Here is a 57041-nt window from a genome sequence, read left to right on the forward strand (position 1 = left end):
GCCTACAAGTTCAAAGGCAAGCGTTTCGACTGCGGTGGTGCTGAAGGCTACATCGAAGCCACCAACTTCTGCTTCGAGAACTTCTACAAGACTGGCAAGGCTTACTAAGAGCGCTTGATCGGTTTGCAAGAAAAACCCGCTTCGGCGGGTTTTTTCATTTTACGCCCCCATATGACTGGCAGTGCTTGCCCAATGGGTGTCTGCAGGTATGCTGATCCCCTGCCGAGGAGATAGAAATGGCCTACGATTTTGACCTTTATGTGATTGGTGCCGGTTCCGGCGGTGTGCGTGCTGCGCGTTTTGCTGCCGGTTTCGGTGCAAAAGTGGCGGTGGCGGAAAGCCGTTATCTGGGCGGGACCTGCGTCAACGTCGGCTGTGTGCCGAAAAAACTGCTGGTGTACGGTGCGCATTTCGCCGAAGACTTCGAGCAGGCGTCCGGTTTTGGCTGGAGCCTGGGTGAGGCGAATTTCGATTGGGCGACGCTGATCGCCAGCAAGGATCGCGAGATCAATCGCCTCAACGGCATATACCGTAATCTGCTGGTCAACAGTGGTGTGACCTTGCATGAGGCGCACGCGAAGATCGTTGGCCCGCATGAGGTTGAGGTGAATGGTGAGCGCTACACCGCGAAAAACATTCTGATTGCCACCGGTGGCTGGCCGCAGATTCCGGAGATTCCGGGGCGCGAACACGCGATCGGTTCCAATGAAGCGTTCTTCCTAAAAGAGCTGCCAAAGCGTGTGCTGGTGGTGGGCGGCGGTTATATCGCGGTCGAGTTTGCCGGGATTTTCCATGGTCTTGGCGCGAACACCACGCTGCTGTATCGCGGCGATCTGTTCCTGCGCGGCTTTGATGGTTCGGTGCGCAAGCACTTGCAGGAAGAGCTGACCAAGCGTGGTCTGGATCTGCAGTTCAATGCCGACATCGCGCGCATCGACAAGCAGGCTGACGGCAGCTTGAAAGCCACCCTCAAGGATGGTCGTGTGCTGGAGGCGGATTGCATTTTCTACGCCACTGGCCGGCGTCCGATGCTCGACAATCTGGGCCTGGAAAACACCGATGTGCAGCTCACCGACAAAGGCTTTATCAAAGTCGACGAGCAGTACCAGACCAGCGAGCCATCGATTCTGGCGCTGGGCGATGTCATCGGTCGTGTGCAACTGACGCCCGTGGCGCTGGCCGAAGGCATGGCGGTGGCGCGGCGTCTGTTCAAGCCTGAGCAGTACCGTCCAGTGGATTACAAGATGATCCCGACTGCGGTATTCAGCTTGCCAAACATCGGCACAGTCGGTTTGACCGAAGAGGAGGCGCGGGAGGTCGGTCATGATGTGGTGATCTTCGAAAGCCGTTTCCGACCGATGAAGCTGACCCTGACCGAGTGTCAGGAGAAAACCCTGATGAAGCTGGTGGTCGACGGCAAGACTGATAAGGTTCTCGGCTGTCACATGGTCGGCCCGGACGCTGGCGAGATCGTCCAGGGTCTGGCGATTGCGTTGAAGGCTGGCGCGACCAAGCGCGACTTCGACGACACGATCGGGGTGCACCCGACAGCCGCCGAAGAGTTTGTGACTATGCGTACGCCGGTCGGCGCTTAAGCGCTTTTCGGTTTGTCTGTGTCTGGCGCTGCCGCAACGGTAGCCGCCAGACGCTGGCTTTCTTCCAGGCTCGTCCGAGCCTTGTTCAATTCCTTTTCCAGTGACTGGTTGAGCAGCGTCTGCTCCTCGATGTTCTGCTTGAGTGTCTGGCTTTCCAGTGTGGCTACGCGCAGGCGTTCCTGGAGGAGGGTGCGTTCGCTGTCGACGCGGGTCGCTTGCTCCAGCAGTTGATCCTGACGCTGATTGCTTTGCTTGAGCTGATCCTGCAGCAAGCTCAGCTCGCGCTGCGTGCCCCGGTTTTCCGTAAGCAGGCGTTCGTTGTCGCGGTGCAGTTGCGTGATCTCGTCCTGACGAACCAGCGCACTTTGCTGCGCCTGACGCAGTTCGGCCTGAATCTGTTGCACTTGTGCTTCGTGACGGCTCTGTTCCTGCTCGCGCTGCTCTTTGGTGGCGTTGCGATAGTGCTCCAGTGCATCGCGAGCATGCAGGTGTTTTTCTTCCAGCGAGCGGATCTGCTCGTCCTTGTCCTGCAGGCGCAATTCAAAGTCGGCCAATGCCTGATTCAGTCCGGCATTGCGGGTTTGCTCGGTTTGCAGCATCGATCGGGTGTTGTTCAGGGCTTCGGACTCACGCGCCAGCGCTGCGCCTTGAATGTCGTGCTCCTGTTCGAGCTTTTCCAGCGCCTGGCGAGTTTGTTTCAGTTCCGACTCCAGTGCTTCGCGCTGCTCCTCGAACTGCTCGCGGGCCTGCTCGATAGGCTCTTGCGCCTGCTCTTTGAGGCGTTGGGCGAGGCGCGAGACGAGGGCGGTCAACTCATCATTGATCGGCTCTGCCGAGGCTTCAACTGGCTGCGCGCCGTCATCCAGCTCTTTTAGATAGCGATGGATCGTGGTTTTCGAGCCGGTGTTGCCCATTTCAATGCGTACTGCATCGATGCTCGGGTGTTCGCCACGGGCGAGGATTGCTGTGCGCGCGATCTGCACCAGGGCTTTGGTAATGCCGCCACGGGCCATGTGAACTCCTACGGTTACGTACTGTGGTACATGCCACTAAAGTACGCAGTGTACCATCTCAAAAATAATGATAAACCTTTGATAATTAAGACGCGGGATATACTGGTATTACCCAGTGTCAGACGGCAAAATGCGTTTCTGCATCCCTGTCTCAGTACGCCAGCGAGAAAACAGCCCATGAGCGATCTGGATCGCTATCTGCAAGCCGCCACCCGCGATAACACCCGCCGCAGCTATCGCGCGGCCATCGAGCATTTCGAAGTGAAGTGGGGCGGGTTCTTGCCGGCCACAGCCGATAGCGTTGCGCGTTATCTGGTGGCACACGCCGAAGAGCTGTCGATCAATACGTTGAAGCTGCGCTTGTCGGCGCTGGCGCAGTGGCACAACAGCCAGGGGTTTGCCGATCCAACCAAGGCGCCGGTGGTGCGCAAAGTCTTCAAAGGCATACGTGCGTTGCATCCGGCGCAGGAGAAACAGGCCGAGCCGCTGCAGTTACAGGATCTGCAGCGAGTAATTGATTGGCTCGAACATGAAGTACAAATCGCGAGAGAACAGCAGGATCGGCCCTTGCTCCTCAAGGCTTACCGTGATCGCGCACTGATTCTGCTGGGCTTCTGGCGCGGCTTTCGCAGCGACGAGTTGTGCCGCTTGCAGATCGAGCACGTGCAGGCGCACGCCGGCAAAGGCATCACCTTGTATTTGCCGCGCAGCAAGGGTGATCGGGAAAACCTCGGGCAAACCTATCAAGCGCCGGCACTACTCAAGCTCTGCCCGGTGCAGGCCTACATCGACTGGATCACCGAAGCGGCGCTGGTGCGTGGCGCGGTTTTCCGCAGCATCGACCGTTGGGGCAACCTGAACGAGGAGGGGCTGCACGCCAACAGCATCATTCCTCTGCTGCGTCAGGCATTGCAGCGCGCTGGTATTGCCGCCGAAAACTACACCAGCCATTCCCTGCGCCGAGGCTTTGCCACGTGGGCCCATCAAAGCGGCTGGGATCTGAAATCATTGATGAGTTACGTCGGCTGGAAGGATATGAAGTCCGCAATGCGCTATGTTGAAGCCAGCCCATTCCAAGGGATGGCTCGGATTACGGATAACCCGGCTTCGTCGTAGATATCGTTTTCTTCTATTAATACAGTCGGCTAATAGCGAAAACAAATCAGCAGCATCAGGTTTGCCAATGAGCCATCCGTCAAGTGAGTGGGTAGGATTCACCCATCGAATTCACAACCACTGACGGAGAGTCATCAATGCCTATCATCAACAGCCAAGTAAAACCGTTCAAAGCTACCGCGTTCAAAAACGGCGACTTCGTTCAAGTCTCGGACGCTGACCTGAAAGGCAAGTGGTCGGTCGTGTTCTTCTACCCAGCCGACTTCACCTTCGTTTGCCCAACCGAGCTGGAAGACCTGGCTGACAACTACGCTGCCTTCCAGAAACTGGGCGTAGAGATCTACAGCGTTTCCACCGACACCCACTTTGCCCACGCTGCCTGGCACAACACTTCGCCAGCCATCGGCAAAATCGAATACACCATGATCGGCGACCCGACCCACGCCATCTCCCGCAACTTCGACGTGCTGATCGAAGAAGTTGGCCTGGCTGACCGTGGCACCTTCGTGATCAACCCTGAAGGCCAGATCAAAATCGTTGAACTGAACGATGGCGGCGTTGGCCGTGACGCTTCCGAGCTGCTGCGCAAGATCAAGGCTGCTCAGTACGTTGCTGCTCACCCAGGCGAAGTTTGCCCAGCCAAGTGGAAAGAAGGCGAGGCCACTCTGGCGCCGTCCCTGGACCTGGTCGGCAAGATCTAAGTCTGTGACACGCAACTCAGGGCGGTACGCCGCACCTTCTTAAGTACGCTGCACCGCCCAATAAAAATGCCCGGGCGAGTTTCGCTCGGGCTTTTTTTCGCCTCAAATAAAGGAAATCGCCCGTATGTTGGACGCCAATCTTAAAGCCCAGTTGAAATCGTACCTGGAACGGGTCACCCAGCCGATCGAGATCGTTGCCTCCCTCGACGACGGTGCGAAATCCCGTGAAATGCTGGAACTGCTGAAAGACGTTGCCAGTCTTTCGAGCCAAATTACTTTGATCGACAGCGGTGACGATGCACGCAAGCCATCGTTCTCGATCAACCGCCCGGGCGCTGACATCAGTCTGCGTTTCGCCGGCATCCCGATGGGCCACGAATTCACTTCGTTGGTACTGGCCTTGCTGCAAGTCGGCGGCCACCCTTCGAAAGCCAGTGTTGAAGTGATCGAGCAGATCCGCTCGCTCAAAGGCGAGTTCAGCTTCGAGACGTACTTCTCGCTGTCTTGCCAGAACTGCCCTGACGTGGTCCAGGCACTGAACCTGATGGCCGTGCTCAACCCGAACATTCGCCACGTCGCTATCGACGGTGCGTTGTTTCAGGACGAAGTCAATGATCGCAAGATCATGGCCGTGCCGAGCATCTACCTCAACGGTGAAAACTTCGGTCAGGGCCGCATGGGTCTGGAAGAGATTCTCGCCAAACTCGACACCGGCGCGATCGAGCGCCAGGCCGAGAAAATCAGTGCCAAAGAAGCTTTTGATGTACTCGTCGTCGGTGGTGGCCCGGCCGGTGCTTCGGCAGCGATTTACGCCGCACGCAAAGGTATTCGCACGGGTGTTGCGGCTGAGCGCTTCGGCGGTCAGGTGCTCGACACTATGGCCATCGAGAACTTCATTTCCGTGCAGGAAACCGAAGGGCCAAAACTGGCCACGGCGCTGGAAGAACACGTCAAACAGTACGACGTCGACATCATGAACCTGCAGCGCGCCGACAAACTGATCCCGGGCAAGAGCGGCGAACTGCACGAAGTCCGTTTCGCCAGCGGCGCGACCCTGAAAGCCAAAAGCGTGATTCTGGCGACTGGCGCGCGGTGGCGCGAAATGAACGTGCCGGGCGAGCAGGAATACCGTAACAAAGGCGTGGCGTACTGCCCGCACTGCGACGGTCCGTTGTTCAAAGGCAAGCGTGTGGCGGTCATCGGCGGCGGTAACTCCGGCGTTGAAGCGGCCATCGATCTGGCCGGTATCGTTTCGCACGTAACCCTGCTGGAGTTCGATGTACAGCTGCGCGCCGACGCCGTATTGCAGCGCAAACTGCACAGCCTGCCGAACGTCACCGTGATCACCAGTGCACAAACCACGGAAGTCACCGGTAATGGCGAGAAGGTCAACGGCCTGCGTTACAAGGATCGCAACACTGACGAGCTGCGTACTGTCGAGCTGGAAGGGATCTTCGTGCAGATTGGTTTGCTGCCGAACACTGACTGGCTGAAGGGCACTATCGAGCTGTCGCCGCGTGGCGAGATCATCGTCGATAACCGTGGTGAAACATCGATCCCGGGCATCTTCGCTGCGGGCGACGTGACCACTGTGCCGTACAAGCAGATCGTGATTGCGGTGGGCGAGGGCGCCAAGGCTTCGCTGAGCGCATTTGATCACTTGATCCGCACGTCGGCGCCGGCTTGAACGTCCTGCCAGAAATGAAAAAACCCGTGAGCGATCACGGGTTTTTTTATTGTGCGTCAAAAGCGGCCCCTCACCCCAGCCCTCTCCCGAAGGAGAGGGAGCCGACCGAGGTGTCTGGCGTTTTCCATCGACCTGAAAGCGCCAGTCGATTATGGATTCAACGCCAATCTTTCAAGTCGGCGTATCTCTCCAATATCCCCCAATCAGTTCCCTCTCCCTCTGGGAGAGGGTTAGGGTGAGGGGCTTTTCAGCCTTTACAGCGGCGCAGGCTGAATGATCTCGACCCAGTAACCATCCGGATCCTTGATGAACGCCAGGCTTTTCATGCGGCCATCGCTCAGGCGCTTCTGGAAGTCGCAGCCCAGTTCTTCAAAACGCGCACAGGCCGCGACGATATCCGGCACCGAAATGCAGATGTGGCCAAAACCACGCGGGTCAGTGTTGCCATTGTGATAGGCGAAATCGGCGTCGTTCTCAGTGCCGTGGTTGTGAGTCAGTTCCAGAATGCCTGGAATCGACTTCATCCACTCGGTACGAGCGGCGGCGTCGGCCGGGATCTGTGCCTTGTCGACCAGCGCAAGGAAATACAAGCTGAATTCCGCTTCCGGGAAATCACGCTTCTCTACCAGCGAGAAACCCAGTACGCGAGTGTAGAAGTCCAGAGATTTGGTGATGTCTTTGACGCGCAACATGGTGTGGTTGAAGACGAAGTTGCGGGTTGCGCTGTCTGGGGTGGCGGTGACGCCGGGGAAAGTGTTGAGTTCGTGCAGGCTCATGGGCCCTCCAATAACTATGGGCGAGTGAATGGGCGCAATGATACGCATGCCTGCCGGCATCGCCAAATGAAAGGGCAGACTTGCCCTGCGTGCGGGTGAGGCTCAGACTTTACGGCTCAATCTGCGAGTGTGTCCGGCAATGATCCGACTGTTCAAATTCCTGTTTGTGTTTTTCGCGTGTTCTCTTGGCGCTGTCGGTGCATCAGCGAGTGAGCCAAGCATTACCTGGCCGGCCGGTTGGCAAGTCGAGGTACTACCTGAAACGACTGCGCAGGTTTCCCGCCAGCGTGCGGTCAAGAACGACGTCGATGGCGATCAGGTGATGGTCATGGAATTGACCATGACGCAGGTGGAAAGTGGGCATCAGGTCAACTTGCAAGGCGTGCTGCTGGAAATGCGCAAGTCGATCCAGAAGGACTTCTTCCAGGGCGGCTACCAAAGTGTCTGCAACAAAGTGCATCCGGCCACGCTGGGTACGTTATCGGCGTTGGAAACCACTTGCACGATCACCGAAAACGGTCGACATGTGTTGTCGCAAACCCTGGTTGCAGCGGTCGAGGCGGACAAGGCTTATGTGCTTTCCTACGCTGGGCAGGCCGAGGTTTATAAGGCGAGCGCCGACGAGATAGTGGCGGTGAGAAACAGCTTGAAACTTTAAGCCGCTGTACTCTTCGCGGGATGGTTAGATACCCGAAGGCATTAAGCACAAAGTTTAATGTTGACCCTGATTCGCAACATTGCGCATCAAAATGTTTGGGTATCTGGCTCAGTAACGTTACAGAAAAGTCGCAACTTGTTCGATGAAAATCATTTCATTTGTTAGATATTGTCAATAAAAAAGCCCTGCATGATGCAGGGCTTTTTTGTTGGCGCTGGATTAACCGCGCAACCAGGAATCAACGGTGGCTGCACCGTATTGTTCCTTCCACGCTTTCAGGCCGCGGTGGTTGCCGCCCTTGGTTTCGATCAGTTCACCGGTGTGCGGGTTCTGATAGACCTTGACCACGCGGGCGCGGCGGGTTTTAGGTGCTGCAGAGGTCTGCAGACCGGATTTTGCCGGGTTCGGATCGAGAATGGCGATGATCTCTTTCAGGCCTTTGCCGTAGTGTTTCATCAGCCCCTGGAGCTTTTCTTCGAATTCGATTTCTTTCTTCAGCCCGGCATCGTTCTTCAGCGATTCCAGCTGCTTGAGCTGTTCCTGAAGGGCCTTTTCAGCTGCACGAAATTCAGCGAGTCTGGACAATATCTTTACTCCAATAGTGTGTTTGGCTGATACCAACCGCAAACAAAGCTATAAGCCAAGAGCCTTGAAGCGACTCGGTGATAAATGGCTCACCTGCCAATTTTGCTCAGGTTGAAAAAATTGTAGTAGTTAATGCGCCAAGAGTAAATCCTGATGTTGTCTTCATGTAACAACAGCGGTCTTTTGTATCAATTTGGTGCGTCTGATCGTTGCGCTCGTCTTAATCAGGCTTAGTTAATGGTGAGTTAATGCGCTGATGAAGTCCGCAGCCGGCATCGGTTTGCCGAACAGGTAGCCTTGCAGGAAGTTGACGTGATGCGCCGTCAGATAATCGGCTTGCGCCTGAGTTTCGACACCTTCGGCAACAATACCCAAATCAAGCTTGGCTGACAGTTCGATAATGGTGTCGAGAATGTGCCGGGACAGCGCATCGATGCCGATCATGGCGACGAAACTCTGATCGATCTTGAGAAAGTCGACATTGAATTTGCGCAAGTAGCCGAGGCTCGAGTGGCCGGTGCCGAAGTCGTCAATCGCGATCTTCACGCCCAGTGCATGCAATTGCTCGAACAGTTGCCGGGTGATGTCGGTCGGTTCGATCAACTCCCGCTCGGTCAGCTCCAGCACCAGGCTGATGCTGTCGGGCACGAACGCGGCAAGAAACGCCCGGCAGTCCTCAACCAGTTCGAGGTCCTTGCAATGGCTCGCAGTAATATTGATGCCGATATGAAACGGCGGGGTGAAGGTTGCTGACAGCGGCCCCAGCAGCGCCGCGGTCTGTTGCATCAGGGCGCGGGTCATCGGCACGATCAGGCCCGAATGCTCGGCGAATGGAATAAACAGATCCGGGCGCACCAGCCCTTCTTTGGGGTGTGTCCAGCGCATCAAGACTTCGGCTCCCGACCATTTCTTGCTGTCGCCATGCACTACGGGCTGGAAGTAAGGAATGAACTCGCCGGCCTCGAGCGCGCGGAGCATCTCGTGGCTCGGCGACGTAGAGCGCTTTTGCAAGACATGTCCGATGGCACCGGCCACCACGCCAAAAAAGATCAACAGACTGAACAGCGGCGGATATTCATCGGCCATGTAGCGCCAGGTTTCGCCCTCGGGAAAACCGGCGGAGACACTGAACGCGTAACGCGAAGAATCCAGTGTGTGTTGTGCTATCGGTAACGAGGGCAGGGCGCCATTGTGTACTTTGCCGTCGGCCGACAGCCAGTTATCGCCCACTTGCAGCACCAGCAACATGTGCCGGCCGATCAGACGCAACATGTTGCTTAGATGGTAACCGTCGAGTGTCGTCAGGGCGCCGCCACGACCTTCGCTGAGCCGATAGACCAACAGGGCGGTGTTGGGAGTCACCGGGTTGCCATTCATCAGCCACAACTTGCCCTGGTTATAGTCGCCCGCGTTGACGGCTTCTTTATAGTCGCCAAACAACGAGCTGCAATAGAGATTGTCGTCCCACACCAGATTGGTCGAGCGCACGAACGGGCGGCGGGTTACTTGTTCGCGTAAAGCGAGTTTGACGTTCTCACACATCTGGCCGGCCAGTGGCAGCAGTTCACGGGCTGCCTGGGCGGTGTTATCGAGCATCAACTCGAACTGGCGCAACGCCTCTTCGGCAGTCTGTCGTGAACCTTGCTCCAGCGTGCGTTCGGCCTGTATGTAAAGAATCGCGCTGCCCAGCAACACCGGAAGCAAACCGCTGAGCAGGGTGAAAACGGCGCGGGTGCTGCGCTTGCGGCGGGGTCTGACGGTTAACGGCATGGGCGCATCCTGTCGCGATAGAGTGGGGCTCTCGAATGCAGGCCGGATCACGGCGCGCCGCTGAAAAACACATCAGCCAGAGGGGAGGATAGATGGCCGAAGGCGCTTGCGCCGCTCATCAGTGCTGCATCCGCGTTGCCAGCTCGATAAAGGCCAGCGTAGCGGGTGACGCCTGACGCTGATCGAGGACGGCAAGTGCGACCTGACGCTGCACGGCGGGCAACAACGGCCTCCTCACGTAGCGCGGCGTTGCTTCCTCTGGCAATGAACCTTCGGCAACAATCGTGATGGCGTCACCACGGCCGACCGTGTCGAGGGTGCTGAGCAGTTGCGAGCAGCGATAGCGAATGTTCGGTTGCAAGCGCGCGGCCATGAACAGCCGCGACACCAGTTCCGAAGAACCGGCCTCGGTCAGCACGAACGGAGTGTCGCACAAGTCCTTGAGGCTCAACGCCGGGCGCGTTGCCAGCGGATGGCCCACCGGGAGCAGCGCAACCATCTGGTCTTCGATCAAGGCAAACGTATCGAAGCGCTCCTCTGGCAGCACCACGAAACCGATGTCGATCCGCCGCTCTTCCAGCCATTGAATCACTTGTCGATCCGGCCCTTCATCGATGTGCACTTCGATGCCCGGATGTGCCTCGCGATATTGCCGCAGAATATCGGGCAGCAGCTTGATCGACGAAGTCGGGCCGAACGAGCCGATGCGCAAGGTGCCGCTTTTCATGCCGCGTGCATCCGCGGCTTCCTGGCGCAAGGTGTTGGCCAGCCCGAGCATGGCGCGGGCGCGCAGCAGCAATTGCTCACCGATGTCACTGAGCTCCACGGACGACTGATGCCGGCGCAGCAGTTCGACACCGAGTTCCTGCTCCAGCGACTTCATCGCGTGGGACACCGCCGACTGCGAAATCCCCAACCGATGGGCCGCGAGGGTGAAACCGCGCAGTTCGGCGACCAGCGAGAAGATTTCCAGTTGGGTGAGGGTCATGAGTTTTTGCTCATTTTACGATGACAGGGAATGAGGTGAATGATACGGCATTCCTCAAGTTCGTTGGTCTGGAGCGTCATGCGTAATGTCGAGCAGTTGCACACAACATCGTCTGAAATCCCTGTTTATCTAACATTGGCTGCGGTGACCATGATCTGGGGCGGGACCTTTGTCGCCGGACGTTTCCTCGCGGGCAGCCTGAGTCCGATGTTCGCCGCCAGCCTGCGCTTCCTGCTCGCCAGTGCGGCGTTGCTCGGCTTCCTGTGGCTGGCGCGGATCCCTTTGGCGCGGCCGACTCGACGACAATGGCTGCAACTGGCACTGCTGGGGTTCTTCGGGATCTTCTTCTATAACCTGTGCTTTTTTTACGGCCTGCAATACATCAACGCGTCGCGGGCTTCGTTGATTGTGGCGTTGAACCCGGCGGTGATTGGTCTTGTCTCGTGGTGGTTGTTCAAGGAACGTCTGGGCCGGGTGAAAACCGCCGGCATTGCGACCTGCATGGTCGGCGCCGGCCTGGTGATCATCAGTCGCAATCCGCAATTGCTGGCCGCAACGCCGCACGCATGGATCGGAGATCTGTTGATTCTCGGCTGTGTGCTGGGCTGGGGCGTTTATTCGTTGTTTTCCCGTGATCTGAATCGGACGTTGGGGCCGGTGCAGACCGTGACGTACTCGATCCTGATCGGCACAGTCATGTTGTGGGCGCTGGCGGCGTTACGCGGCGAACTGAGCTGGCAGGCGCTGAATAATCTGGGCCTGGCGCAATGGCTGAGCCTGCTGTACCTCGGCGTCCTGGGCTCGGCGCTGGCCTACATCGGCTATTACGACGGCATCCGTAAAATCGGCGCGACGCGCAGCGGGGTGTTTATCGCGCTTAATCCGTTGACGGCGGTCATCCTTGGCGCGCTGCTGCTGGGCGAGCAATTGACAGCGGCCATGTACCTCGGTGGCGCGCTGATCCTGACTGGCATTTACCTGTGCAACAAACCCCTTGCGCCGGTCGCAAAAAAGCGGATTTTATAGGGAGGGCAGACAAGCCTATTTACGCTGTGTAGAATCGGGTTACGCATAAAATAATAATCGTCTTCTGGCAGCAGAAGCCTCGCCCGCAAGAGCCTTGGGTCGACAATGAAGATATTCGGGTTTCAACTGATCTACGGTGACTTCCTCGCCCGCAGTGTGCGTGGCATCTCCTGTGCGCCACCCACCGACCTCGCAGACTGACAAATAACCCTGGTTAATTTGATAAGAATGATGAGGCGTCACCATGACAGATTTATACGAAAACCCAATGGGCCTGATGGGCTTTGAATTCATCGAGCTCGCATCGCCGGTGCCGGGCACCCTGGAGCCGATCTTCGAGATCATGGGCTTCACCAAAGTCGCCACCCACCGCTCCAAGAACGTGCACCTGTACCGTCAGGGCGCGATCAATCTGATCCTCAACAACGAGCCCAACAGCGTCGCTTCGTACTTCGCCGCCGAGCACGGCCCGTCGGTGTGCGGCATGGCGTTCCGCGTCAAGGATTCGCAAAAAGCCTACAACCGCGCACTGGAACTCGGCGCCCAGCCGATCCACATTGAAACCGGCCCGATGGAGCTGAACCTGCCGGCGATCAAGGGCATTGGCGGCGCGCCGCTGTACCTGATCGACCGTTTCGGCGAAGGCAGCTCGATCTACGACATCGACTTCGTGTTTATCGAAGGCGTTGATCGCAATCCGGTTGGTGCCGGCCTGAAGATCATCGACCACCTGACGCACAACGTGTATCGCGGTCGCATGGCCTACTGGGCGAACTTCTACGAGAAGCTGTTCAACTTCCGCGAGATCCGTTACTTCGATATCAAAGGCGAATACACCGGCCTGACCTCGAAAGCGATGACCGCACCGGACGGCATGATCCGCATCCCGCTGAACGAAGAATCGTCCAAGGGCGCGGGCCAGATCGAAGAGTTCCTGATGCAGTTCAACGGCGAGGGCATCCAGCACGTCGCGTTCCTCACTGACGACCTGATCAAGACCTGGGATCAACTGAAGAAGATCGGCATGCGCTTCATGACCGCGCCGCCGGACACCTACTATGAAATGCTCGAAGGTCGTCTGCCGAACCATGGCGAGCCGGTGGATCAGCTGCAATCGCGCGGCATCCTGCTCGATGGCGCCTCGGAGCAGGGCGACAAGCGTCTGCTGCTGCAAATATTCTCGGAAACCCTGATGGGGCCGGTGTTCTTCGAGTTCATCCAGCGTAAAGGCGACGATGGTTTCGGCGAAGGCAACTTCAAGGCGCTGTTCGAGTCGATCGAGCGTGATCAGGTGCGTCGCGGTGTACTCGCAACCGAGTAATCCGCTGCACCGCTAAACACTGTAGGAGTGAGCCTGCTCGCGATAGCGTTTTCAGATCCGGCAATGCTGGTGACTGAATGAACGCAATCGCGAGCAGGCTCACTCCTACATTTTTTTGTGTTTGGCTTAAGGACGGCGTTGGCGCGTCAGGTGTTTGAAGCCTTCGAAGATCAGCACCAAAACCGCCAGCCAGATCGGAATATAGGTCAGCCATTCCCCGGACTTGATGCTCTCACCGAGCAACAATGCCACACCGAGCAACAACACCGGCTCAACGTAACTCAACAAACCAAACAGGCTGAATGGCAGCAAGCGACTGGCAATGATGTACACCACCAGCGCCGACGCGCTGATCAGGCCGAGCAACGGGATCAGCCACATCAGGCCTGGGTACTGATCAAACACGCCAAAGCCTTGCTCGCCACCCTGCACAAACCAGTAGGCGACCGGCAGCATCAGGGTCATGTCGATCCACAAGCCGCCGAGGTTGTCGGTCTTCAGGTATTTACGCAGGACGAAGTACAGCGGATAGCCGACGACCACCACCAGTGTCGCCCAGGAAAAACCGCCGACCTGGTACAACTCGTTCAACACACCGAGGGTGGCGAAGAACACCGCAACCTTTTGCAAATACGACAGGCTCTCGCCGTAGGCAATTCGCCCGGTCAGGACCATCGCCAGTGGCAGCAGGAAGTATCCCAGCGACACGTCGAGGCTGTAGCCATTGAGCGGCGCCCACATGAACAGCCACAGTTGCACGCCAAGCAGGGCGGCCGAGACGATCAACCCGGCGACCAGTTTTGGCTGTGCCGCGACCATCCGAATCAGCTCCAGTACCCGCCGCCATTCTCCGGACACCAGCATGAACACGGTCATGCACGGTACGGTCAGCAGCATCCGCCAGCCAAAGATCTCCACGCCACTCAACGGTGTGAGCAACGAGGTGTAGTAATACATGACGGCAAACAGCACCGAGGCTGAAACCGATAGAGCGATACCTTTAGACAAACTGTCCTCGCGGGTTGATGGTCAAACGGGGCGCGAAGGATACGTGGTTTTTGTGCTGAATATTGGCCGGATGCTCAATATTCTTCACGCACATTCCCCTGCGACAGCTCCTGCACAAGCGTAGTCAGTGTGAGTGAAACATCACTGCGCAACCTTCAACGGATTGCCGAAGCGCCTCAGGTACATCTCGCCGAACTTGTAAGAGGCGTAATCGGTGATGTGGCCAATGTCACGATAGACCGGCAAACCGTCGACAGTGGTCATGCACGCGTTGTCTTTGCATTGAACGATTTTCGGGTCAATAACGATCAAGCCGGGGTATTCAGTCTTCAGGTCATTGAACAGTCGTTCGAGCACTGGCTCTTTCGCGCCTGACCATGGCGCCGTGGCGCAGAGGCTGCTTTGCTCGGCACTGCCCATCAATCCGCGCAGCTTGACCTGGTGCAGCAGGCAGGTGTTGATCCCCGCAGGCATAGGCAGCGTGTTCTCCAGAAAGACCGGAGTAGCACCGGATTCGACAATGATATCCAGGGCTTTGCGGATCGCTGTGCCGAGGCGTTGTTGCGACAGCTCCGGGCTGCGCGGGTCATCCAGTTTGGTGACGATGTCATCCTTGAGATAAGCCTCCCAGAACTGACCCACGATCACATACTTGAAATGCTTCTTCGCGATCAGGTCGTAATAGCGTTGAGTGGCGTTGTGGCATTTTTGATACAGCCCGTTCGTGTATTTACTCACGTCATAGAGGTAGATCCCGGGCAACGCCAGACATGCCGGATAACCCTGTGTGAGGACGGCAAGATTGGCATCCCTGGCCAGTGTTTCGACAAAGCCCCAGTAGTGATTCGAAAATGAATCGCCCATCAGCAATATTTGCGGCGCGGCCTGCGCGGCGCCCGCTATGCAGCCCGGATCGGCGCCGTCACTGACACCCAGGCATCCCTCCCGAGTGGCCGGAACAGACGCTTTCAAACCGTTGAAGACGTTGTTGTAGCCTTCGTTGAAGCGGTTCGGCCAGCCTTCCTGTCTGACGCTGGCCGCGTGGAGCAGCGACAGGCCTATTGCGGGCAGGATCATCAGCACGACAAGGGTTTTGGCAAAGCCGAGCCTGGCCTTTCGAAAGCGGTTTTCGATCAGCACGTAGCAGAGCCAGGCCATGACGAACGTGGAGACGAAGTAAACGACCGTCGCTGGCGCGGTGAGGGTGATGCCCATGTAATTCATCAGCGCCAGGATCGGCCAGTGCCACAAGTACAGGGAGTACGAAAGCGTGCCGATGAACACCAAGGGTTTGAACGCCAGCAGTTTCGAGGTAAAGCTCGCATCGCCAATCCCCTGAAACAGCAAGGCTGCAGTGGCGAGGCACACGGCAATGGCGTGGTAGCGCGGAAAGCCCGGCAGGATATCTGCCAGAGTGGCGCAGTAGAGGATCGTCGCCAGCGAAAACGCACAGACCAGCGTGGCGCTCAGGCGATTGAGCCTGAACGTGTCCGTGCTGAAAATGACTGCACAGGAGCCGATCATCAATTCGAAAATTCGCGCGGTGAAGAAGTAGTAGTTTTTGTCAGGAACCGAGTAAGACAAGTACAGCGCGAGCGCCATTGCCGCCAGGGTCAAACCGAGCACCACCGCCTTGAACAGGCTTTTCGCCAGATAGCGATAGAGCAACCAGAGGCCCAGCGGCAGGGCCAGATACCACTGCCATTCGATGGCCAGCGACCAGGTGTGCAACAGCGGCAGGCTGGCCGCATCAGGCGTGGCGTAGCCCGTTGTGACTTTGGAAAAATACTGGTTGGAGATGATTAGCGATGTGTACTTTTCGCTTTTCAGAAAGTCGACATAGTCATCGGGCAAGTACAGCAGCGTTGTGACAATCAGGGTCACGGCCAGCAACGCAATCACCGCTGGCTGCAAGCGCCAGATTCGCCGCGTATAGAACCCCGAGAACGTGAACGTGCCGTTGTTCAGCGATTTCATGATGATCGCGGTGGTCAGATAACCCGAGATCACGAAGAAGATATCGACGCCAATAAAGCCGGACGGGAAAAGCGTCAGACCGCCGTGGAAAATCAACACCAGCAACACGGCGATTGCGCGTAGCCCGTCGATATCCGCACGGTACTCGATCGATGGTTTGCGATCCCCGGTAGCCACGGTCGCCGCCGGCGAAAGAGGCTCGTGCAGATTTTTCGCGCCACGCAGTTTGAACAACAGCCCGCGCAAAGGCTTGCTGGATACCTCAACGGGGCGATTGAGCATTTATCAGTCCCTGGTCATTTCCGGGCGATCAATCAACTGTCCGTTTGATCGCGCTTGATCCGTTGAAAGACAGCCGAGGGTATCGGCTATCGAAGGCCTGCGGTAAAGCTCAACCTTGATGGGGTTTACGCCCCGACACAAAATGACTGACATCGTTGAATCCCGGTGTCGACGCGTGACCCGGCGAGACCAGCGAATCGATAAACGCCTCATCCTGCGCCGTGATCTGCACGGCCTGCGCCTTGGTGTAAGCATCCCACTGATCTTCAGTTCGCGGCCCGACAATCGCCGACGTCACTGCGCTGTTATTCAACACCCAGGCAATCGCAAACTCGACCATCCCGACCCCGCGCTGCTCGGTGTACTGCTGAATCTGTTGGGCGATGCGCAGCGATTCTACGCGCCACTCGGTTTCCAGAATGCGCTTGTCCTGGCGTCCGGCGCGGCTGTTGGCGTCCGGTTTGACATCCGGCGCGTACTTGCCGCTGAGCACGCCCCGGGCCAGCGGACTGTAAGGCACTACGCCAAGGCCGTAGGTTTGTGCCGCGGTGATCTGCTCGGTCTCGGCCTGGCGGTTGACGATGTTGTACAACGGCTGACTGATCACCGGACGGTCAACGCCGAGTTTATCGGCGACGCGAATCACCTCGGCAATCCGCCAGCCGCGATAGTTCGACAGGCCCCAATAACGAATCTTGCCCTGACGAATCAGATCGCCAATCGCCGACACGCTCACTTCCAGCGGCGTGTTGTGGTCTTCGCGGTGCAGGTAATAAATGTCGAGATAGTCAGTGCCGAGCCGGGTCAGGCTGGCATCGATGCCATTGAAGATGTGTTTGCGGCTCAAACCGCTGCGATTCGGCACGCCGTCCACCGGGCCGAAACCGACCTTGGTCGCCAGCACCCAGTCATGCCGATGGCGGGCAATCGCTTCACCGACAATCTCTTCGGACCGACCGTTGGTGTAGACGTCGGCGGTGTCGATGAAATTGATCCCCTGATCCCAGGCCTTGTCGATGATTCGCAGCGAATCCTCAGCGCTGGTCTGCTCGCCAAACATCATCGTGCCGAGGGTGAGGGTGGACACCTGCAAGCCCGAGTGACCGAGTGTGCGATAGCTCATGCCGAAATCCTTTTGTCGGTGGGAAAGGGTTAATCAAATACCAGAAGCGTGCGATGCGGCAAAGTGAATTATTGGCTAAACACAGCCCTCACCCTAACCCTCTCCCGGAGGGAGAGGGTTAGGGTGAGGTGTTTGAGCGAGCAAAACCGACGTGCAATACCGAGTCGAACTCAAGTCTTGAAAAGCCCGCAGATCGGCTCCCTTTCCCCCTCGCCCCCTGGGGGAGAGGGCTGGGGTGAGGGGGAAAAGATCTTCAGGACACCACAAAACCCAAGCCAGACTCCCAATAAAAAACGGCCCTGAAAAAGGGCCGTTCTCCTGTGCATCAAAAACTCAAACCCGCAACGTCCGCGTCATGCGCAACGCCAGCAGACTCCCGCCCACAATCACACCCGCCAGCAGATACAGCGCGGCATCGGTCGAACCGGTGCTGTCCTTGACCCAACCCACCAGATAAGGGCTAAGGAAGCCAGCCATCTGCCCCATCGAGTTGATCAACGCCAGACCACCGGCCGCAGCGCCCGCACTCAACATGGCCGTCGGCACCGGCCAGAACATCGGCAGACCCGTCAACGCGCCCATGGTGGCAATGGTCAGGCCGAGAATCGCAATCGCCGGGTTCGCCGCATAGTTAACGGCGATCACCAGACCGATCGCGCCCATCAGCATCGGCACCACCAAATGCCAGCGACGCTCCTTGCGCAAGTCTGCCGAACGCCCGACCACTAGCATGAACACCGCCGCCAGCAGATACGGAATCGCACTCAGCCAGCCGATCACCAGGTTATCGCTGAATCCGAGGTTCTTGATGATCGACGGTAGCCAGAAGTTGATCGCGTACACGCCGCTCTGGATGCAGAAGTAGATCAGACCAAACGCCCAGATCGCCGGGTTCTTGAACACCGCCAGCAGTGAATCGGAGGTGGTTTTCGGCTTGTTTGCCAGGTCTTCCGCCTGATCCGCCTCAAGCACTGCACGCTCATGCGGGCTCAGCCACTTGGCGTTGGCGAAGCTGTCGCTCAGGAGGAAATAGGCAAGGGCACCGAGGATCACCGTCGGAATACCTTGCAGCAGAAACATCCACTGCCAGCCGGCCAGACCGCCCTGGCCCGCTGCGAAGTGATTGAGAATCCAGCCAGAGAACGGGCTGCCGAGCAAACCGGACACCGGGATCGCCGACATGAACAACGCCATGATCCGCCCACGGCGGAAGGTCGGGAACCACTGCGAGAGGTACAGCACGACGCCCGGGAAGAACCCGGCTTCGGCCGCACCGGTAAACAGCCGCAGGGTGTAGAACTCGGTCGGGGTGGTGACGAACAACAGGCAGGTCGACAGCGTGCCCCAGGTGATCATCATTACGGCAATCCAGCGCCGTGGGCCGAATCTGGTCAGGGCCAGGTTGCTCGGCACGCCGCACAGCACGTAGCCGATGAAGAAAATACCGGCACCGAGGCCGTATACGGTTTCGCTGAATTTCAGTGCATCGAGCATCTGCAGTTTGGCAAATCCAACATTGACCCGGTCGAGGTAGTTGAACAAGTAGCAGATGAAAATGAAGGGGATCAAACGCAGGGTGATGCGTTTGTAGACGGCGTTTTTATCGTCAACGATGGTCTGGGTAGCTGCGGCGCTCTGCGACATAGCGGCTCTCTCTTTATTATGATTTTTTGCGATGCAAAGGGTAACGTTGATCGCCCCGAGAGTCTCGGTCACCTTTGGCCGGATTGTCTTTGTGCCTGAGCACAGGGTTTGCCGCCAGACCCTGTGCGGGTGAACAACCGCCAGTGCCATAAATCAAGGATTGCCCCTGCTATGTTCGAACTCGATCACGACCTCGCCCAGGACATCGTCGACCGGGCCATGGCCATTTTGCCCTACAACGTCAACGTCATGGACAGCCAGGGGTTGATCCTTGGCAGCGGCGAACCGGAGCGCATCAACACCCGTCACGAGGGCGCGCAACTGGTGCTGGCCAACGGTCGCGTGGTCGAGATCGATGCGCAAACGGCCGTGCATCTGAAGGGCGTGCAGCCGGGTATCAACCTGCCGCTGTTGCTCGATCAGCGCTTGATCGGTGTGCTCGGCATTACCGGCGAACCGGAGCAACTGCGCACGTATGCCGAACTGGTGCGCATGACCGCCGAAATGCTCGTCGGCCAGCGCAATCAGCAGGCCGAGCAGCAATGGCGGCGCCAGCGTTGCGATGATCTGCTGGCGTTGCTGTTGAGCGAGGCCGGGGACTCGCCGCGTCTGGTCGATGAAGCGCAGCAACTTGGGCTCAAACCGCAACTGACGCGGGTGCCGTATCTGTTCGAACTGGGCCTTGAGCACGGGCCGGGGCAAACCGTCGAGGCGTTGAGTGCGTGGCTGATGTCGCGCTATCCCGACAGTTGGTGCGTCAGTTCGGCGAAGTCGTCGCTGCTGTGGTGTCGCCCGGCGAGCCAGACCGTCGAGCACGATCGCTTGCTGGAAAAGCTCGACGGTCTGGGCTGGAAGGTGCTGCGTATTGCCGTCGGCGGGCAGGCGGATGGACTCGCCGGATTGCGCCGTTGTTATCGACGGGTCGGCGACTTGCTTGCCTATGGTCGGGAAGTGTTGCCGCATTCGCGTTTGTTGACGCTGAACCGTTATCGATTGCCGGTGATGTTGTGGCGCCATCGCAATGACGACGCGCTGGACGAATTACTCAAACCTCTGCGCAAAGTGATCGCCAAGGACGGCAACGGCCAGTTGCTGGCGACGCTGCGCAGTTGGTGCGACCACGATGGCCAGAGTCAGGCGTGTGCTGATGCGTTGGGGATTCATCGCAACAGTTTGCGTTATCGGATGGAGCGGATTGCCGAGTTGAGCGGGGTTGATCCGCTGCGGCTCGATGGGATGCTGGCGCTGTATCTCGGGGTGCAGCTTCTTCCCCAGACTGATCCGAACTGATTGGGCGCCTTTAAGGAAGCCTTCGCGAGCAGGCTCGCTCCCACAATGGAATGCGGTCAACCTGTGGGAGCGAGCCTGCTCGCGAAGGGGCCGTAACATCAAAAAACAGATCTTTTGTGAAAATGAACAATAAACGCCCCCGCCACTTGTGCAGCGGACCGGCGTCAACGCGCAGGCAGACTGGCAGCATGAGGGGCATTGCAACCGGAGAATTCGCATGAAGATCGTCATCGCCCCCGACTCGTTCAAGGACAGCCTGAGTGCCCAAGGCGTCGCCGAAGCCATTGCCCTTGGCCTGGCCCAGGTCTGGCCGCAGGCCACACTGGTCAAATGCCCAATGGCTGACGGCGGCGAAGGCACGGTCGAGTCGATCCTCGCTGCCTGCGAAGGCGAACTGCGCCGCACCCGTGTGCGTGGCCCGATGGGCGCGCCGGTCGATGCAGCGTGGGGCTGGTTGCCACACAACCACACCGCAATCATTGAAATGGCTGAAGCCAGCGGCTTGCAATTGGTGCCGCCGGGGCAACGCGATGCCTGTATCAGCAGCACCTTCGGCACCGGCGAACTGATCCGTGCCGCGCTGGATGCCGGCGCGCAACGAGTGATTCTGGCGATTGGCGGCAGTGCGACCAACGATGGCGGCGCCGGGGCAATGCAGGCGTTGGGCGTGAAGTTGTTCGATGCGCAACATCAGTCGCTGGTGCCCGGCGGTTTGGCATTGGCGCAACTGGCACAACTGGATCTGAGCGAACTCGACCCGCGTCTGGCGCAGGTGCGTTTCGATATCGCCGCTGACGTCAACAACCCGCTGTGCGGCCCGCACGGTGCCTCGGCGATTTTCGGCCCGCAGAAAGGCGCATCACCGACGCAGGTGCAGCAACTCGATCAGGCGTTGGGCCACTTCGCCGAGCTGTGCGCACAGGCCCTGGGCAAAGACGTTCGTGACGAGCCGGGCAGTGGCGCGGCGGGCGGTTTGGGTTTTGCCGCCAAAGCGTTTCTCGGGGCGCAATTTCAGGCCGGGGTGGAAGTGGTTGCCGAACTGGTCGGCCTCTCCGAAGCGGTCAAAGGTGCCGATTTGGTGATCACCGGGGAAGGGCGCTTCGATGCGCAGACCTTGCGCGGCAAGACGCCGTTCGGTGTCGCACGGATTGCCAAGCAACACGCGGTGCCGGTGATTGTCATTGCTGGGACATTGGGTGAGGGTTACCAGGCACTCTACGATCACGGCATCGATGCAGCATTCGCCGTGACCAGCGGCCCGATGACGCTGGAGCAGGCCTGCGCCGAAGCTCCGCGCCTGCTGCGTGAACGCGCAACTGACATCGCCCGCGTCTGGCACATGGCCGCGAAATCCTGAGCAGCTCCTGTAGGAGCTGCCGAAGGCTGCGATCTTTTGATTTTGCTTTTAAAAGCTCAGGTCAAAAGATCGTCCGATCGCGGCCCGAGCCTTCGGCAGCTCCTACACAAAGAGATTAACGGTGCTTCATCGCTGTAACACCCGGAAAAATAGTTGCGATTGACCCGCAATCTTCCTAAAGCCTGGCCGATACAGCTAACAGGCGCGCACATAACTTCCTAAAACAGTGACGCCGGACTGAGCCTGCCCCCACGGGCCAGTGATGACGCATGGACGCTCGTAGTTTCTATCTTTCGAGAGCTCAACTATGTCCCTGCGTAACCTGAATATCGCGCCCCGTGCCTTCCTCGGTTTTGCCTTTATCGCCCTGTTGGTGATCGTGCTCGGCGTGTTCGCCGTCAACCGCATGTCGATCATCCGTCAGGCCTCTGTCGAAATGGATTCGACGCAACTTCCCAGCGTGACGCAACTTGCCGTAGTGACAGAAAACGTCCTGCGTCTGCGCATTCTGTCGTTCCGCGTGCTGGTCAACCGCGAAGCCGCCGGGTTGCAGGAAGCGCAGACCCGCATCGGCGTTCTGGTCGACAAGGTTCGCGCCGCGCAGGCCAGTTACGCCGCACTGCCGGCCGGCCCGGAAGAACGGGCGTTGTACCAGACCTTCGCGACCACGCTGGACAACTACCTGCAAGCGCAGAACCAGATGATGGAGCTGTCGCGCCAGGACAAGGTCGACGAGATGCGTACCCTGATCAACACGCGGATCAAGGACGGTACCGACCAGATGGGCGAGCAGCTCAACAAACTGATCGCCATGAATGCTTCCGACGCCAAAGCAGCATCAGTTCAGGCGGGTCAATACTATGACAGCGCGATTACGGGCATCATTATCGTCGCCGTTTTCGCGGCCATTGCCACGGTGCTACTGGCGTGGCTGCTGACCCGCAGCATCGTCACCCCGCTGAACCGTGCCGTGCAGGCCGCGCAAACCATTGCTGACGGCAACCTCACCAAAGTCATCGAAGTCGATGGCAAGGATGAAGCGACGCAGTTGCTGCAGGCGCTGGCCACCATGCAGAGCAACTTGCGCAAAACCATCGAGCAGATCGCCGGTTCCGCCACGCAACTGGGCGCTGCTGCCGAAGAACTCAGCGCGGTGACCGAAGAAGCTTCCCGTGGCCTGCAGCAGCAGAACAATGAAATCGAACAAGCCGCCACCGCCGTCAACGAGATGACCGCCGCCGTCGAAGAAGTCGCGCGCAACGCCGTGTCGACCTCCGAAGCCTCAAACCAATCGACCCACGCCGCTCGCGAAGGTCGTGATCAAGTGGTGAAAACCGTCGACGCGATTCAGACCATGACGCACGACGTGCAGAACACCGCGCAAATGATCGAAGGCCTCGCCGCGCAGGGCCGCGACATCGGCAAAGTGCTCGACGTGATCCGCGCCATCGCCGAACAGACCAACCTGCTGGCGCTCAACGCGGCCATTGAAGCCGCACGCGCCGGTGAGGCCGGGCGTGGTTTCGCGGTCGTGGCGGACGAAGTGCGCGCGCTGGCCCATCGCACCGCGCAGTCGACTCAGGAAATCGAAAAAATGGTCGCCGGCATCCAGAACGGCACCGGCGAAGCGGTCTCGTCGATGCAGCAAAGCAACCAGCGCACCCAATCCACCCTGGAAATGGCCCGCGCGGCCGGCGTAGCGCTGGAGCAGATCACCCAATCAATCCACCAAATCAACGAGCGCAACCTGGTGATTGCCAGCGCCTCGGAAGAACAGGCACAGGTTTCGCGCGAGGTCGACCGCAACCTGGTCAACATCCGCGATCTGGCCACGCAATCGGCCGCCGGGGCCAACCAGACCAGCGCCGCGACCCACGAATTGTCGCGTCTGGCGGTGGATTTGAATGCGATGGTGGCGCGTTTCGTGATTTGAGATACGGTGAAGGCTGGAGACCGCGCAATCAGGAGACGTACATGCGCTATTCAGCCTTGACCCAACGAATCGCCGGAGAAGGAGCCGCCGCCTGGCAGATTCACGACCGAGCGCTGGAGTTGCGCGCCGAGGGTGTCGATATCCTGCTGCTGAGCATTGGCGATCCGGATTTCGATACACCTCTGCCAATTGTTCACGGCGCGATCGACAGCTTGTTGGCCGGCGATACCCATTATTCCGAAGTGCGCGGTCGTTTGGCACTGCGCACGCTGATTGCCGAACGCCATCGTCGGCGCAGCGGGCAAACGGTCGATGCTGACCATGTGATCGTCATGCCCGGCGCGCAATGCGCGGTGTATTCGGTGGCGCAATGCTTGCTGGATCCGGGCGATGAAGTGATCGTCGCCGAACCGATGTATGTCACCTACGAAGGCGTGTTTGGCGCTTGCGGCGCAACGGTGGTGCCGGTGCCGGTGCGTCCGGAAAACGGCTTTCGCGTCGACCCGGCCGATGTCGCTGCGCGCATCACCCCGAAAACCCGCGCCATGCTGTTGAACAGTCCGAACAATCCGTCTGGCGCGAGCCTGTCACTGCTGATCTGGCAAGAACTGGCGGCACTGTGCGTTCGCCATGATTTGTGGCTGATCAGCGACGAGGTTTACAGCGAGCTGCTCTATGAAGGTCAGCACGTCAGCCCGGCGAGTTTGCCGGGCATGGCCGAACGCACGGCGACCATCAACAGCCTGTCGAAATCCCATGCCATGACCGGGTGGCGCATCGGCTGGATGATCGGGCCGAAATCGCTGGCCGAGCATTTGGTCAATTTGTCGTTGAGCATGTTGTTCGGGTTGCCGGATTTTGTGCAGAAGGCCGCGCAGATAGCATTGGAAACCGATTTGCCGGAAGTGACGCAGATGCGCGAGGAATATCGCCTGCGTCGCGATCTGGTCTGCGAGCGTTTGCAGGGTTGTCCGGGGTTGTACCCGATTCGCCCGGATGGCGGCATGTTCGTGATGGTCGATGTGCGCCAGACCGGGCTCGGTGCCCAGGCGTTTGCCGAACAGTTGCTGGAGGGTTATGGCGTGTCGGTGCTGGCCGGTGAAGCGTTCGGGCCGAGTGCGGCGGGGCATATCCGTATTGGTCTGGTGCTGGATCGGGTGAAACTGGCGGATGCCTGTGCGCGGATTGCGCTTTGTGCTGCGCAGCTGTTACAGGCGCGCAGTGCCTGATGGTTTTGTGTTGCCCGTCCCGGCCTCTTCGCGAGCAGGCTCGCTCCCACATTGGTTTTGTGAACACTGAAGATCCAGTGTGGGAGCGAGCCTGCTCGCGAAGGCGGCATTACAGTCACCGATTAATTCAGCCCTGCCAGGCCGATGGATTCACCAGATTCGCCGGTTTCTCCCCACTCAACGCCGCCAACAGATTCTCCACCGCACACCGCGCCATCGCCTCGCGCGTTTCATGCGTTGCCGAGCCCATGTGCGGCGTCGCCACCACATTATTCAACTGCAACAACGGCGAGTCATGATTCAGCGGTTCACGCTCAAACACATCCAGCCCCGCCGCCCGAATCCGTTGCTGACGCAGCGCATCAATCATCGCCGCTTCATCAACCACTTTGCCCCGCGAGATATTGATGAAGATGCTTTCCGGGCGCATCAACGCGAACTGCTCGGCGCCAATCAAACCCTCGGTTTGCGCCGTCAATGGCAAGGTCAGGCAAATGAAATCAGCCTGCTGGAGCAGATCTTCAAGGCTGCGATATTGCGCATCGAATCGCGCCTCGACCGCCGGTTTGCGCGACTGGCTGTGATAGATCACCGGCATTCCAAACCCGAAATGCCCGCGCTGCGCCAATGCTTCGCCGATGCGGCCCATGCCGATGATGCCCAGCGTCTTGCCATGCACATCGGTGCCGAAATGCGCCGGGCCGATGTTGCGGCTCCATTGACCGCTGCGCACCATATTCGCCAGTTCCACCACACGCCGGGCGGCGGTGAGGATCAGGGCGAAACCGGTGTCGGCGGTGGTTTCGGTGAGCACGTCCGGGGTGTTGCTCAGGAGGATCTTGCGCTGACTCAGGTAATCGATGTCGTAGTTATCGACACCTACCGAAACGCTAGCGATAGCTTCGAGTTGCGGCGCCAGATCAAGCAACGCGGCATCCAGCTTCAGGCTGGCGCCGAGTAAACCGTGGGCGCGGGGCAGGGCATCGCGCAGTTGCATCAGACCGTCGGCGTCGAGGCTGTTGATCAGCGTCACCTCGCATTGTTCTTGCAAACGCGCCATCAGCGCAGGCGAAAGTTTCTTGTACAACACGACCTGTTTTTTCATGGCAGAAGTCTCTTCAGGAATGCGCTTGCACGGCACGCGTGGCAACGGCTTTGGCGACGACGCGATCACTGGCGCCGGGCTTGAGAAAAATCGTCAGCACCACGGACAGCAGCAGCGCGCCACTCATCAACAGATACGAAGCGCCGGGCGAACCGGTGGAGCTGTTCAGATAACCGACCAGATACGAGCCGCCGAACGAACCGAGCGCGCCCATGCTGTTGATCAGCGCCATCGCACCACCGGCAACGTTGGCCGGGAGAATCTCCGGGACGATGGCAAAGAACGGCCCGTAAGGCGCGTACATGCAGGCGCCGGCAATCACCAGCAGCGAGTACGACCACCAGAAATGTTCAGCACCGAGTGCATAGGAACCGTAAAACGCGATGGACGCGATCAGCAGCGGCGGCCAGACAAAGCGTTTGCGCTTCTGCAACTTGTCCGAACCCCACGACACCACGAGCATGCCGATCACCGCCGCCAGATACGGCAGCGCCGACAGCCATCCGGCCTCGATCATGTCCATTTGCGCGCCGGCCTTAAGGATCGACGGCAGCCACAGCACAAAGCCGTAAACACCGATGCTCCAGCAGAAAAACTGCAGCGCGAGAATGATCACCTTCGGCGAACGGAACGCCTCGGCGTAGTTTTTCACCGCTTTGATGCCGACCTGTTCGGCGGCGAGCGCGCTCTCCAGATCCTGCTTTTCCTGGTCGTTGAGCCACTTGGCCTCGGACGGACGATCATCGGCCAGGCGCCACCAGATAAATGCCCACAGCACCGCCGGCAAACCTTCGATGATGAACATCCAGCGCCAACTGAAATGCTGCACCAGATAGCCCGAAACCACCGACATCCACAGCATCGTCACCGGGTTGCCGAGAATCAGAAACGTGTTGGCCCGCGAGCGTTCGGCACGGGTGAACCAATGGCACAGATAGACCAGCATGGCTGGCATGACAGCGGCTTCGACCACGCCGAGCATGAAGCGAATGACGATCAGCCAATAGGCGTTGGAGACCACGCCGGTCAACGTGGCGAGACCGCCCCAGAGAATCAGGCTGACGAAAATCAGCTTCTTCACGCTGTGCTTCTGCGCGTAGATCGCACCGGGTACCTGGAAGAAGAAGTAACCGAGGAAGAACAGCGCACCGAGCAGCGACGACAGGCCCGGGGTGATCATCAGGTCTTCGGCCATGCCCGATGCGGCGGCGAAGCCGTAGTTGGCGCGATCGAGATACGCCAGGCTGTAGGTGATGAACACGATCGGCATGATGTACCACCAGCGGCGGGTGGCGAGGGTTGCGGTTTTCATGGGTCTTGCTCCTGAGCTTGTTGTTTTTGTCGCAGCAGGTTCAAACAACTTCTCGTTCCCACGCTCTGCGTGGGAACGCCTCTAAGGACGCTCCGCGTCCTCTGTGACGCGGAGCGTCACGGTATGCATTCCCACGCTGGAGCGTGGGAACGATCGATCAAGTTCTGCCCGGGTCGGCAACCCCTCCATATCCCCGCGACTCTGCACCGCCCGACTGCCAATCCAGTTCGCCCGCTGCACTGCCTCGGCAAAACTCTGATGCTCGAGCAGGGCGCTGATCATCCCCACCGCAAAACCGTCACCGGCACCGACCGTGTCGACCACATTGGCCACCGGCACGCCGGCAACAAAACCCTGATCCAGTTGCGTGCGGTAGTAGGCGCCTTGCGGGCCAAGCTTGATCGCCACCGCTTCGGCACCTTGATCAAGATAAAACGCAGCAATGTCCGCAGGGTCTTCGAAACCAGTCAGCAAACGACCTTCACTCAACCCCGGCAACACCCAATGGGCGAGAGCGGCGAGGCGGTTGATCTCGGTGATCATTTCGCGCTCGCTGGCCCACAGGCTCGGGCGCAGATTGGGATCGAACGACACGCTGCGCCCGGCATTGCGCATGCGCGTCATCAGTTCGAAAGACATCTCCCGCGCCGAAGCCGAGAGCGCCGGTGGAATGCCAGTGGCGTGCAGATGCCGAGCACTCAGCAAACTGGCCGTGATCGACTGCGGCGACAGATGACTGGCCGCCGAACCGCGTCGGAAATACTCGACCTGCGGGTCGCTGCCATCGTCGTTGCGCGATTTGAACTGGAAACCGGTCGGGTGCTGTTTATCCACGTCAACGTGGCTGCAATCCAGACCTTCCTTGATCAAGGTCTCGACCACAAAGCGCCCGAGCGAATCATTGCCGACCCGGCTCAGCCACGCGACGTTGAAACCCAGACGCGACAGCCCGATCGCCACGTTGCTGTCAGCCCCGGCGATGCGTTTATGGAAGAGCTCGACCGCCGCTAGATCACCGGTCTGCTCGGCGACCAGCATCGCCATGGTTTCGCCGAACGAGAGAATATCGATCTCAGACATGAGCAGGCTCCAGACGCGATTGGCCGAGGCGGGCGAGGGCGGCGACGTGCTCGGTGGTCAACTGCACCAGATCATCGCCCTGCAAAGGGTATTCGGCCGCGCGCATAACGCCTTGGGCCATGTGCCGCAGCAGTTGTTCCCACAGGTGCAGGTCACTGACGGCCGGCGGCACCGCGACCAGTTTGCCGTCGGCGCGACGGGCCACCGCTTTGCAATGTACATAGCCGACATGCCGGCCGAGTAAACGCGCGGCGCTGGCAGCAGACTGGTCCTGCCACTGCCAGTTGCCGATGTCGAAGGTCATCTTGATCGGCAGGTTGTGCTGCTCGACGGCGGCGAAGAAGCGCTGAAATGGCTCGATGCGCCCGCCCTGTAAAGTCTGGTCGTTTTCCACCAGCAACTGCACCGGGGTGTGTTTCAAACGTTCGGCCAAAGCTTGCAGATCATTGTTGTCGGTGAAGTAGCCGAGGGAGACTTTCAGCCATTTTGAACCGAACGCTTCGGCCTGTTTCAGCGCGGTGATCAACTCGGGGTTCGGCTGCGCCTGACCGGCCAGCCACAGTTCGGTGGGCGAGGAATAGATGCTTTGCAGGCCCTGCGCCTGAGTGGCCTGAGCCAGTTGCGCTGGGTCTTCACGGGTCAGCAATTCCTCGCGCCATTCGATGCGGTTCGCTCCGGCGGCAGCCAGAACATCGATAAAAGAATCCTGCCCACGCTGGCGCACAAGCTCGGCGCCGTAGCTGGACAGACTGATGGAAACGGCGGGTTTATTCATTGTTATTGACCTCTGAAACCGGTTTCATTTTTGTTCAAAAAAATATCAGACCGTGATGTATTGTTTTTGCGGGCCCCTTCGCGAGCAGGCTCGCTCCCACATTTGGAACGCGGTCACCTGTGGGAGCGAGCCTGCTCGCGAAGGCGTCAGATCAAACACCACCAACCTCAAGGGTCGATCCACGCTCAACCAGCACCGGCGCAAAATCCACCACCCGTGCCACCTCCTCATCCCCACGCAAGCGCTTGAGCAGACACGCAAACGCCCGCGCGCCTATCTCTGCCGTCGGCTGAGCCAGCGCGGTAATCCCGCTGCCCACCAACGGATACCAATCCAGATCATCCAGGGCAATCAGCCCGACATCCTCGAACAACCGCGAGCCCATCGCCCGCAATGCCGTCGTGGCTGCCAACGCCGCCACGCCATTGGCGCAAAACAGCGCTTTCGGACCGTTGCCAGGAGTGTTTAAAAAGGTGCGAAGTTGGCTTTGCAGATCATCGCCGGTTTCCAGTACAGCCCCAGCCAAATCCGAACGCTGGGCAATCTGCGCCTGAAAACTGCTGACCCGCTCGATCCGCGAACTGGTGCCGTCATACGGTTCAGTCACCAACACCAGATCCCGATAGCCACGTTGCTGCAGATGCGTAAGCGCCATCTCGACAGCCTGCGGGTTGTTCAACCCAACCATGTCGCTGTCGAGCCCGTCGACCTTGCGGTCCACCAGCACCAGCGGCATCTCGCGGCGCAGTTCATGCAGTTCGTCACGGTGATGGCCAAGGGTGTTCACGATCAGCCCTTCGATGTTGTACGAGCGCAACAGCGCCAGATGCTGGCGTTCCTGCTCGTCATCGCGATCGGTGTTGCACACCACCAGGCTGTAGCCGTGCGCACGGCAGGCGGTTTCCACCCCGTGCATCACGGCAATCGAATAAGGGTTACGGATATCGGCCACCAGCATGCCGATCAGGCGCGTTCGCCCGCGCTTAAGGCCGCGAGCCATTTGGTTGGGGCGGTAGCCGAGTTCGCTGATGGCATGTTCGATGCGCAAGGCAATGGCATCGGAGAGCAGGGCGCGGTCATCGCCGATGAAACGCGAGACGCTGGCCTTGGACACGCCGGCGCGTTCGGCGACGTCGAGCATGGTCACGCGGCTGCGCTGGGCGGCGGAGAAGTCGTTCACGGTCTGAAACCTTGTTATTGGATTTATAGGTTCAATGTCTGCAAGCAGCGCTGAAACCGGTTTCAGGAAACACCAAAAACAAATCTTCCGTCAAGTGAATGATCACCTGTCAGCGACTGGCAGCCGACGGGCGGGGCTCCGTCAGCCGAACAAACCGGCAGCGATGTTGATCGAAAAGCCCAGAATCGCGGTGTTGAACACGAAGCCGATCAACGATTGCGCCAAGACGATTTTGCGGATGTCGCGGGTGGCCACGCCGACATCGGCAGTCTGCACGGCCACGCCGATGGTGAACGAGAAGTACAGGAAGTCCCAATAATTGGGAGTGGTCAGCCCTTCGGCGAAGCGCAGCGCCGGTTCCTTGCCATCCCAGGTGTAATACAACCTCGCGTAGTGCACGCAGAAAATCACCCCGATCAGCAGCCACGAACCAATCACCGTCAGCGCGGTGAAACCGTAATGCATGAGCTTGCGCGTAGTTTCCAGGTCCTTGCTGCCGGCCAGTTCGAAGGTGATGGTCGCCAGACTCGCCAGCGCGGCGATGCACACCACGAACAGCACCAGCCCGGCATTTTCGTCTTCGACTTCAGCGATGCGTTTGACGTCCGGCGCCTTGGCGCGCACGGTCAGCCAGAACATCAGGATCAGGTAAGTCCAGACACCGGCGTTCCAGCCGATGAGGATTTTGCTGACGATGGAATCGGCGGGGACGAGGAGTCCGGTGGCGAGGCCGAGGAGGGCGGCGGCAGACAGGCGAGGGTGGGTGCGGGCGAGGAAGCGCATGGGGACTCGATGGGCCAAGGTGGTTCAGACACCTTAGCCCAGCGATGGCAGGTGTGACCACAGCGCTGGATGTTTGCAGAATCCCTGTGGGAGCGAGCCTGCTCGCGAAGGCGTCCGGTCAGTCAACATCGACGTTAAATGTACCGACGCTTTCGCGAGCAGGCTCGCTCCCACAATTAAGATCAGCGGGGTTTGGTGAAGCGTTGTACGAGTTTCATGACGACCACGAAGAACACCGGCACAAAGATCACCGCCAGCGTCGCGGTGATCATCCCGCCAATCACGCCGGTGCCGATCGCCTGCTGACTCGCCGAGCTTGCGCCAGTGGCAATCGCAAGCGGCACCACACCGAGAATGAACGCCAGCGACGTCATCACAATCGGCCGCAGACGCAAACGTGCTGCCTGCAACGTCGCATCGATCAGATCGTGACCTTCGTCATACAGGCTTTTGGCGAACTCGATGATCAGGATCGCGTTCTTCGCCGACAGACCGATGATGGTGATCAGGCCGACCTTGAAGAACACATCGTTGGGCATGCCGCGCAACGTCACCGCCAGTACCGCACCGAGTACGCCCAGCGGCACCACCAGCAACACCGAAGTCGGAATCGACCAACTCTCGTACAGCGCCGCCAGACACAGGAACACCACCAGCAACGACAGCCCAAGCAGGATCGGCGCCTGGTTGCCAGACAAGCGTTCCTGCAACGACAGCCCTGTCCATTCCTGACCCAGACCTTTCGGCCCCTGCGCTACCAGACGTTCGATTTCCACCATGGCTTCACCGGTACTGTGCCCCGGTGATGGTTCGCCGGAAATCGCGATTGCCGGATAGCCGTTGTAACGGGTCAACTGCGCCGGGCCCTGAATCCAGTTGGCCTGCACGAACGCCGACAGTGGCACCATGTGCCCGGCGTTGTTGCGCACGTGCATTTTCAGCAGATCGGCCACCTGGCTGCGCTGATCACCTTCGGCTTGCACGACAACGCGCTGCATGCGCCCTTGATTGGGGAAATCGTTGATGTAGCTGGAGCCGACGGCAGTGGACAGCACATTGCCGATATCAGCAAACGAGACGCCCAAGGCATTCGCCTGTTTACGGTCAACGATCAATTGCACTTGCGGCGCTTCGGCCAGCGCGCTTTCGCGCACGTTCATCAGTACCGGGCTTTTCTCGGCTGCCGCGAGCAGTTCGCTGCGCGCCTGCATCAGTGTTGCGTGACCAAGGCCACCGCGATCCTGCAAGCGGAACTCGAAACCGCTCGATGTGCCGAGGCCATCCACGGGCGGTGGCAGTACCGAGAACGCCATGGCGTCCTTGATCTCGCTCAGCGCAATGTTGGCGCGATCGGCAATCGAGCTGGCGGAATCATCACTGCCACGTTGCGACCAGTCCTTCAGCGTCGAAAATGCCAACGCTGCGTTCTGGCCGCTGCCGGAGAAGCTGAAACCGAGAATCACTACACTGTCGCTGATCCCCGGCTCGCCGGCGTTATGCGCCTCAAGCTGTTCAGCCACGGCCACCGTACGATTCTTGGTGGCACCGGGCGGCAGTTGAATGTCGGTGATGGTGTAACCCTGATCTTCCACCGGCAGAAACGAGGAGGGCAGGCGCGCGAAGCACAGCCCCAGCCCGACCAGCAACACGACGTAGATCAACAGGTAACGACCGCTGCGTTTCAGCGCATAGCCGACCCAGCCTTGATAACGATCGGTCAGGTGCTCGAAGCGACGGTTGAACCAGCCGAAGAACCCGGACTTCTCGTGATGCTCGCCTTTGGCAATCGGCTTGAGCAATGTTGCGCACAATGCCGGCGTCAAGGTCAGCGCGAGGAATGCCGAGAACAGAATCGACGTGGCCATCGACAGCGAGAACTGCTGGTAAATCACCCCGACCGAGCCCTGCATGAACGCCATCGGAATAAACACGGCCACCAGCACCAGCGTGATGCCGATGATCGCGCCGGTAATCTGCGTCATGGCTTTGCGCGTGGCTTCCTTGGGCGACAAGCCCTCGGTGGCCATGATCCGCTCGACGTTTTCCACCACGACAATCGCGTCGTCGACCAGAATGCCGATGGCCAGCACCATGCCGAACATGGTCAGCACGTTGATCGAAAAACCCAGCGCGAGCATGGTCGCGAATGTGCCCATCAAGGCCACCGGCACCACCAGCGTCGGTATCAGCGTGTAGCGCACGTTCTGCAGGAACAGGAACATCACCGCGAACACCAGCAACATCGCTTCGCCCAAGGTGTAAACCACTTTGGTGATGGAGACTTTGACGAATGGCGAGGTGTCGTACGGGATCTTGTATTCCACGCCCGCCGGGAAGTAGCGCGCCAGCTCATCCATCTTCGCCCGCACCAGCGTCGCGGTGTTCAGCGCGTTGGCCCCCGGCGACAGCTGCACGCCGACGGCGGTGGACGGCTTGCCGTTGAGGCGCGTGCCGAACTGGTATTCCTGACTGCCGATTTCCACGCGTGCGACATCGCCGATACGCACGGTCGAGCCGTCGCGATTGGCCTTGAGGACAATGTCGGCGAATTCTTGCGGCGTCGACAACTGACCTTTCACCAGAATGGTCGCAGTGATTTCCTGGCTCGACGGATTGGGCAGGTCGCCGATGCTGCCGGCGGAGACCTGAGCGTTCTGCGCCACGATGGCTTCATTGACGTCAGCCGGTGTCAGGTTGAACGCGATCAGCTTCTGCGGATCGATCCAGATGCGCATGGCCCGTTCGGCGCCATACAACTGCGCCTTGCCGACGCCATCCAGACGTTTGATCTCGTTCATCACGTTGCGCGCCAGATAATCACTGAGCGCCACGTCATCGAGCTTGCCGTCACTGGACGTCAGGGTGATCAGCAACAGGAAGCCGGACGAAACTTTTTCGACCTGCAGACCCTGCTGATTCACCGCTTGCGGCAAGCGCGACTCGACCACCTTGAGGCGGTTTTGCACGTCGACTTGCGCCAGTTCCGGGTTGGTGCCCGGCTGAAACGTGGCTTTGATCGTCGCGCTGCCGAGGCTGCTCTGCGATTCGAAGTACAGCAAGTGATCGGCGCCGTTAAGCTCTTCCTCGATCAGGCTGACCACGCTTTCATCGACGGTCTGCGCCGAGGCACCCGGATACACAGCGTAGATTTCGATCTGCGGCGGGGCGACGTCGGGGTATTGCGCCACCGGTAACTGCGGGATGGCCAGCGCACCGGCCAACAGGATGAACAACGCGACGACCCAGGCAAACACCGGGCGGTCGATAAAGAACTGCGGCATAGAAAAGCGTCCTGCTTACTGACCAGAGGTCTGGGCAAGTGGAAGAGGGGTGTCGTCGATCTGCACGGTTTCGCCGGGACGGGCGTGTTGCAGCCCTTCGATGACGATGCGGTCGCCGGGCTTGAGGCCGCCGGTGACGATCCAGCGATTGTTCTGCACCGCGCCCAGTTGCACCGGTTGCTCGGCGACGCGCATTTGCTCGTCGACGGTCAGCACCTGAGCAATGCCGGCGCTGTCACGCTGTACGGCGCGTTGCGGCACGGTAATCCCGTTCTGAATGGTTGCCTGCTCCAGGCGCACGCGAATGAAACTGCCCGGCAGCAAGTCGAGATCCGGGTTGGGGAATTCGCTGCGCAGAATGATCTGGCCAGTGCCCGGGTCGACGGTGATGTCGCTGAAGAGCAATTTGCCCGGCAGCGGATACAGGCTGCCGTCATCCTGAATCAGTGTGGCTTTGACCTGATCCTGGCCGACTTCCTGCAGCTGACCGGAACGAAACGCACGGCGCAATTCGTTAAGTTCACGGGTCGACTGGGTGAGGTCGGCGTGAATCGGATTTAGCTGTTGAATCAGTGCCAGCGGCGTGGTTTCGTTTTGCCCGACCAGTGCGCCTTCGGTGACCAGTGCACGACCGACACGGCCGGAAATCGGCGCGGTGACGGTGGCATAACCCAGATTCAGTTTCGCCCGTTCGACGGCCGCCTTGTTGGCTGCAACGTCAGCGGCGGTCTGCCGGGCATTGGCGCGTGCGTTGTCATAGTCCTGACCGCTGATGGCTTTGTCGTCGATCAACTGGGCGTAACGCTGCTCTTGCAGTTTGGCCTGGAAGGCATTGGCTTCGGCCTTGCGCAGCGCGGCTTCGGCGCTGTCGAGGTCAGCCTTGAACGGTGCCGGGTCGATGCGGAACAGCACGTCGCCCTTTTTCACGTCGCTGCCTTCGCGGAAGGTGCGCTGCAAGACCACGCCGGCCACCCGTGCGCGTACTTCGGCGATGCGTGGCGCGGCGATGCGGCCGCTGAGTTCGCTGCTGATCGTCAGGGGGTGCGCTTCGATCGTCTCGATGCGCACCGTGGCCGGTGGCGTCTGATCCTCTGCCTTCGAGGACGAATCACAGGCGCTCAGCGTCAGCGCCATGGCGATCAGGCCGAGCCCGGCCAGCAGTTTGTTCGACATGTACAACCCCCAATATTGATGTCCGCATCCTACGGGCAGACGCCGAGATTAGCGGTGAAGCTTTGTAGGCGCTGTGTGAAATTGTGTAAGGGTTTTGCTCAGGGATGGGCGAGGGCGTATATCCTTCAGGTCTTGAAATTTATTGCGACAGATAGATAGCTTTCGCGAGCAGGCTCGCTCCCACAGGGGATCGCATTCCAAGTGTGGGAGCGAGCCTGCTCGCGAATGGGCCTTATCGGTCGCCACAGCACTTTCTGGATCACCCCATGCCCAACATCCTCCTGGTCGAAGACGACACCGCCCTCGCCGAACTGATTTCCAGCTACCTGGAGCGCAACGGTTATTCCGTCAGCGTGATCGGCCGTGGCGACCACGTGCGCGAGCGGGCACGGGTCAATCCGCCGGATCTGGTGATCCTCGACCTGATGCTGCCCGGCCTCGATGGCCTGCAAGTCTGCCGCTTGTTGCGCGCCGATTCAGCGACGCTGCCGATCCTGATGCTCACCGCCCGCGACGACAGCCACGATCAGGTATTGGGCCTGGAAATGGGCGCTGACGATTACGTGACCAAACCGTGCGAGCCACGGGTCTTGCTGGCGCGAGTGCGTACCTTGTTGCGCCGCAGCAGCCTCGGCGAACCGCTGACCGCCAATGACCGCATCCTCATGGGCAATCTGTGCATTGACCTGTCGGAGCGCACCGTGACCTGGCGCGATCAACCGGTCGAGCTGTCCAGCGGCGAGTACAACCTGCTCGTGGTCCTGGCCCGCCATGCCGGCGAAGTGTTGAGCCGCGACCAGATCCTGCAACGCCTGCGCGGTATCGAATTCAACGGCACAGACCGTTCGGTGGACGTGGCGATTTCCAAGCTGCGCCGCAAGTTCGACGACCACGCCGGCGAAGCGCGCAAGATCAAGACCGTGTGGGGCAAAGGCTATCTGTTCAGCCGTTCCGAGTGGGAATGCTGAACTGATGTTTCGCATCCTGTTTCGCCTGTATCTGGTGACGATCGTCTCCTACAGCGCGGCGATTTATCTGGTGCCGGATCTGGTGGTCATGGCGTTTCGCGAGCGTTTCGTCACCTACAACCTCGACTATTCGCGCGGCCTGCAATCGCTGATCACCCGCCAGTTTCACGCCGTGCCGCACGAGCAATGGCCAGCACTGGCGGCGTCGATGGACAAGGATTTCCAGCCGCTGCACATCGTTCTGGCACGGATCGACGATGCCGAGTTCACCGCCATCGAGCAGCAACGCCTGCGCCGTGGGGAAAACGTCGTGCGCATTGGCGATTGGGGCTGGCGCACGCTGGCGGTGACGCCGCTGGATGACACCACCGCCGTGCAAATGGTCGTGCCGCCGGACCCGATGGACGTCAATCTGTTGTACTGGAGCATCAACGTGCTGATCGGCGCGACGTTGCTGGCCTGCCTGTTGATGTGGCTACGCCCGCACTGGCGTGATCTGGAACGCCTCAAAGGCACCGCCGAACGCTTCGGTAAAGGCCATTTGAGCGAACGCACGAAAATCGCCCAGAGCTCCAACATCGGCAGCCTCGCCAATGTCTTCGACACCATGGCCGGCGACATCGAAAACCTGCTCAATCAGCAACGCGATCTGCTCAACGCCGTGTCCCATGAACTGCGCACGCCGTTGACGCGTCTGGACTTTGGCCTGGCGCTGGCGCTGTCCGATGACTTGCCGACCGCCAGCCGCGAGCGTTTGCTGGGGCTGGTCGCACACATTCGCGAGCTGGATGAACTGGTACTGGAGCTGCTTTCCTACAGCCGTTTGCAGAATCCGGCGCAATTGCCGGAGCAGGTCGAGGTGTCGCTGGACGAGTTCATCGACAGTATTCTGGGCAGCGTCGATGAAGAACTGGAATCGCCGGAAATCGTCATCGACGTGTTGTTGCACGGTCAGCTCGAACGCTTCTCCCTCGATCCACGCCTGACCGCGCGAGCGATCCAGAACCTGCTGCGCAACGCCATGCGCTATTGCGAAAAGCGTATCCAGATTGGCGTGCAGGTCAATGCCGAGGGTTGTGAGATCTGGGTCGATGATGACGGCATCGGTATTCCCGATGATGAGCGGGAGCGAATTTTCGAGCCGTTCTATCGACTGGATCGCAGCCGCGATCGCGCCACCGGCGGGTTTGGCCTGGGCCTGGCGATCAGCCGCCGTGCATTGGAGGCGCAGGGCGGCACGTTGACGGTTGAGTCTTCGCCGTTGGGCGGCGCGCGGTTTCGGCTGTGGTTGCCATCACTCGTCTGATCGAGTGTTGCCCAGCGCTGGCGATCCGATGAATGGTCGCAGTTTCGCTAAATACCTGTCAGATCTGACAGTTGCGGCTGCCAGTGCGGAGGTATCAGATGTCAAGGACAGGTTTCTTGTCCTTTTCAATCACGGATACCTGCACACCAAAGGACTGACTCATGGCCGCACCAACCCTCGAAAAGCCTGTGGTTCCAGGCATGAAGCAACCGGTTTCTACTCCTCAGGCTGCCGAGGCGGGATTGCCTCTGGCGCTGACGTATCTCTACCCCGAAGGCGTCAAAGTGGTCATTGACCCGCCGCCCACTGCGCAGGCGGACGACACACTGGTCCTGCGCCTGAACGGTGATGCAGTTGCCACTAAAGTCATCATGGCGGGCGAGGAAAATCAGCATGCCAGTCTTTACGTGCGTGCAAAGCTTTGGCAAGACGGGCTCAACACGCTTGAGTACGGACTTGAGCGAGCCACTGTCGAGCTGGAAACCTCATATCCGGTGCGGATCTGGTTTCACAGCAAGCGCCCGGGCCTGGTGGATCGGTTTCCGGAGCAGGACGGGCACTCGGAATTGGCGCTGGAGATTGCGCAGTCGATTCGCGATGAAGGCGTGAATGCCAAGCGAGCCCGCGAGGGGGTCGAAGTCGCGTTGTTTTATCCATTGATGAGAGCGTTCGATACGCTGCTGCTCGATTGCAACGACGTAGTGTTGAGCCGTGTCGTGACCCAGGCTGAAGCGGACCTCGGTCAACCGCTGGTGATCACAATTGATGAGGCAACCTTTATCGCGGCGGGAGACAGCCCGGATTTTCGTGTGAGTTACACCGTGCTCGATTGTGTGGGCAATGGCCCGGATACGAACAGTCCAGACTCGGCGAGTCAGTTCCTTTACGTCAACCTCAAGGGCAATTGGTTCGAAGCGCCGATTATCAGTGAGGATCCCGCCGACGCCGAAGATGATCCGGATACCATTGACCTGCAAAAGCTCGATGGCAGGGCCGCCACTGCCCAGGTTTATGTATCTCGCAACTGGTTGAAAGGCGATGAGATCCAATTGCGCGCGCGCTTCCGTGATGCGAAGGGTAGCGAGGAGTCTTTGACACTGACCGAAACAGTGAAGAACACACCATTCATGTACTCGATTCCGGTGCCAAACAAGTATTTTGCTGATGCCGCGGGTGGCGCGGCAGTTTTTTATTTCACGCGGGTGAGTGGCGATATTTCACTGGATCGTTCAGAGGCGATCACCGTCAGTATTGTGGGGGCCGCGACATCAGACCTGCCGCCGCCGACATTGGTCGGCAGTGGCTACGAACTGGATCCGTTCGGTTTTGCAGAGGGCGTCTATGCGCGCGTCGAGTTTACGGATGCGCGCGAGGGCGATATGGCCAGGCTTGTGCTTGATGGCGTTCCAGGGCTTGGTTCGCCGCTTTTTCAACCGGTCAGGTTCAACAACAATCAACGTGCCAACTTCCTGATCAAACCGCAGGTGCTGGCGGCTAATCACGGTAAAACGCTGAAGCTGTCGTGGGAGTTGATACAGGCCGGAGGTACTCGAATGTCAGCCGTACGCAATGTCATCGTGCGGCGCATTGAACCCGCCGACAGGCGTCTGCCAAGCCCCGATATTCCTCAAAGTCTGGGTAATACGCTTGATCTGGGCGCATTTACTGGCCCCGGTCAGGCGACCTGCAAACCTTGGCCGGCAATGGCTGTCGGGCAATTGCGCTGGTTTCGCGTGTATGGCATCGGGCACGATAATTTGCCCTATGAAATTCCGATCGCCCGCGAAGCCCCGGTGACGGAGCCCGAAGTCAATGCCGGCCTGGACAATACCCTTCCTCGAGAACTGCTGCTGAAGTTCAAACCGGGCAGCATGCTATCGGTAGAGTTGATGGTTGCGTTTGCGGGGAACAAGGACGACAGCGACGCAGTGCTGTTCCAAAGGGTTGAGTACGAGGTTCTGAACCTGCCTGCCACGCTGTTGGAAGATTTCGCCCTTGCCCCGGCGCAAGCCGTGAAAAAGGGCGGTGTGATGGAAACCGCAAGCCTGCAGTTCACTTTCGTCTCAGGCGACGGTGAATGCGCAATCATGCCCCGTGACGAAATCGGTGAGTCGTTTGCGGGGCGGATTGACGGCCAGGTATTGAGCATTGGTCGCGATGCCTTCGGCACAGAACCGGTCGTGGTTGAGTTGGAACTCAAGAACGCCTGTACGCGAATCAGCTTCTGGCAGGTGAGTGTCAACTACGAGAACAGCGTTGTAGAGTATTTTTCTGCCGACAAGACATTGCTCGGCAGCAAGAAGCTGGGCTCGTCCTACGGCGTACCGATGAGTGTGCTGTTTGCTGCGCCTGCAATCAAATCGATCAGGATCAACTGTCCCACTGCCGACTGGTTCTCCGTGGACCGCATCAAAGTTGATTACTGATCAGCCTCTGGGCCATGCCTTGCAGCAGTGATGGCGGGTTGTAACCGATCAGCACCAGGCTTTCGCCTTGACCGACGCGTTTGCGGGCAAGCACGCTCCCACAGGTTAGGTGGTTTTCACAAATTTCGTGTACGACACCAACATTGTGGGAGCGAGCCTGCTCGCGAAAGCGCTGGGTCAGTCGCCATCTTCTGCGCTCGGTGTACGCGATATCGAGACGGCGAAGGTCTGCAGCTTTCTTACGCTTTCAGTAGTTGTGAGCGCAGCAGTCCCGCATGCTGTTGCAGTTCTGGCGCAGAGTTACGTCCGATCAGCATCCACGCGTGCTCACGTTCAGTCCAATACACCACGTTCATCTCTCGACGACGCTCATGGGCCAACGGCTGACTGCCGCTGTTTGAGCGCGTGACACACAGCGCCAATGGCCCGTGTTTCGCATCCAGATAAACGATCTGCGCGATGGGCACGCCGTCGTACTCAAGCATTTGTGCCCGTTTGAATTCGGCGCCCGGCAACTTCAAAGTGGCTGGCGAAAGATTCAGGCCAAGACGCGCATCGACCGTACGCAGTTGCGCTCGTTGGGAGGCGTCGTCGGCGGGCAGATGATCGAGCGTCTGCGGCACATACAGCGCCATGTAATCGCCCACCAGCGCGCGCCAGTTGTTCGATTGCGTGGCATGCCAGCCGAGGAATAACCGGTCAGCCAACACGCCACCGGCCAATAGCGCTGCGGCGGCGCCACCGATAAACCAGCGCCGGTTGAAGCCCGGACGCTGTGGTGAAGGAATTGCATCCAGCCGCGCTTGCAGGCGATCCAGCGGTGCCTGTTGCGCCAGTTCGTCATAGGCGTTCTTGTACGGCAGGTTGCTGCGGCTGAGCCATTGCACGCGCAGGCTCAGCAGCGAGTCTTCGGCAATCGCATCGTCGAGTTGATCGCGATATTCACCGTCGAGTTCGCCGTCCAGGTAGGCAACCAGTTGTTCATCCGAAGGTGTGTTCATCAACGGTCTCCTTCGGTGGATTTCGGCACTGCCTGCAACGGCGGGTATTCGGCGAGTTTGAGGCGGGCGGTGGCCAGACGGCTCATCACCGTGCCGATCGGCACTTGCAGGATTTCGGCGACTTCGCGGTAGGACAAACCTTCGACATAGGCCAGATACACGGTTTCGCGCTGGGTTTCGGGGAGCGCATCGACGCGGCGGATCACTTGCGCGGCCATCACGTGAGTCTGCGCGGCGTACTCACCATCGAACGCCAGTTGGACGTCGGCATCGACCTGTCCCGTCCCCTGACGCACGCGCCTGGCGCGCACTTCGTTGAGCCAGATCGAATGCAGAATGCTCAATAACCAGCGATCCATGCGCGTGCCGGCGTTGTATTGACTAGCGCGCTCCAGCGCTCGTACACACGTGGCCTGCACCAGATCCTCGGCCAAATGCCGATTGCGCGACAGCAACAAACCGTAGCGCCACAGTCGCGCCAGATGCTGTCCGAGTTCTGCTCTGAATGCCTGATCGTTGACGATGATGGCGGCCCTTATATGTGCTCAGGTTTTCGATGAATCGTTGATGGCTTCGGCCAGGTCTTGGTATTCCTCGCAGGCCGTGCCGCAAATCGATTTGATCTGCTGCAACTGTTCCTGCGCCAGATCGACGCGACCTTTGATCACATAGGCCTCGCCGAGGTATTCGCGCACTTGCGCGTATTGCGGATCGAGCTTCACCGATTGCAGGTAATAACTGATGCCTTCGTCAGTGCGCCCCAGTTTGCGTGTGGCATAACCGCGATAGTTGAGGGCCTTGGCAGTGTTCGGTTGTTTCAGTGTATCGAGCAGTGCCAGGGCTTCTTCGTAGCGTCCGGCCTTGGCTAGGCGATAGGCGTAATCGGTACGGTCAGCGTCCGGTAACAGGCTGCTGGTTTGCAGCACGCACTTCTGCGTTTTGCTGTCCCAGACCTGGCCTTTCGGGCATTCCGGTTTCTGCACCGGTGCTTCTTCATCACCATTGGCCAAGGCCAAATGGCTGGACATCGCGGCGACCAGCAGCAACGGGGCGGCGAACATAACGGAACGGATAGTCATGGGCAAGGCTCCACAGGGGGTTATGTTTCACTTTGAACACCACAGGGTGAATTTTTATTCATTGCTTTATCAGTGACTGTTCAAGTTCAGCGTAAATTCAAGCGCTATGCTCGGGAGCGTCTGCCGTCGATCCGATGTTTTGCCGTAAGGAGAGTTGCCATGACCGATCACGTCCATCATTCAGCCGCTGCCGGCTACAAAACCGCCGCCGACACCTACGTCAAAGGGCGGCCGGACTATTCGCCGCAGGTCAGTGAGTGGTTGACTGCGACGCTGGGCCTGGATGGGCATAAAACGGTGATCGATCTGGGCGCCGGCACCGGCAAGTTCACCGGACGTCTGGTGGCGACGGGGGCGCAAGTGATCGCCGTTGAACCGGTGGCGCAGATGCTGGAAAAACTGTCTGACGCCTGGCCCGATGTGCTCGCGGTGAGCGGTACGGCGACCGACCTGCCGTTGCCGGACGCTTCAGTGGATGTGGTGATTTGCGCGCAGGCGTTTCACTGGTTCGCCAGTACCGAGGCGCTGAGCGAAATCGCTCGAGTACTCAAGCCGGGTGGCAAGTTGGGGCTGATCTGGAACTTGCGTGATACCGCAGTCAGTTGGGTGCCGAAACTGGATGCCATCGTCAACGCACTGGAAGGGGACACGCCGCGCTATTACACCGGCGCCTGGCGCACAGCATTTCCGCACCCGGCATTTGAGAAATTGCAGGTTGAACAGTTTCATCATGGTCATACCGGCTCACCGGAAGACGTGATCTTCAACCGCGTGCGCTCCATCAGTTTCATCGCCGCGCTGCCGGATGCGAAACGGGCGAAAGTCGATGAGCAGATTCGTGCGTTGATTGCCGCCGAGCCGGAACTGCGTGGCAGGGATGTGGTGACGGTGCCTTACGAAACCGCCGCGTTCGTCGCCGTAAAAAAGGCCTGAATGCCACCACATTCCCGTGTAGGAGTGAGCCTGCTCGCGATAGCGGAGTGTCAGTCACCTCATCTTTGGCTGACACTCCGCTATCGCGAGCAGGCTCACTCCTACAGGGGTTTCAGGTGTTCATAGTATCTGGCTGCACTTTGCCACCGCCTTCTGTTTGCGCTCGCGAACCCCACGCACCACCAGATACAACAACGGCCCGATCGACACAAAAACCGCCGTCAGCAACAAATAAGGCACCACCGACCAGACCGACTGCCCACGCGATCGGGCATCCTTGACCATCCACACCCCGGCCAGTGTGGCCAGCAGATACAGGTCAATCACCACCTGCGCGGTGTCGGGCCGCGACATCAGGCTGATGCCAAAATCGATCAACGACTGTTCAGCCTGGAGCATCACCGAAACGGTATAACCACTAAACACGAGCAAAGCCGCGAGGGGCATGGCGATAGACATCATGCAATCCTTCCTTGGTGTGATGAGAGAGTCGCCAGACTAACGTCACCACGCAAAATTGGCCATTGACTTGCCACCAGCCTGCAGGCTAATTTCCAGCCCATGACTTCGACTGTATCGCGTTGCCAGCCAATGATTATTACCGCCATTCCTCATTTGGCGGGCTAGCTCACGACTGCAGCACCCAACCCGCCCTAGAGGCGGGTTTTTACTTTCTGTCTCCGGGGTTTTGAAAAATGTCAGGAGACGACCATGCCGCACAGCCCCGATCAGCAAACCCTGCTTGAGCACTACGTGAAAAAGATCCTCGCCGCGCCGGTGTACGACCTCGCGGTGCGCACGCCGTTGCAAGCGGCGCCGGCGTTGTCTGAGGCGCTGGGCAACCGGATTCTGCTCAAGCGCGAAGACCTGCAACCGACTTTCTCCTTCAAGATCCGCGGCGCCTACAACAAACTGGTGCAACTCAGTGACGAGCAAAAGGCGCGTGGGGTAATCACCGCATCGGCCGGCAATCACGCGCAAGGCGTGGCGCTGGCAGCGCGCGAACTGGGGATCGCGGCGACCATCGTCATGCCGGCGACGACGCCGGAACTGAAAGTGCTGGGTGTGCGCAGTCGCGGTGCTGAAGCGTTGCTGCACGGCGAGAGTTTCCCGTTCGCGCTGGCCCATGCGCTGCAACTGGCGGAACAGACCGGATGCACCTTCGTGTCTCCGTTCGATGACCCGGAAGTGATCGCCGGGCAGGGCACTGTGGCGATGGAAATCCTCCGCCAGCATCAAGGCACACTGGATGCGATTTTTATCCCGGTAGGTGGTGGCGGTCTGATCGCCGGCATCGCAGCCTACGTCAAATACCTGCGCCCGGAAGTACGCATCATCGGCGTCGAATCAGAACACTCCGCGTGCCTGAAGGCTTCGCTGGAAGCCGATCAGCGTGTCGTGCTGCCCAATGTCGGCACCTTCGCCGATGGCGTGGCGGTAGCGCAGATCGGCGCGTTCGGGTTTGAGGTTTGCCGCTTTTGCGTCGACGAGGTAATCACCGTCAGCAACGACGACCTCTGCGCGGCGATCAAGAACATTTACGACGATACCCGCTCGATCACCGAGCCTTCCGGCGCCTTGGCCGTGGCCGGGATCAAGCAGTACGTAGCGCGAACCGGGGTGCGCGAGCAGACATTCGTGGCGATCGACTCGGGCGCCAATATCAACTTCGACAGCCTGCGCCATGTCGCCGAGCGCGCCGCGGTGTGCGGTGTCTCGGCATGATCAGGCTTACGGCAGCAAGGGGCGCAGGAAGCTGCGCTCGTAGCTGACGATAAACTTCTTCTCGACCAGGCTGGCCACCAGTGCGGTGCTCTCCGTATCGGTCAGCGCGATGTGCCGATAGCTTTCGTAATCCGTCAGCGACGGAAAACTGAACAGGCAATAAGCGATATTGTTCGCGCCTTCGGACGGCAGGAAGTAGCCGTGATGAGTGCCGCCCAAGCGCTCGACGATGCCGAGCCAGGCCTTGGCGTAGGCCTCGAACTCAGGCAATTGGTACGGATCAATGACATATCTGACGTGGCAAGTAATCAAGCAGCGAACTCCTTGTTCGGGTTATTCCTGCAGGGCTGTACCGACTTTGTCCGACGCCGACCAGATGCGATAGCGCACTTCGACCTCCGACGGTGCGTACACCACGACCGGCAACTTGCTGTTGTACCGCAGCATGAAGCCGTCACCGACGACAGGCACGAACGCGCGTTTCTTCTGGCTGCCGGGCGGGCAGGCCATCATCGTGCTCATCGGCCCAATGACCTTTTCCAGTCGATAGAACGGATAACCCCAACCTTCAAGATTCTTCTCATCGAGAACACCGCCCAAACGCTGGCGGTTGCAGTCCACTTCCAAAGTTTTGCCGGCGAGGATTTCAACCTGGAAGTTCTCTTCCTGCTCTTGCTTGGGCAAGTGAATGACCTGACGGGTGAACCCGGCTTCAGCCTTCGGGTACGGCGCGACGTCTTCAAGCTTGGCGGCGTGGGCGAGTGTAGACAGGCAGGCGATGAACAAGCCGGTGGTCGCGTAGACGCGTAAAGAACCCATGGAAGCCTCCGTGCGGGTGTAGGGTGGATAACGGGCATTCTTACCGTCATGGGCCGTGATTGCAAACCAGCGTCGAGTTGCAAATTGCAGTACCCGTCGAGGCCATTCTTGCAATTTGCAAGTAGCCAAATACTGGCACCGCCGCCAAGTGCTTGATTTCATGAGGGTGAAAATGAACCGATGAAAGGCACGCTTTATGCGTCTTTTCAGTGCGGCGCACCGGCCTTGGGCGCCTACACTCCAATGGGCATTTCGCAGTACCACCGCTTGTCGCGCCAGGGAAACAGCGGGGACACACCCGTGCAGGGGCAGCAACGGTCAGCGTGAATACTTGATTGGCATCTCAAAGTAAGGAGAGGGTTTCGCCATGTTTCTGTCTGCCTTGGAACTACGCAATATCATTGAAAGCAGTTTTCTGCCGAAACGCTGCCAGTGCACGCTGTCGCCGGACTTGTCGATGACCGTCAAGGTTTTCGGCGATCACCAGACCGATCAGGTCGATCTGCTGGTCAGTGGCATCGACGCCAGCCATCTCAATGGCTGTCGTGAAATCAACGAACTGATCGCCGGGCTGCGATCCGATCTGAACCAGCAAACTGTGCAACATCACTACAGCCCACGCTCCAGAGTCGTCTAACGCACCGTTTCACCCAGTTCGACCGTCACGCGCCGGGCCTGCACAAAACCAAGGCCCAGCGCGAACTCGACCAGCACCGCGAGCAAAATCCCGGGGCCGGCATGGCCGTTTAGCCATTCCGCAAAACCCAGCACCGCCAAACCAAAACAACCGACAATAAACCCGTTGCTCAGCGCATTGCGCCCCAGCGACGGCGGTGCATTGCGCACCAGATAAAACATCACCCCCAACGCCGCAAACAGCACCGCACTGCGCCGCGCGACAAACCCGGCCGCTTCGGAATATTCAATGCTCCAGATCGCCAGCAGCATGTCCGGGACAAAGCCCCAGGCCAGCGCCAACAGAAAACACAACGAAGAAGTGAGACCCGACAACGTGCGAAACGACAACTGCATGGCGAATCCTTGCGGCAGTGAGGAGGGCTCCGAGCATAACCGCCGAAACTCCCCACGCCTACCGCAAACCCGCAAATCAGACGTTTCTGTCAGTTCTGGAAGTTGCACGCGTCAGACAATTTCCGGTAGCTGATTTCCTCAGGCTTACCGGCGTTGTCGATGTACTTCATGTCGGCCGTCACCACTTTGCACGTTTGTGTTGGCGGCTCGGTCAACGACACCACTTTGGCCACATGCAGCGGCATGCCGTACTCATACGGCACGGCTTTGGACGTGGCAGAGGTGTCATTGGCCTGGGCCAGCGCGGCAAACGCGGTGCAGGCGAGGGCGGCGCTGAGCAATAAAGGACGAATGTTCATGAAAGGACTCCCGTGTGGCGGTTCTAGAGTTCGGCGTGATTCACCCGAACCTGCCGCACTGGGCAACAGCCAGAATGGCTGAGGGCGTGCGGTTCAGTAGAGTTTTTGACCGCGACGTTAAGCGATGGTTAACCGAGCTGAACGCCGGCTGTCAGGGAGTGGGGTGGTTTTCTCAGGAAGGTTTGGCGAATTCCTACAACGGCTGGTGCCTTGTCTGCTTTCGGCGGCTGGAGGGGGCGGTTATTGTCGGTTGCCGCTGCAAAATCAGTGGTTCGGGTTTGGTCACCTGAGAAAAGTTCATTGCATATGTGCCATCATTCGCACCGCTCGGATTTCTTGATCCGTGGAGTGCATTGCTATGGCGGCTGTGTGCAGGACGCCTTCGGGCGAGCTGAGTTTTGAACTGTTCTCGGTTGACCAAGCCTGTACACGGCCGCCTCCCACCGTTTGGTCACGGCTATGGCGGTTACCTTCTAATACAGTTGAGTAATCAGAATGCCAATAATTAAACTGCTACAAAACCGCTATCTCCCCCTCAGCAGCAACGTCACCGAAACCCCGACATTGCTCATCGACACCCAAGCCAACCCGAAAGACATCCTCGAAGCCGCCGTCCAGCGCATCCGCGCCGCCGCCGACCTGCTCGAAACCCTGCATTGCCTGTGCTTCAAGCACGCCGACGTGCAGGACATTCCACACATCACCCATGCGCTGTACCTGCTGACGCAGGATGGCAATGATTTGCTGCAGGTGGCGCAGCAGCAGATGTTGAGTTGGAAGGCGCCGGTTTGATGAGAAATTGAAAGGACTCAGCCACGGGGCGGAGTGAGAAACGACCCGTGTTTCAGCGTGGTAAGGATTCCGTTGAGTGAGGACGCGGATCCAGCACCGTCGATGCCCACTCCAACTCGATACGATTGTTCGGCAGAAAATAGACATGCAACGTGTCATCGCCACGGTTGCGTGAAGGCAAGTGCACTTGCACTTCGTGTCTTTCGATCTTCATTCCCAGATCCTCTTGAGCTTTAGACATGCTCAGAACCCACGCAACCTTAGCGGTGTTGCCATTGATGCTCCAACAGCAGGTCACCCCTCCGTTACCGCCCCAGTGACCATTTACCCAATAGCTGCCGATGGGACGATCAGTGTAATTGTGGGATGTAAGGGCAGCACCGGGCGTACGAACACGGTCATGAATTAGAGATGTCACAAAAGCGGCCAGCAGCACTGTCGCGCAGATCAATATCTTCGAGCGACTGGACATGGGCGTCTGACTGAATCGCATATTCTTACTGCGCCTCACTGTTTTCCGAAACAGCTTTGGTTGGTCGGGGTTCAAATGGGCTAAACAAGTCAGGACTCCATCCGAGCCGTACTTTATTACCCGGATCAAAGCGCACATGCAGGTACTGATCGTGTGGGCCACGCTGGGGAAGCGAAAGCTGAACTTCATGGCGCTCTTCTACCGCGCCCTGTATTTGCTGCTGTTTGGTCATGTCCAATATCCAAGTGACTTTGGCTGTGTCTCCCTCAAATTTGGAGCAGCACATTATTCCACCGCCGCCGTTGGCAAAAAGGTTCCCACCCCAAAATCCATTGACCCAGAAACTGAAAATCGGTCGCACCATGTGGTTTTCCGAAGTCATCATTGCACCTGGCGTGCGGAACAGTGCGAGGATTTTGGGGGTGGCGTAGCTAAGCAGCAATGCCAGTACAGCTAGGGCTATTCGTCTTCGTCGCCATGTGTGTTTCCGGCTGGCGTCCGCAGCAATATCTATCACGCGCATAAGGTCCAAAGCAGAGAGTTGTACTTATATTCTACGGCTGGATTCTGTTTTGAGAATGACAATGCCGATCAGTTAAGGACCGGTCGTACTCGGTTCAGAATCAAATGGGCTGATCAAGTTAGAACTCCATTTCAGCTCAACTGCGTTTCCGGGTAAAAAACGAACGTGCAGATAATCATCGCCTCGTGCTCGATGAGGTAGAGGCACGTTTAACTCGTGATATTCTTTCTGCACACCTTTCCTTAGCTGATCGCCAGTTCGGCCGAGAGTCCAGGTAACCCGAACCGATTTCCCTTCGATTTTCCTGCAACAAACAATCCCTCCGCCGCCCATTGCAGAAAGATTGCCACCCCCAAAATCATTTACTGAAAAGAAAGAAATTGGGCGATCCGTGTAATTCGATGACGTCAGCATGGCACCAGGAGTACGTAGTAGCTCCAGAATTTTCGGGGTGGCGTAGCAAAATAGTAAAGCCACCACACTAAGAACTATTTTTCGTCGTCGCCAGCTTTTTCTGAGGTGTGTATCTTTCAAAATATCGATCATGTAGCCTTCGGGTTCCTGGCTTGAGATCTAGAAACTTAGTATTTTAGATGACGCTTAATTATTTCTTGCTTGAATTTTTAATATTTCAACCATTTTATCTGCCAAGTTTCTCTGGAAAGAAGGAGAGCGGTGGGTGAGTGGTTTTCCATTCCTCAGCGACAGCTGTTGAGCTTTCTATCTGTTGAGATGTCATTTTGCTTCCAATTTCTTCGAGAGTATCTTGAACGAAATCTTGAATAGCGCCTCCACCATCCAGCTCTTTCAGCAAGCTAATCAGTGCATAACCTTTAACAAGGTCTAGGGTATAACCAACTTGGTCAGGCGCATGGGCAATGTAAGAGCCATAACTGCTAATTGCTTTTTGATCGCCCGTTTCAGCTGCTGCCTGAAGCCAATGGCGCACCCCTTCAAGATCGCCTTTCTTATACAGGATCTCAATGTATTCCATCATTGCTTTTGGGTTGCCGCCTTCAGAGGCAGCTTTCAGCCATTTGCTGATGGCCTCATCACGTTTTCCAGGTATAAGAAAAAATCCCTCACCTTGTCGATCACCGACGGCCATCCAATATTGCGCGAGCGCATAACCTGCGTTTGCAGATTTTTCCAACCAAGTACGATCGGAAGTTATTTCATACATTAAATACAAAGACTCAGGGGTGTCTGTGCTTGATGCTGTTTTTTTAGCCTGAATCAACCAATCGGCGCTTGATTTTTTACTCGCGGGACAATTGGTCATTTTTCTGCAGAGGTCATCGTTTTGGCGGCCTAGCTGAATCATGGCAAATATAGAACCATTATTCGCAGCGGTTTCGTACCATTGCTGCGATTCAGCAGTCATGTACCGGCTTCGCTTTCGAAGTGCCTCGGCAAAGTAATACTGTGAATTCACATTTCCCGAATCGGCCTCTTTTTTTAGCTCGCGAATCGCCAAGTCTAATTTTAGCTGGTTGTATAACACCACTCCCAGGGTTGATTCATTTGTTTGCGAATGTGCTGAGCTGTTTGCAGAAAGAGCGGCGATCAGCATTACTATAATAATTCTAAATGCTCGCACTGCTATCAATAACCTAGCTTGTCAGGGTAAAACGAGAGAGGCGAATGGTTGGCCTTCCACGTTTTTGCGAGCTCTTTTGCTTTTTCTATTTGCTCTTTTGACATGTTTTTTTCTATGTCAGGTAATGTGTCATTGACGTCTCGTACTACATTGCCTCCACCATTAAGTTCTAGCAGGTTTGAAAGTAAAGCATATGATTTTATTGGGTCGAATGCGAAACCGTATTTTGAGTTTTCTTCGCCTATGTAGGATGCATATCCAAATACACCTTCTACGTAGCTCGAGTCAGCTGCTTTTTCGTTCCAGTTTCTGAACGAGGCTAAATCATTTTTTTCGATCATGATTGCGGCTAACCCCATCATTGCAAGTGGATAACCATTTTCAGCGGACGCCTTCATCCATCGTTCGATAGCTTGGTTGCGTCTCGAGGGTAGTAAAAATGAACCACTCCCTTCTTGGTACTTCGTCGCCAGACGGAACTGCGCTAATGCGAATCCGTTCTCTGCTGACTTCTCTAACCAGTCATCGTTGCCTGTCATTTCATATAACAGGTACATTGATTCGCTATCTCCCTGCGTTGCGCGTTGAATTGCAAGGCTTTTAGCTTTAATTACCCAGCTGCTAGGAGAGTCTTCACCTGGTGGACAGTTTTTCATGGTTGAACACAAGTCGTCTTCAATTCTCCCAAGGCGAATCATAGAGTAGATATTCCCCTTTTTTGCGGAGCTTTCGTATGCTTTTTTAGCTTCCGGAGTCATGTGGCGGTTATTTTTTCTTAACGCTTCGCCCAGATAGTAGAGCGCCTCGTCATCTCCGCCGTCAGCGGCGGTTTTCAAAAAATCGATCGCAGAAATGGCTTTGTATTGATTGTAGAGTTCAATGCCCTGGATTTTTGCCTGAAACTGTTCGTGCGTAAGAGCAGATGATTCGGTTGCTATTATAGTTAACAATGTTAACGCCGCAGTCATTAGTTTTATTGGTATCTTTGCTGAATTCATGGGTGGTTGTTTCTTCTCTGCGGAAGTAAGGGGGGCGGTTAGGCTTCGATTAAAATTCGGCGGTCCGCGCCTCCCTAAAGAAATACCAAAAAACCGGAGTCAGTCGCTAAGTTTTTCGGGGAAAAAGAAATCGGTGGATGGGTGGCTTTCCACTCTTGCGCAACGATTTTTGACTGTTCAATTTGTTTTGGTGTCATTTTTTCAGCAATCTTTTCAATTTTACGGTCAGCATAATCTTGCACTCCACCGCTGTCGCCGAGCTCCTTTAACAAAGAAAAAATAGCGTAGCCTTTAACTAGGTCCAGTGGGTAGCCAACTTTGTCGGGAGTATGTGAAATGTACGCTCCATAGTTGCTCAGAGCTGCTTGCTCGCCGGTTGCTGCGGCCACTTCAAGCCAGTGCCGAGTGCTCTCCATTTCTCCTTTTACATACAGTGTTTCTAGATATTCCATCATCGCTTTTGGGTTGCCACCCTCGGAAGAGAGAAGTAGCCATCTTCTTACTGACGCATCACGTCCTCCAGGAATGAAGAAGTAACCTTCACCTTGTCTTTCACTTACAGCCATCCAATATTGCGCGAGTGGATATCCTGCATTTGCAGATTTCTCTAGCCACTTATGATCCAAGGTGATTTCGTACATTAAATACAGAGATTCTGGATCGCCATCATTTGCCTTCGGCAAAGTGATTTTCTTGGCTTCCACGAACCACTCGGCTTGAGTTTTTTTAGACGGTGGGCAGTTTTCCATTATTGCGCAAAGATCGTTTTTTGCTCTGCCCAACTGAATCATTGCGTATATGGAGCCATTCATCGCCGCCGTTTCATACCAGTGCTGTGCTTCTGGCGTCATATATCGGTTGCGCTTTCTTAGCGCTTCGCCTAAGTAGTATTGCGACTCCACATTTCCAGATTGCGCTTCTTTTTCTAATGAGGGAAAGGCTGCGTCAAATTTTAACTGATTATATAACGCAATGCCTGCAGAAACTTCGCGCGCTGATTTTGACGCAAAAGCAGGCGTGGTACTTATTAAAAATGTTGCGACAAAGAAATACCTGAATAGCCTCATTGGCGTTAATATCCTAGCTTGTCAGGGAAAAACGAAAGAGGCGGGTGGTTGGCCTTACACGTTTTTGCGAGTTCTTTTGCTTTCCCTATCTGCTCTTTTGACAGGTTTTTTTCCACTTCTGGCAAAACATCGTTAACATTGTTTATTACGTTTCCACCACCATCAAGCTCTAGTAGATTTGATAGTAGCGCATATGACGTCACTGGGTCTGAGGTGAATCCGTATTTTGGTTCAACTTCGCCTATATAAGAAGCATAACCAAAAACCGCTGATACGTAGCCTGAATCAGCGGCTTTTTCATTCCAAGTTCTAAACGATGAAAAGTCGGCTTTTTCAAGCCTGACAGCGGCAAATCCCATCATAGCTGGAGGATAGCCATTCTCTGCAGACGCTTTCATCCACTTTTCGATTTCATCTGATCTTCTGGAGGGCAGTAGGAACACTCCGCCACCTTCTTGATATTTAGTCGCTAAACGAAATTGCGCCAATGCGAAACCTTTTTCTGCAGATTTTTCTAACCATTCATCGTTCCCTGTTATTTCCCATAACAAGTACATAGACTCAGCATTTCCATGAGATGCCTGATCAGTCGCAAGCTTCTTAGCTTCATTTATCCAGCCTTCAGGCGATTGCTCAGAGGGGGAACAATTTTTCATAGTTACGCACAAGTCTTGGTCCGCTCCTCCGAGCCGAATCATAGAATAAATATTGCCTTTTTTTGCTGACTCCTCGTAAGCCCTTTGTGCTTCCTGAGTCATGTATCTGTTATTTTTTCTTATTGATTCGCCTAAGTAATAGAGTGCCTCATCATCGCCACTATCAGCGGCGATCTTCAAAAACTCAATCGCAGAAATGGCTTTGTATTGATTGTATAGCTCGATGCCCTTTATTTTTGCCCGAGATTGTTCATGCGTAAGCGCGAATGACTGAGTTGACGCTAGGGCTAACAACATGATCGCAGTGGCCATCAGTTTCATTGGTGTTTCTGCCGAGTCTATGGAAGCTGGTTGCTTCGTCCGGGATGTTAAAGGGTGGTAGCCCACCACCATGAAATCCGGAGTGCGCCACCCTGAAAATACGAGACAATCGAATCAGTTACTCAGTTTGTCGGGGAAGAACGAAAGCGGCGGGTGAGTGGCTTGCCACTCCTGCGCGACAACTTTTGATTGTTCAATTTGTTCCGTTGTCATTTTTTCAGCAATGCTGTCTGATTTTTTTTCGACGAATCTTTTTATTCCTCCGCCTCCATCAAGATCTTTCAGCAGCGAGAAAAGCGCATAACCTTTAACTAGATCCAGGGGATAACCCAGCTTATCTGGTGTATGCGAAATATAAGCGCCATAACTGCTTACTGCTGCTTGGTAACCGGTGTCAACGGCTAATTCAAGCCAATGGTGAATATTCTCGGTGTCGCCTTCTCTATGTAAAATTTCCAAGTAATCCATCATGGCTTTTGGATATCCGCCTTCCGACGAAAGCAAAAGCCATTTTTTTACAGACGCATCGCGTTTTCCTGGAATCAAGAAGAAGCCTTCGCCCTGTCGTTCGCTGATCGCCATCCAGTACTGCGCAAGCGGGTATCCTGCGGTTGCGGATTTCTCTAACCAATCACGATTCAGAGTGATTTCATACATTAGATACAAGGATTCGGGATCGCCTTCCTGCGCCTTTGGTAGCGCTAATCCTTTAGCTTGTGCAAACCATTCTGCTTGGGTTTTCTTGAATGGAGGGCAGTTGCCAATCTTCTGACAAAAGTCATTTTTGTGTCGGCCCAGTTGAATCATTGCGTATATATTGTCTTTTTCTGCTGCCTTTTCATACCAATGTTGCGCTTCGGGTGCCATGTAGCGACTTTTTTTTCGAATGATTTCTGCTAAGTAATATTGAGAATCGGAATTCCCATCGTTGCTTTCAATTTGGAGTTGTTGAGTCGCTGCGTTTATTCTAAGTTGATTGTATAAGACCAACCCTGAAATTTTTTCGGGTTCGCTGTCTGTCGCTAGGCTTAGATCTACCCAAAAAAATATAACAATTAATAAAGGCCGCATAGAAAATTTAGACACTACTATTGCCTGCCTAGTTTTTCCGGGAAAAAGGAGAGTGGAGGATGTGCCGCTTTCCATTCTGAAGCGAATTTCTCGGCGCTCACAAGTTGTGCTGGAGTCATTTTCTCTGCAATCTCTGGAAGTACTTCATCTACATAAGATTGCATCCCTCCACCTTCATCTAGTTCCTTCAGAAGTGAGGTTATCGCATATCCTTTTACCACATCAAATTCGAATCCGAACCTTTCAGGAGCATGTGCTAAGTACGCGCCGTAACTGGTGACGCCGCTCTCATATCCGCGTTCGGCGGCGGTTCTAATCCAATGGCGAGCGGTTTCAAGATCACCACTATTTTCATGTAGATAAGCCGCATACTCCATCATCGCGCGGGGATTTCCACCTTCGGCCGATGCTTTCAACCAATTACCTACGGATGCGTTGCGCCTGCCCGGAAGGAAGAAACCTTCGCCTTGTCTATCGCCAATAGCCATCCAATATTGCGCTGTTGCATTTCCAGCAAGCGCTGATTTTTCCAACCAGCTACGATCTAACGTTATTTCATACATAACATACATCGCCTCAGCGTCACCGTGTTCAGCCCTAGGCTGCGCTAGATCACGTGCATTACGAAGCCAATCGACTGGAGCTTTAATAGAGTTTGGGCAATTGTTCATCCTTTTACATAGATCATCACCACTACGCCCTAACTGAATCATTGCGTAGTAGTTCCCTTGCTTTGCAGCAGCTTCATACCATTTTTGCGCTTCAGAGGTTATGTAGCGATTTCTCTTTCGTAAAGCTTCTGCTAAATAGTATTGTGCTTCATCATTTCCGGCTTCAGATGCGGATTTTAGATAAGGAATCGCTGATGAAATTTTAAGTTGGTTGTAAAGAACCACTCCCTTTTCTGCTGGAGAAGGTTGCACTTGGTTGTCGCTCGCTATTGCAATTGCTGGCACTAAAGCGATAAATGTAACGAAAAAACTTCTCAATAAGCTCATTTGTTATTAGCCTGTATTAGCGAGACGGCTCGACGTATGTGGCTCGGGGCGAAGAGGTATAGGTTCTGCCTTGAAAATTACTACGCTGGCAAGTTCCATCTAGATTTGCACCAAGTAGCTTCACGTGTTTTTTGTAATTTTCACGCATCCTGTCGTTTGCTGGGCTCATTAAGCTAAGTACGGGGGTGCTCATGAATCTATCTAAAATTAATCGATTACTGCAGTAATTTTGATTGGAGTCTTTAATTTCTACTCCGAAACCGTTCATGCGGATGCAGGCTCGTTCAAACTGCTTTTGCGCTTGACTAACGGTGTTTTGCTGCTGAGCATTTTTTGTAATCCAGTTAAGTATTCGCTCTATTGCTCGCTGTTGTATCAGATGTGACTCCGAGTCATTGTATTCGCGTTTTTTGCTTTTTAGTGTTTCGTTATCGCCGTTGTTTAGAGCGACTGTAAATGATTGTGGCGAGCTTGTAAGGGTCAGTAGTAAGGGGCCAAGTGCCTCTGGAATAGCATTTACGCACCACTCTTCTAACTCTCTCTGATCTGCGTATTCGATAATCGCATCCGCAATCGGACCTCCCTTGCCCCCACTAGTTAATGCTTCATACAAACTCATTACTACGTCTAAACGCATCATGTATGCCATGGACACGTTCAGACCAGCAGCGCCAAGTGTATTGAGCGCCGCGGCATACTCACTTGCGTCCTGCTCCATCCATTCGATTTTTCTGCCTTGCGCCTTATGCAACTCTTTGCGATACAGGTTGATGAGGTCAACGACTGCCTCATAGCCAACTTCGAATTTAAAGCTACCGTTAGCACCCGGACCCAGCACTACCGCGGCCTTCAGGTTCAGAATAAACCGCCCCTTATCCAGAGACACCTGCGCTGTTCCCTGAAAGCCCGCACCTAAGGCCACGCCAACGGAGCCGCTTAGCTTGGCTAACGTCAGCCATGGATTTGCGCTTTTCGCGTCTTTAGCGCTGCCAACGCCCATCGTTGGCGCGGTGCGCAGGGCGACGAGTTCCTTTGGCGGTGCCCAGTTCAGCGCTCCGGTGAGTTCGATGGCGGCTTGCAAGCCTCCAAACACATTGAAGCTGGCTTTTGCGCCGTTTTCGACTTGC

General features: G+C 57.1%; 53 protein-coding genes and 1 pseudogene (2 of these 54 running past the window's edge). 19 read left to right on the plus strand and 35 right to left on the minus strand.

All coding sequences use genetic code 11. From position 1 onward, the window contains the following. Together galU and gorA are read left to right on the plus strand one after the other, a co-directional pair. Nucleotides 1-108, plus strand: the 3' portion of a protein-coding gene (galU, locus tag AB4N44_RS00705; RefSeq protein WP_007912230.1) for a UTP--glucose-1-phosphate uridylyltransferase GalU. 732 nt of this gene lie to the left of the window's left edge; only the last 108 of its 840 coding nucleotides appear in the window; its start codon lies off the left edge, out of view; its stop codon occupies nucleotides 106-108. 128 nt (nucleotides 109-236) lie between these two features. Then, complete coding sequence (gene gorA, locus AB4N44_RS00710; protein ID WP_460110714.1) at nucleotides 237-1595, plus strand: glutathione-disulfide reductase; 1359 nt, start codon at nucleotides 237-239, stop codon at nucleotides 1593-1595. Here gorA and AB4N44_RS00715 read toward each other — a convergent pair. Next, nucleotides 1592-2608, minus strand: coding sequence for a DNA-binding protein (locus AB4N44_RS00715; protein ID WP_150776285.1), 1017 nt, complete (start codon nucleotides 2606-2608; stop codon nucleotides 1592-1594). The two genes, gorA and AB4N44_RS00715, sit on opposite strands and share 4 nt — an antisense overlap. 177 nt (nucleotides 2609-2785) lie before the next feature. Here AB4N44_RS00715 and AB4N44_RS00720 point away from each other — a divergent pair, with 177 nt between their 5' ends. The 3 genes from AB4N44_RS00720 to ahpF all read left to right on the plus strand — a co-directional run bounded on the left by AB4N44_RS00720 (nucleotide 2786) and on the right by ahpF (nucleotide 6112). Further along, nucleotides 2786-3724, plus strand: a complete 939-nt coding sequence (locus AB4N44_RS00720) for a site-specific integrase (protein ID WP_460110712.1) — start codon at nucleotides 2786-2788, stop codon at nucleotides 3722-3724. A gap of 137 nt (nucleotides 3725-3861) precedes the next feature. Continuing rightward, nucleotides 3862-4425 (plus strand): alkyl hydroperoxide reductase subunit C, encoded by a 564-nt coding sequence (gene ahpC / locus AB4N44_RS00725; protein ID WP_007912224.1) that lies wholly within the window; start codon nucleotides 3862-3864, stop codon nucleotides 4423-4425. A 124-nt stretch (nucleotides 4426-4549) separates the two neighbouring features. Beyond that, nucleotides 4550-6112, plus strand: a complete 1563-nt coding sequence (gene ahpF / locus AB4N44_RS00730; RefSeq protein WP_460110710.1) for an alkyl hydroperoxide reductase subunit F — start codon at nucleotides 4550-4552, stop codon at nucleotides 6110-6112. Nucleotides 6113-6366: 254 nt separating this feature from the next. Here the strand turns inward: ahpF and gloA are convergent, their stop codons facing one another. Next, the gene (gene gloA, locus AB4N44_RS00735) at nucleotides 6367-6888 is read right to left on the minus strand and encodes a lactoylglutathione lyase (RefSeq protein WP_150752070.1); all 522 of its coding nucleotides are present in this window, start codon (nucleotides 6886-6888) and stop codon (nucleotides 6367-6369) included. 139 nt (nucleotides 6889-7027) lie between these two features. Here gloA and AB4N44_RS00740 point away from each other — a divergent pair, with 139 nt between their 5' ends. Next, entirely contained in the window at nucleotides 7028-7546 is a 519-nt protein-coding gene (locus AB4N44_RS00740; protein WP_460110708.1) for a DUF4946 domain-containing protein, read from the plus strand. Nucleotides 7547-7765: 219 nt separating this feature from the next. Here AB4N44_RS00740 and AB4N44_RS00745 read toward each other — a convergent pair whose 3' ends face one another. The 3 genes from AB4N44_RS00745 to AB4N44_RS00755 form a co-directional block, all read right to left on the minus strand. Beyond that, on the minus strand, nucleotides 7766-8131 hold the full coding sequence (locus AB4N44_RS00745) for a histone-like nucleoid-structuring protein, MvaT/MvaU family (protein WP_127927198.1): 366 nt from the start codon (nucleotides 8129-8131) through the stop codon (nucleotides 7766-7768). A gap of 234 nt (nucleotides 8132-8365) precedes the next feature. After that, a complete protein-coding gene (locus AB4N44_RS00750; RefSeq protein WP_460110706.1) occupies nucleotides 8366-9901 on the minus strand; it encodes an EAL domain-containing protein in 1536 nt (511 codons plus the stop codon). A 118-nt stretch (nucleotides 9902-10019) separates the two neighbouring features. Further along, a complete protein-coding gene (locus AB4N44_RS00755; protein ID WP_316918241.1) occupies nucleotides 10020-10889 on the minus strand; it encodes a LysR family transcriptional regulator in 870 nt (289 codons plus the stop codon). 78 nt (nucleotides 10890-10967) lie between these two features. Between AB4N44_RS00755 and AB4N44_RS00760 the strand changes: the two genes are divergently transcribed. Beyond that, entirely contained in the window at nucleotides 10968-11915 is a 948-nt protein-coding gene (locus AB4N44_RS00760; protein ID WP_150752074.1) for a DMT family transporter, read from the plus strand. A 244-nt stretch (nucleotides 11916-12159) separates the two neighbouring features. Next, nucleotides 12160-13236 (plus strand): 4-hydroxyphenylpyruvate dioxygenase, encoded by a 1077-nt coding sequence (hppD, locus tag AB4N44_RS00765; RefSeq protein WP_016984437.1) that lies wholly within the window; start codon nucleotides 12160-12162, stop codon nucleotides 13234-13236. A 126-nt stretch (nucleotides 13237-13362) separates the two neighbouring features. Here the strand turns inward: hppD and rarD are convergent, their stop codons facing one another. From rarD to AB4N44_RS00785, 4 genes are all read right to left on the minus strand, one after another. Next, nucleotides 13363-14244, minus strand: a complete 882-nt coding sequence (gene rarD / locus AB4N44_RS00770) for an EamA family transporter RarD (RefSeq protein WP_127927206.1) — start codon at nucleotides 14242-14244, stop codon at nucleotides 13363-13365. 141 nt (nucleotides 14245-14385) lie between these two features. After that, the gene (locus AB4N44_RS00775; protein WP_150752077.1) at nucleotides 14386-16503 is read right to left on the minus strand and encodes an acyltransferase family protein; all 2118 of its coding nucleotides are present in this window, start codon (nucleotides 16501-16503) and stop codon (nucleotides 14386-14388) included. Nucleotides 16504-16612: 109 nt separating this feature from the next. Beyond that, the gene (locus AB4N44_RS00780; protein ID WP_127927210.1) at nucleotides 16613-17626 is read right to left on the minus strand and encodes an aldo/keto reductase; all 1014 of its coding nucleotides are present in this window, start codon (nucleotides 17624-17626) and stop codon (nucleotides 16613-16615) included. A gap of 333 nt (nucleotides 17627-17959) precedes the next feature. Then, nucleotides 17960-19270 (minus strand): MFS transporter, encoded by a 1311-nt coding sequence (locus AB4N44_RS00785; RefSeq protein WP_460110702.1) that lies wholly within the window; start codon nucleotides 19268-19270, stop codon nucleotides 17960-17962. A 171-nt stretch (nucleotides 19271-19441) separates the two neighbouring features. On the opposite strand from AB4N44_RS00785, the gene AB4N44_RS00790 reads away from it, so the two are divergent. The 4 genes from AB4N44_RS00790 (at nucleotide 19442) to AB4N44_RS00805 (ending at nucleotide 25079) form a co-directional block, all read left to right on the plus strand. Then, nucleotides 19442-20560, plus strand: coding sequence for a sugar diacid recognition domain-containing protein (locus tag AB4N44_RS00790; protein ID WP_150752079.1), 1119 nt, complete (start codon nucleotides 19442-19444; stop codon nucleotides 20558-20560). Nucleotides 20561-20777: 217 nt separating this feature from the next. Beyond that, the gene (locus AB4N44_RS00795) at nucleotides 20778-21917 is read left to right on the plus strand and encodes a glycerate kinase (RefSeq protein WP_460110701.1); all 1140 of its coding nucleotides are present in this window, start codon (nucleotides 20778-20780) and stop codon (nucleotides 21915-21917) included. 307 nt (nucleotides 21918-22224) lie between these two features. Then, nucleotides 22225-23850, plus strand: coding sequence for a methyl-accepting chemotaxis protein (locus AB4N44_RS00800; protein WP_460110699.1), 1626 nt, complete (start codon nucleotides 22225-22227; stop codon nucleotides 23848-23850). A 41-nt stretch (nucleotides 23851-23891) separates the two neighbouring features. Continuing rightward, nucleotides 23892-25079: a pyridoxal phosphate-dependent aminotransferase gene (locus tag AB4N44_RS00805; protein WP_160039778.1), complete on the plus strand. Its 1188-nt coding sequence runs from the start codon at nucleotides 23892-23894 to the stop codon at nucleotides 25077-25079. A 127-nt stretch (nucleotides 25080-25206) separates the two neighbouring features. Here the strand turns inward: AB4N44_RS00805 and AB4N44_RS00810 are convergent, their stop codons facing one another. From AB4N44_RS00810 to AB4N44_RS00845, 8 genes are all read right to left on the minus strand, one after another. Beyond that, on the minus strand, nucleotides 25207-26184 hold the full coding sequence (locus AB4N44_RS00810) for a 2-hydroxyacid dehydrogenase (RefSeq protein WP_460110696.1): 978 nt from the start codon (nucleotides 26182-26184) through the stop codon (nucleotides 25207-25209). Nucleotides 26185-26197: 13 nt separating this feature from the next. Beyond that, a complete protein-coding gene (locus AB4N44_RS00815; RefSeq protein ID WP_460110694.1) occupies nucleotides 26198-27496 on the minus strand; it encodes an MFS transporter in 1299 nt (432 codons plus the stop codon). A gap of 81 nt (nucleotides 27497-27577) precedes the next feature. Next, complete coding sequence (locus AB4N44_RS00820) at nucleotides 27578-28576, minus strand: sugar kinase (RefSeq protein WP_127927223.1); 999 nt, start codon at nucleotides 28574-28576, stop codon at nucleotides 27578-27580. Then, nucleotides 28569-29351, minus strand: coding sequence for a sugar phosphate isomerase/epimerase family protein (locus tag AB4N44_RS00825; protein ID WP_460110692.1), 783 nt, complete (start codon nucleotides 29349-29351; stop codon nucleotides 28569-28571). The genes AB4N44_RS00820 and AB4N44_RS00825 overlap by 8 nt, the downstream gene beginning before the upstream one ends. A 151-nt stretch (nucleotides 29352-29502) precedes the next feature. Next, nucleotides 29503-30531, minus strand: a complete 1029-nt coding sequence (locus tag AB4N44_RS00830; protein WP_127927227.1) for a LacI family DNA-binding transcriptional regulator — start codon at nucleotides 30529-30531, stop codon at nucleotides 29503-29505. A 141-nt stretch (nucleotides 30532-30672) separates the two neighbouring features. Next, the gene (locus tag AB4N44_RS00835; RefSeq protein ID WP_034154234.1) at nucleotides 30673-31314 is read right to left on the minus strand and encodes a DUF1345 domain-containing protein; all 642 of its coding nucleotides are present in this window, start codon (nucleotides 31312-31314) and stop codon (nucleotides 30673-30675) included. Nucleotides 31315-31496: 182 nt separating this feature from the next. After that, a complete protein-coding gene (locus AB4N44_RS00840) occupies nucleotides 31497-34595 on the minus strand; it encodes a multidrug efflux RND transporter permease subunit (protein ID WP_460110690.1) in 3099 nt (1032 codons plus the stop codon). A 15-nt stretch (nucleotides 34596-34610) separates the two neighbouring features. Further along, nucleotides 34611-35768, minus strand: coding sequence for an efflux RND transporter periplasmic adaptor subunit (locus AB4N44_RS00845; protein WP_038368527.1), 1158 nt, complete (start codon nucleotides 35766-35768; stop codon nucleotides 34611-34613). A 266-nt stretch (nucleotides 35769-36034) separates the two neighbouring features. On the opposite strand from AB4N44_RS00845, the gene AB4N44_RS00850 reads away from it, so the two are divergent. From AB4N44_RS00850 to AB4N44_RS00860, 3 genes are all read left to right on the plus strand, one after another. Beyond that, nucleotides 36035-36736, plus strand: coding sequence for a response regulator (locus tag AB4N44_RS00850; protein WP_007912171.1), 702 nt, complete (start codon nucleotides 36035-36037; stop codon nucleotides 36734-36736). 4 nt (nucleotides 36737-36740) lie between these two features. After that, the gene (locus AB4N44_RS00855) at nucleotides 36741-38042 is read left to right on the plus strand and encodes an ATP-binding protein (RefSeq protein ID WP_460110688.1); all 1302 of its coding nucleotides are present in this window, start codon (nucleotides 36741-36743) and stop codon (nucleotides 38040-38042) included. Nucleotides 38043-38203: 161 nt separating this feature from the next. Then, nucleotides 38204-40468, plus strand: a complete 2265-nt coding sequence (locus tag AB4N44_RS00860; protein WP_460110686.1) for a hypothetical protein — start codon at nucleotides 38204-38206, stop codon at nucleotides 40466-40468. Between the two features lie 239 nt (nucleotides 40469-40707). On the opposite strand, the gene AB4N44_RS00865 is transcribed toward AB4N44_RS00860, so the two are convergent. The 3 genes from AB4N44_RS00865 to AB4N44_RS00875 form a co-directional block, all read right to left on the minus strand. Next, nucleotides 40708-41469: an anti-sigma factor family protein gene (locus tag AB4N44_RS00865; protein ID WP_150752090.1), complete on the minus strand. Its 762-nt coding sequence runs from the start codon at nucleotides 41467-41469 to the stop codon at nucleotides 40708-40710. Continuing rightward, nucleotides 41469-41951, minus strand: a complete 483-nt coding sequence (locus AB4N44_RS00870) for a sigma-70 family RNA polymerase sigma factor (protein ID WP_412072196.1) — start codon at nucleotides 41949-41951, stop codon at nucleotides 41469-41471. The genes AB4N44_RS00865 and AB4N44_RS00870 overlap by 1 nt, the downstream gene beginning before the upstream one ends. 63 nt (nucleotides 41952-42014) lie before the next feature. Continuing rightward, nucleotides 42015-42548 (minus strand): tetratricopeptide repeat protein, encoded by a 534-nt coding sequence (locus tag AB4N44_RS00875; RefSeq protein ID WP_150752092.1) that lies wholly within the window; start codon nucleotides 42546-42548, stop codon nucleotides 42015-42017. Between the two features lie 159 nt (nucleotides 42549-42707). Here AB4N44_RS00875 and AB4N44_RS00880 point away from each other — a divergent pair, with 159 nt between their 5' ends. Beyond that, nucleotides 42708-43481: a methyltransferase domain-containing protein gene (locus AB4N44_RS00880; RefSeq protein WP_460110684.1), complete on the plus strand. Its 774-nt coding sequence runs from the start codon at nucleotides 42708-42710 to the stop codon at nucleotides 43479-43481. 120 nt (nucleotides 43482-43601) lie between these two features. On the opposite strand, the gene AB4N44_RS00885 is transcribed toward AB4N44_RS00880, so the two are convergent. Then, nucleotides 43602-43943: a DUF2834 domain-containing protein gene (locus AB4N44_RS00885; protein WP_460110682.1), complete on the minus strand. Its 342-nt coding sequence runs from the start codon at nucleotides 43941-43943 to the stop codon at nucleotides 43602-43604. 249 nt (nucleotides 43944-44192) lie between these two features. Here AB4N44_RS00885 and ilvA point away from each other — a divergent pair. Then, nucleotides 44193-45182 (plus strand): annotated as a pseudogene (ilvA, locus tag AB4N44_RS00890) (threonine ammonia-lyase, biosynthetic); the annotation flags it as partial. Nucleotides 45183-45212: 30 nt separating this feature from the next. Here ilvA and AB4N44_RS00895 read toward each other — a convergent pair. Together AB4N44_RS00895 and eco are read right to left on the minus strand one after the other, a co-directional pair. After that, nucleotides 45213-45518: an NIPSNAP family protein gene (locus AB4N44_RS00895; protein ID WP_095120900.1), complete on the minus strand. Its 306-nt coding sequence runs from the start codon at nucleotides 45516-45518 to the stop codon at nucleotides 45213-45215. Nucleotides 45519-45539: 21 nt separating this feature from the next. Then, entirely contained in the window at nucleotides 45540-46025 is a 486-nt protein-coding gene (gene eco, locus AB4N44_RS00900) for a serine protease inhibitor ecotin (protein WP_095120899.1), read from the minus strand. Nucleotides 46026-46392: 367 nt separating this feature from the next. Here eco and AB4N44_RS00905 point away from each other — a divergent pair, with 367 nt between their 5' ends. Beyond that, the gene (locus AB4N44_RS00905; RefSeq protein WP_007912157.1) at nucleotides 46393-46662 is read left to right on the plus strand and encodes a DUF1652 domain-containing protein; all 270 of its coding nucleotides are present in this window, start codon (nucleotides 46393-46395) and stop codon (nucleotides 46660-46662) included. On the opposite strand, the gene AB4N44_RS00910 is transcribed toward AB4N44_RS00905, so the two are convergent. Both AB4N44_RS00910 and AB4N44_RS00915 read right to left on the minus strand, forming a co-directional pair. Further along, nucleotides 46659-47057, minus strand: coding sequence for a hypothetical protein (locus AB4N44_RS00910; RefSeq protein ID WP_127927248.1), 399 nt, complete (start codon nucleotides 47055-47057; stop codon nucleotides 46659-46661). The two genes, AB4N44_RS00905 and AB4N44_RS00910, sit on opposite strands and share 4 nt — an antisense overlap. Before the next feature lie 89 nt (nucleotides 47058-47146). Next, a complete protein-coding gene (locus AB4N44_RS00915) occupies nucleotides 47147-47416 on the minus strand; it encodes a DUF2790 domain-containing protein (RefSeq protein WP_127927250.1) in 270 nt (89 codons plus the stop codon). Between the two features lie 495 nt (nucleotides 47417-47911). Here AB4N44_RS00915 and AB4N44_RS00920 point away from each other — a divergent pair, with 495 nt between their 5' ends. After that, a complete protein-coding gene (locus tag AB4N44_RS00920; protein ID WP_007912147.1) occupies nucleotides 47912-48208 on the plus strand; it encodes a hypothetical protein in 297 nt (98 codons plus the stop codon). 52 nt (nucleotides 48209-48260) lie between these two features. On the opposite strand, the gene AB4N44_RS00925 is transcribed toward AB4N44_RS00920, so the two are convergent. The 10 genes from AB4N44_RS00925 to AB4N44_RS00970 all read right to left on the minus strand — a co-directional run. Further along, on the minus strand, nucleotides 48261-48818 hold the full coding sequence (locus tag AB4N44_RS00925; protein WP_316918256.1) for a DUF3304 domain-containing protein: 558 nt from the start codon (nucleotides 48816-48818) through the stop codon (nucleotides 48261-48263). After that, nucleotides 48706-49197: a DUF3304 domain-containing protein gene (locus tag AB4N44_RS00930; protein ID WP_316918257.1), complete on the minus strand. Its 492-nt coding sequence runs from the start codon at nucleotides 49195-49197 to the stop codon at nucleotides 48706-48708. The genes AB4N44_RS00925 and AB4N44_RS00930 overlap by 113 nt, the downstream gene beginning before the upstream one ends. A gap of 78 nt (nucleotides 49198-49275) precedes the next feature. Continuing rightward, on the minus strand, nucleotides 49276-49749 hold the full coding sequence (locus tag AB4N44_RS00935) for a DUF3304 domain-containing protein (RefSeq protein WP_080762028.1): 474 nt from the start codon (nucleotides 49747-49749) through the stop codon (nucleotides 49276-49278). A 94-nt stretch (nucleotides 49750-49843) separates the two neighbouring features. Next, nucleotides 49844-50776: a tetratricopeptide repeat protein gene (locus tag AB4N44_RS00940; protein WP_460110680.1), complete on the minus strand. Its 933-nt coding sequence runs from the start codon at nucleotides 50774-50776 to the stop codon at nucleotides 49844-49846. Between the two features lie 32 nt (nucleotides 50777-50808). Beyond that, nucleotides 50809-51801 (minus strand): tetratricopeptide repeat protein, encoded by a 993-nt coding sequence (locus tag AB4N44_RS00945; protein WP_224794635.1) that lies wholly within the window; start codon nucleotides 51799-51801, stop codon nucleotides 50809-50811. A gap of 74 nt (nucleotides 51802-51875) precedes the next feature. Then, nucleotides 51876-52868, minus strand: a complete 993-nt coding sequence (locus AB4N44_RS00950) for a tetratricopeptide repeat protein (protein WP_460158155.1) — start codon at nucleotides 52866-52868, stop codon at nucleotides 51876-51878. A 5-nt stretch (nucleotides 52869-52873) separates the two neighbouring features. Then, nucleotides 52874-53845: a tetratricopeptide repeat protein gene (locus AB4N44_RS00955; RefSeq protein ID WP_224794634.1), complete on the minus strand. Its 972-nt coding sequence runs from the start codon at nucleotides 53843-53845 to the stop codon at nucleotides 52874-52876. Nucleotides 53846-53959: 114 nt separating this feature from the next. After that, on the minus strand, nucleotides 53960-54931 hold the full coding sequence (locus tag AB4N44_RS00960) for a tetratricopeptide repeat protein (RefSeq protein ID WP_224794633.1): 972 nt from the start codon (nucleotides 54929-54931) through the stop codon (nucleotides 53960-53962). A gap of 2 nt (nucleotides 54932-54933) precedes the next feature. Continuing rightward, on the minus strand, nucleotides 54934-55914 hold the full coding sequence (locus AB4N44_RS00965; protein ID WP_150775559.1) for a tetratricopeptide repeat protein: 981 nt from the start codon (nucleotides 55912-55914) through the stop codon (nucleotides 54934-54936). A gap of 16 nt (nucleotides 55915-55930) precedes the next feature. Then, on the minus strand, nucleotides 55931-57041 hold the 3' portion of the coding sequence (locus AB4N44_RS00970; protein WP_460110675.1) for a LysM peptidoglycan-binding domain-containing protein. 2444 nt of this gene lie beyond the right edge of the window; the window shows 1111 of its 3555 coding nt (coding positions 2445-3555); its start codon lies beyond the right edge, outside the window; it ends in the stop codon at nucleotides 55931-55933.

Source organism: Pseudomonas sp. S3_C06, from assembly GCF_054667675.1.

Excerpts from the sequence above, each read along its gene's own strand:
- AB4N44_RS00880 (WP_460110684.1), top strand. The coding sequence starts at position 42,708 with ATGACCGATCACGTCCATCATTCAGCCGCTGCCGGCTACAAAACCGCC.
- AB4N44_RS00740 (WP_460110708.1), top strand. The coding sequence starts at position 7,028 with ATGATCCGACTGTTCAAATTCCTGTTTGTGTTTTTCGCGTGTTCTCTT.
- AB4N44_RS00865 (WP_150752090.1), bottom strand. The coding sequence starts at position 41,469 with ATGAACACACCTTCGGATGAACAACTGGTTGCCTACCTGGACGGCGAA.
- gorA (WP_460110714.1), top strand. The coding sequence starts at position 237 with ATGGCCTACGATTTTGACCTTTATGTGATTGGTGCCGGTTCCGGCGGT.
- AB4N44_RS00815 (WP_460110694.1), bottom strand. The coding sequence starts at position 27,496 with ATGAAAACCGCAACCCTCGCCACCCGCCGCTGGTGGTACATCATGCCG.
- AB4N44_RS00875 (WP_150752092.1), bottom strand. The coding sequence starts at position 42,548 with ATGACTATCCGTTCCGTTATGTTCGCCGCCCCGTTGCTGCTGGTCGCC.
- AB4N44_RS00760 (WP_150752074.1), top strand. The coding sequence starts at position 10,968 with ATGCGTAATGTCGAGCAGTTGCACACAACATCGTCTGAAATCCCTGTT.
- AB4N44_RS00905 (WP_007912157.1), top strand. The coding sequence starts at position 46,393 with ATGTTTCTGTCTGCCTTGGAACTACGCAATATCATTGAAAGCAGTTTT.
- AB4N44_RS00935 (WP_080762028.1), bottom strand. The coding sequence starts at position 49,749 with ATGATCGATATTTTGAAAGATACACACCTCAGAAAAAGCTGGCGACGA.
- gloA (WP_150752070.1), bottom strand. The coding sequence starts at position 6,888 with ATGAGCCTGCACGAACTCAACACTTTCCCCGGCGTCACCGCCACCCCA.
- AB4N44_RS00790 (WP_150752079.1), top strand. The coding sequence starts at position 19,442 with ATGTTCGAACTCGATCACGACCTCGCCCAGGACATCGTCGACCGGGCC.
- AB4N44_RS00775 (WP_150752077.1), bottom strand. The coding sequence starts at position 16,503 with ATGCTCAATCGCCCCGTTGAGGTATCCAGCAAGCCTTTGCGCGGGCTG.
- AB4N44_RS00885 (WP_460110682.1), bottom strand. The coding sequence starts at position 43,943 with ATGATGTCTATCGCCATGCCCCTCGCGGCTTTGCTCGTGTTTAGTGGT.
- AB4N44_RS00920 (WP_007912147.1), top strand. The coding sequence starts at position 47,912 with ATGCCAATAATTAAACTGCTACAAAACCGCTATCTCCCCCTCAGCAGC.
- ahpC (WP_007912224.1), top strand. The coding sequence starts at position 3,862 with ATGCCTATCATCAACAGCCAAGTAAAACCGTTCAAAGCTACCGCGTTC.
- AB4N44_RS00820 (WP_127927223.1), bottom strand. The coding sequence starts at position 28,576 with ATGTCTGAGATCGATATTCTCTCGTTCGGCGAAACCATGGCGATGCTG.
- hppD (WP_016984437.1), top strand. The coding sequence starts at position 12,160 with ATGACAGATTTATACGAAAACCCAATGGGCCTGATGGGCTTTGAATTC.
- AB4N44_RS00955 (WP_224794634.1), bottom strand. The coding sequence starts at position 53,845 with ATGAAACTGATGGCCACTGCGATCATGTTGTTAGCCCTAGCGTCAACT.
- AB4N44_RS00925 (WP_316918256.1), bottom strand. The coding sequence starts at position 48,818 with ATGTGCGCTTTGATCCGGGTAATAAAGTACGGCTCGGATGGAGTCCTG.
- AB4N44_RS00850 (WP_007912171.1), top strand. The coding sequence starts at position 36,035 with ATGCCCAACATCCTCCTGGTCGAAGACGACACCGCCCTCGCCGAACTG.
- AB4N44_RS00785 (WP_460110702.1), bottom strand. The coding sequence starts at position 19,270 with ATGTCGCAGAGCGCCGCAGCTACCCAGACCATCGTTGACGATAAAAAC.
- AB4N44_RS00780 (WP_127927210.1), bottom strand. The coding sequence starts at position 17,626 with ATGAGCTATCGCACACTCGGTCACTCGGGCTTGCAGGTGTCCACCCTC.
- AB4N44_RS00860 (WP_460110686.1), top strand. The coding sequence starts at position 38,204 with ATGGCCGCACCAACCCTCGAAAAGCCTGTGGTTCCAGGCATGAAGCAA.
- AB4N44_RS00825 (WP_460110692.1), bottom strand. The coding sequence starts at position 29,351 with ATGAATAAACCCGCCGTTTCCATCAGTCTGTCCAGCTACGGCGCCGAG.
- AB4N44_RS00940 (WP_460110680.1), bottom strand. The coding sequence starts at position 50,776 with ATGCTGATCGCCGCTCTTTCTGCAAACAGCTCAGCACATTCGCAAACA.
- AB4N44_RS00845 (WP_038368527.1), bottom strand. The coding sequence starts at position 35,768 with ATGTCGAACAAACTGCTGGCCGGGCTCGGCCTGATCGCCATGGCGCTG.
- AB4N44_RS00715 (WP_150776285.1), bottom strand. The coding sequence starts at position 2,608 with ATGGCCCGTGGCGGCATTACCAAAGCCCTGGTGCAGATCGCGCGCACA.
- AB4N44_RS00720 (WP_460110712.1), top strand. The coding sequence starts at position 2,786 with ATGAGCGATCTGGATCGCTATCTGCAAGCCGCCACCCGCGATAACACC.
- AB4N44_RS00755 (WP_316918241.1), bottom strand. The coding sequence starts at position 10,889 with ATGACCCTCACCCAACTGGAAATCTTCTCGCTGGTCGCCGAACTGCGC.
- AB4N44_RS00795 (WP_460110701.1), top strand. The coding sequence starts at position 20,778 with ATGAAGATCGTCATCGCCCCCGACTCGTTCAAGGACAGCCTGAGTGCC.
- AB4N44_RS00805 (WP_160039778.1), top strand. The coding sequence starts at position 23,892 with ATGCGCTATTCAGCCTTGACCCAACGAATCGCCGGAGAAGGAGCCGCC.
- AB4N44_RS00835 (WP_034154234.1), bottom strand. The coding sequence starts at position 31,314 with ATGCGCTTCCTCGCCCGCACCCACCCTCGCCTGTCTGCCGCCGCCCTC.
- ahpF (WP_460110710.1), top strand. The coding sequence starts at position 4,550 with ATGTTGGACGCCAATCTTAAAGCCCAGTTGAAATCGTACCTGGAACGG.
- eco (WP_095120899.1), bottom strand. The coding sequence starts at position 46,025 with ATGGGTTCTTTACGCGTCTACGCGACCACCGGCTTGTTCATCGCCTGC.
- AB4N44_RS00945 (WP_224794635.1), bottom strand. The coding sequence starts at position 51,801 with ATGAATTCAGCAAAGATACCAATAAAACTAATGACTGCGGCGTTAACA.
- AB4N44_RS00750 (WP_460110706.1), bottom strand. The coding sequence starts at position 9,901 with ATGCCGTTAACCGTCAGACCCCGCCGCAAGCGCAGCACCCGCGCCGTT.
- AB4N44_RS00915 (WP_127927250.1), bottom strand. The coding sequence starts at position 47,416 with ATGAACATTCGTCCTTTATTGCTCAGCGCCGCCCTCGCCTGCACCGCG.
- AB4N44_RS00950 (WP_460158155.1), bottom strand. The coding sequence starts at position 52,868 with ATGAGGCTATTCAGGTATTTCTTTGTCGCAACATTTTTAATAAGTACC.
- AB4N44_RS00800 (WP_460110699.1), top strand. The coding sequence starts at position 22,225 with ATGTCCCTGCGTAACCTGAATATCGCGCCCCGTGCCTTCCTCGGTTTT.
- AB4N44_RS00910 (WP_127927248.1), bottom strand. The coding sequence starts at position 47,057 with ATGCAGTTGTCGTTTCGCACGTTGTCGGGTCTCACTTCTTCGTTGTGT.
- AB4N44_RS00810 (WP_460110696.1), bottom strand. The coding sequence starts at position 26,184 with ATGAAAAAACAGGTCGTGTTGTACAAGAAACTTTCGCCTGCGCTGATG.
- AB4N44_RS00855 (WP_460110688.1), top strand. The coding sequence starts at position 36,741 with ATGTTTCGCATCCTGTTTCGCCTGTATCTGGTGACGATCGTCTCCTAC.
- AB4N44_RS00965 (WP_150775559.1), bottom strand. The coding sequence starts at position 55,914 with ATGAGCTTATTGAGAAGTTTTTTCGTTACATTTATCGCTTTAGTGCCA.
- AB4N44_RS00840 (WP_460110690.1), bottom strand. The coding sequence starts at position 34,595 with ATGCCGCAGTTCTTTATCGACCGCCCGGTGTTTGCCTGGGTCGTCGCG.